Source organism: Streptomyces sp. NPDC039462 (assembly GCF_055639375.1).
The window spans coordinates 1-54,352 of record NZ_JBVKAO010000010.1 but is presented as its reverse complement, the minus strand read 5'-3'; the positions used below and the strand labels follow the sequence as shown (position 1 = coordinate 54,352).

The 54,352-nt window shown below is 72.8% G+C and carries 52 protein-coding genes, 1 tRNA gene, 1 pseudogene and 1 riboswitch (1 of these 55 cut by a window edge); of the genes and pseudogenes, 33 read left to right on the top strand and 21 right to left on the bottom strand.

The genetic code is table 11. The features are described 5' to 3' along the window. The 3 genes from ACZ7LU_RS37460 to ACZ7LU_RS37450 all read left to right on the top strand — a co-directional run. Positions 1–645, top strand: partial view of a gamma-glutamyl-gamma-aminobutyrate hydrolase family protein gene (locus ACZ7LU_RS37460; RefSeq protein WP_471919321.1) — the 3' portion only. It extends 84 nt beyond the left edge of the window; only the last 645 of its 729 coding nucleotides appear in the window; its start codon lies beyond the left edge, outside the window; its stop codon occupies positions 643–645. Between the two features lie 220 nt (positions 646–865). Then, complete coding sequence (locus ACZ7LU_RS37455; RefSeq protein ID WP_471919320.1) at positions 866–2,644, top strand: FAD-dependent monooxygenase; 1,779 nt, start codon at positions 866–868, stop codon at positions 2,642–2,644. Positions 2,645–2,765: 121 nt separating this feature from the next. Beyond that, positions 2,766–3,632, top strand: a complete 867-nt coding sequence (locus ACZ7LU_RS37450) for an NmrA family NAD(P)-binding protein (protein WP_471919319.1) — start codon at positions 2,766–2,768, stop codon at positions 3,630–3,632. A gap of 99 nt (positions 3,633–3,731) precedes the next feature. On the opposite strand, the gene ACZ7LU_RS37445 is transcribed toward ACZ7LU_RS37450, so the two are convergent. Continuing rightward, the gene (locus ACZ7LU_RS37445) at positions 3,732–4,508 is read right to left on the bottom strand and encodes an alpha/beta fold hydrolase (RefSeq protein WP_398310646.1); all 777 of its coding nucleotides are present in this window, start codon (positions 4,506–4,508) and stop codon (positions 3,732–3,734) included. 218 nt (positions 4,509–4,726) lie between these two features. Between ACZ7LU_RS37445 and hemG the strand changes: the two genes are divergently transcribed. From hemG to ACZ7LU_RS37415, 6 genes are all read left to right on the top strand, one after another. Next, on the top strand, positions 4,727–6,187 hold the full coding sequence (gene hemG / locus ACZ7LU_RS37440; RefSeq protein WP_471919318.1) for a protoporphyrinogen oxidase: 1,461 nt from the start codon (positions 4,727–4,729) through the stop codon (positions 6,185–6,187). 48 nt (positions 6,188–6,235) lie between these two features. Continuing rightward, the gene (locus ACZ7LU_RS37435; RefSeq protein WP_471919317.1) at positions 6,236–6,874 is read left to right on the top strand and encodes a mycothiol-dependent nitroreductase Rv2466c family protein; all 639 of its coding nucleotides are present in this window, start codon (positions 6,236–6,238) and stop codon (positions 6,872–6,874) included. Positions 6,875–7,032: 158 nt separating this feature from the next. Beyond that, a complete protein-coding gene (locus ACZ7LU_RS37430) occupies positions 7,033–7,482 on the top strand; it encodes a YdeI/OmpD-associated family protein (protein WP_398310655.1) in 450 nt (149 codons plus the stop codon). Positions 7,483–7,928: 446 nt separating this feature from the next. Next, positions 7,929–8,555 carry a hypothetical protein gene (locus ACZ7LU_RS37425; RefSeq protein WP_471919316.1) on the top strand — a complete coding sequence of 209 codons (627 nt, stop codon included), beginning with the start codon at positions 7,929–7,931 and terminating at the stop codon, positions 8,553–8,555. Between the two features lie 111 nt (positions 8,556–8,666). Next, positions 8,667–8,912 carry a hypothetical protein gene (locus ACZ7LU_RS37420; RefSeq protein ID WP_398310661.1) on the top strand — a complete coding sequence of 82 codons (246 nt, stop codon included), beginning with the start codon at positions 8,667–8,669 and terminating at the stop codon, positions 8,910–8,912. Positions 8,913–9,102: 190 nt separating this feature from the next. Further along, positions 9,103–9,882, top strand: a complete 780-nt coding sequence (locus tag ACZ7LU_RS37415) for a hypothetical protein (protein WP_468092068.1) — start codon at positions 9,103–9,105, stop codon at positions 9,880–9,882. 3 nt (positions 9,883–9,885) lie between these two features. On the opposite strand, the gene ACZ7LU_RS37410 is transcribed toward ACZ7LU_RS37415, so the two are convergent. Then, the gene (locus ACZ7LU_RS37410; RefSeq protein ID WP_468092070.1) at positions 9,886–10,392 is read right to left on the bottom strand and encodes a hypothetical protein; all 507 of its coding nucleotides are present in this window, start codon (positions 10,390–10,392) and stop codon (positions 9,886–9,888) included. A gap of 95 nt (positions 10,393–10,487) precedes the next feature. After that, positions 10,488–11,012 carry a hypothetical protein gene (locus ACZ7LU_RS37405; protein WP_468092072.1) on the bottom strand — a complete coding sequence of 175 codons (525 nt, stop codon included), beginning with the start codon at positions 11,010–11,012 and terminating at the stop codon, positions 10,488–10,490. Positions 11,013–11,360: 348 nt separating this feature from the next. On the opposite strand from ACZ7LU_RS37405, the pseudogene ACZ7LU_RS37400 reads away from it, so the two are divergent. Next, a pseudogene (locus ACZ7LU_RS37400) lies at positions 11,361–11,451 on the top strand (IS5 family transposase); the annotation flags it as partial. Between the two features lie 38 nt (positions 11,452–11,489). Here ACZ7LU_RS37400 and ACZ7LU_RS37395 read toward each other — a convergent pair. Beyond that, complete coding sequence (locus tag ACZ7LU_RS37395; protein ID WP_468092074.1) at positions 11,490–12,161, bottom strand: nucleotidyl transferase AbiEii/AbiGii toxin family protein; 672 nt, start codon at positions 12,159–12,161, stop codon at positions 11,490–11,492. After that, positions 12,158–12,526, bottom strand: a complete 369-nt coding sequence (locus tag ACZ7LU_RS37390) for a hypothetical protein (RefSeq protein ID WP_468092075.1) — start codon at positions 12,524–12,526, stop codon at positions 12,158–12,160. The genes ACZ7LU_RS37395 and ACZ7LU_RS37390 overlap by 4 nt, the downstream gene beginning before the upstream one ends. A 216-nt stretch (positions 12,527–12,742) precedes the next feature. On the opposite strand from ACZ7LU_RS37390, the gene ACZ7LU_RS37385 reads away from it, so the two are divergent. Beyond that, on the top strand, positions 12,743–12,967 hold the full coding sequence (locus ACZ7LU_RS37385) for a DUF6199 family natural product biosynthesis protein (protein ID WP_468316081.1): 225 nt from the start codon (positions 12,743–12,745) through the stop codon (positions 12,965–12,967). A 220-nt stretch (positions 12,968–13,187) separates the two neighbouring features. On the opposite strand, the gene ACZ7LU_RS37380 is transcribed toward ACZ7LU_RS37385, so the two are convergent. The 3 genes from ACZ7LU_RS37380 to ACZ7LU_RS37370 all read right to left on the bottom strand — a co-directional run bounded on the left by ACZ7LU_RS37380 (position 13,188) and on the right by ACZ7LU_RS37370 (position 15,847). Further along, complete coding sequence (locus tag ACZ7LU_RS37380; RefSeq protein WP_470983644.1) at positions 13,188–13,622, bottom strand: VOC family protein; 435 nt, start codon at positions 13,620–13,622, stop codon at positions 13,188–13,190. Between the two features lie 126 nt (positions 13,623–13,748). Continuing rightward, complete coding sequence (locus ACZ7LU_RS37375) at positions 13,749–15,359, bottom strand: hypothetical protein (RefSeq protein WP_471919315.1); 1,611 nt, start codon at positions 15,357–15,359, stop codon at positions 13,749–13,751. 414 nt (positions 15,360–15,773) lie between these two features. Then, positions 15,774–15,847: transfer RNA gene (locus ACZ7LU_RS37370), tRNA-Met, on the bottom strand. Positions 15,848–16,746: 899 nt separating this feature from the next. After that, positions 16,747–16,899, top strand: a riboswitch (cyclic di-AMP (ydaO/yuaA leader). A gap of 4 nt (positions 16,900–16,903) precedes the next feature. Between ACZ7LU_RS37370 and ACZ7LU_RS37365 the strand changes: the two genes are divergently transcribed. From ACZ7LU_RS37365 to ACZ7LU_RS37350, 4 genes are all read left to right on the top strand, one after another. Beyond that, on the top strand, positions 16,904–17,623 hold the full coding sequence (locus ACZ7LU_RS37365) for a transglycosylase SLT domain-containing protein (RefSeq protein ID WP_471919314.1): 720 nt from the start codon (positions 16,904–16,906) through the stop codon (positions 17,621–17,623). Positions 17,624–17,924: 301 nt separating this feature from the next. After that, positions 17,925–18,704, top strand: coding sequence for a hypothetical protein (locus ACZ7LU_RS37360; RefSeq protein ID WP_471919313.1), 780 nt, complete (start codon positions 17,925–17,927; stop codon positions 18,702–18,704). Between the two features lie 338 nt (positions 18,705–19,042). Next, a complete protein-coding gene (locus tag ACZ7LU_RS37355) occupies positions 19,043–21,322 on the top strand; it encodes a catalase (protein WP_471919312.1) in 2,280 nt (759 codons plus the stop codon). A gap of 185 nt (positions 21,323–21,507) precedes the next feature. Then, positions 21,508–21,738, top strand: coding sequence for a DUF5133 domain-containing protein (locus ACZ7LU_RS37350; protein WP_398310687.1), 231 nt, complete (start codon positions 21,508–21,510; stop codon positions 21,736–21,738). A 112-nt stretch (positions 21,739–21,850) separates the two neighbouring features. Here the strand turns inward: ACZ7LU_RS37350 and ACZ7LU_RS37345 are convergent, their stop codons facing one another. Then, positions 21,851–22,948, bottom strand: coding sequence for a hypothetical protein (locus ACZ7LU_RS37345; protein ID WP_471919311.1), 1,098 nt, complete (start codon positions 22,946–22,948; stop codon positions 21,851–21,853). 39 nt (positions 22,949–22,987) lie between these two features. Then, positions 22,988–23,944: a GlxA family transcriptional regulator gene (locus ACZ7LU_RS37340; protein ID WP_468564375.1), complete on the bottom strand. Its 957-nt coding sequence runs from the start codon at positions 23,942–23,944 to the stop codon at positions 22,988–22,990. Between the two features lie 82 nt (positions 23,945–24,026). Between ACZ7LU_RS37340 and ACZ7LU_RS37335 the strand changes: the two genes are divergently transcribed. Further along, complete coding sequence (locus tag ACZ7LU_RS37335; RefSeq protein WP_468718453.1) at positions 24,027–24,623, top strand: MBL fold metallo-hydrolase; 597 nt, start codon at positions 24,027–24,029, stop codon at positions 24,621–24,623. 122 nt (positions 24,624–24,745) lie between these two features. Here ACZ7LU_RS37335 and ACZ7LU_RS37330 read toward each other — a convergent pair whose 3' ends face one another. Continuing rightward, entirely contained in the window at positions 24,746–26,065 is a 1,320-nt protein-coding gene (locus tag ACZ7LU_RS37330) for a phosphatase PAP2 family protein (protein WP_468718452.1), read from the bottom strand. 283 nt (positions 26,066–26,348) lie between these two features. Between ACZ7LU_RS37330 and ACZ7LU_RS37325 the strand changes: the two genes are divergently transcribed. Together ACZ7LU_RS37325 and ACZ7LU_RS37320 are read left to right on the top strand one after the other, a co-directional pair. Further along, positions 26,349–27,893, top strand: a complete 1,545-nt coding sequence (locus ACZ7LU_RS37325; RefSeq protein WP_471919310.1) for a diacylglycerol/lipid kinase family protein — start codon at positions 26,349–26,351, stop codon at positions 27,891–27,893. A 250-nt stretch (positions 27,894–28,143) separates the two neighbouring features. After that, positions 28,144–29,013: an ANTAR domain-containing protein gene (locus tag ACZ7LU_RS37320; protein ID WP_398310705.1), complete on the top strand. Its 870-nt coding sequence runs from the start codon at positions 28,144–28,146 to the stop codon at positions 29,011–29,013. Here ACZ7LU_RS37320 and ACZ7LU_RS37315 read toward each other — a convergent pair. Then, on the bottom strand, positions 29,010–29,582 hold the full coding sequence (locus ACZ7LU_RS37315; protein WP_471919309.1) for a cupin domain-containing protein: 573 nt from the start codon (positions 29,580–29,582) through the stop codon (positions 29,010–29,012). The two genes, ACZ7LU_RS37320 and ACZ7LU_RS37315, sit on opposite strands and share 4 nt — an antisense overlap. 80 nt (positions 29,583–29,662) lie before the next feature. Here ACZ7LU_RS37315 and ACZ7LU_RS37310 point away from each other — a divergent pair, with 80 nt between their 5' ends. The 5 genes from ACZ7LU_RS37310 to ACZ7LU_RS37290 all read left to right on the top strand — a co-directional run bounded on the left by ACZ7LU_RS37310 (position 29,663) and on the right by ACZ7LU_RS37290 (position 34,691). Next, a complete protein-coding gene (locus ACZ7LU_RS37310; RefSeq protein ID WP_471919308.1) occupies positions 29,663–30,514 on the top strand; it encodes a LysR family transcriptional regulator in 852 nt (283 codons plus the stop codon). 43 nt (positions 30,515–30,557) lie between these two features. Further along, on the top strand, positions 30,558–30,806 hold the full coding sequence (locus tag ACZ7LU_RS37305) for a DUF6332 family protein (RefSeq protein WP_398310712.1): 249 nt from the start codon (positions 30,558–30,560) through the stop codon (positions 30,804–30,806). Positions 30,807–30,926: 120 nt separating this feature from the next. After that, positions 30,927–31,532 carry a (2Fe-2S)-binding protein gene (locus ACZ7LU_RS37300; protein WP_471919307.1) on the top strand — a complete coding sequence of 202 codons (606 nt, stop codon included), beginning with the start codon at positions 30,927–30,929 and terminating at the stop codon, positions 31,530–31,532. Beyond that, positions 31,529–32,515: an FAD binding domain-containing protein gene (locus ACZ7LU_RS37295; RefSeq protein ID WP_471919306.1), complete on the top strand. Its 987-nt coding sequence runs from the start codon at positions 31,529–31,531 to the stop codon at positions 32,513–32,515. Before ACZ7LU_RS37300 ends, ACZ7LU_RS37295 begins: the two co-directional genes overlap by 4 nt. A gap of 79 nt (positions 32,516–32,594) precedes the next feature. After that, entirely contained in the window at positions 32,595–34,691 is a 2,097-nt protein-coding gene (locus tag ACZ7LU_RS37290) for a xanthine dehydrogenase family protein molybdopterin-binding subunit (protein ID WP_471919305.1), read from the top strand. Between the two features lie 29 nt (positions 34,692–34,720). Here the strand turns inward: ACZ7LU_RS37290 and ACZ7LU_RS37285 are convergent, their stop codons facing one another. From ACZ7LU_RS37285 to ACZ7LU_RS37270, 4 genes are all read right to left on the bottom strand, one after another. Then, positions 34,721–35,758 (bottom strand): PHP domain-containing protein, encoded by a 1,038-nt coding sequence (locus tag ACZ7LU_RS37285; RefSeq protein ID WP_471919304.1) that lies wholly within the window; start codon positions 35,756–35,758, stop codon positions 34,721–34,723. A 68-nt stretch (positions 35,759–35,826) separates the two neighbouring features. After that, on the bottom strand, positions 35,827–36,714 hold the full coding sequence (locus tag ACZ7LU_RS37280; RefSeq protein WP_471151833.1) for a short-chain dehydrogenase/reductase: 888 nt from the start codon (positions 36,712–36,714) through the stop codon (positions 35,827–35,829). 152 nt (positions 36,715–36,866) lie between these two features. After that, complete coding sequence (locus ACZ7LU_RS37275; protein WP_471919303.1) at positions 36,867–38,489, bottom strand: phytoene desaturase family protein; 1,623 nt, start codon at positions 38,487–38,489, stop codon at positions 36,867–36,869. Then, positions 38,482–38,994: an SRPBCC family protein gene (locus ACZ7LU_RS37270; protein WP_398310733.1), complete on the bottom strand. Its 513-nt coding sequence runs from the start codon at positions 38,992–38,994 to the stop codon at positions 38,482–38,484. Before ACZ7LU_RS37270 ends, ACZ7LU_RS37275 begins: the two co-directional genes overlap by 8 nt. Positions 38,995–39,174: 180 nt before the next feature. On the opposite strand from ACZ7LU_RS37270, the gene ACZ7LU_RS37265 reads away from it, so the two are divergent. The 4 genes from ACZ7LU_RS37265 to ACZ7LU_RS37250 all read left to right on the top strand — a co-directional run bounded on the left by ACZ7LU_RS37265 (position 39,175) and on the right by ACZ7LU_RS37250 (position 44,050). Next, the gene (locus ACZ7LU_RS37265) at positions 39,175–40,680 is read left to right on the top strand and encodes an SDR family oxidoreductase (RefSeq protein WP_471919302.1); all 1,506 of its coding nucleotides are present in this window, start codon (positions 39,175–39,177) and stop codon (positions 40,678–40,680) included. A gap of 124 nt (positions 40,681–40,804) precedes the next feature. Next, positions 40,805–41,248, top strand: coding sequence for a PNPOx family protein (locus ACZ7LU_RS37260; protein WP_471919301.1), 444 nt, complete (start codon positions 40,805–40,807; stop codon positions 41,246–41,248). A 362-nt stretch (positions 41,249–41,610) separates the two neighbouring features. Beyond that, positions 41,611–42,528 (top strand): SDR family oxidoreductase, encoded by a 918-nt coding sequence (locus ACZ7LU_RS37255; RefSeq protein ID WP_471919300.1) that lies wholly within the window; start codon positions 41,611–41,613, stop codon positions 42,526–42,528. 52 nt (positions 42,529–42,580) lie between these two features. After that, positions 42,581–44,050 (top strand): FUSC family protein, encoded by a 1,470-nt coding sequence (locus tag ACZ7LU_RS37250; RefSeq protein ID WP_471919299.1) that lies wholly within the window; start codon positions 42,581–42,583, stop codon positions 44,048–44,050. A 2-nt stretch (positions 44,051–44,052) separates the two neighbouring features. Here ACZ7LU_RS37250 and ACZ7LU_RS37245 read toward each other — a convergent pair whose 3' ends face one another. Further along, positions 44,053–45,231, bottom strand: coding sequence for a PP2C family protein-serine/threonine phosphatase (locus ACZ7LU_RS37245; protein ID WP_471919298.1), 1,179 nt, complete (start codon positions 45,229–45,231; stop codon positions 44,053–44,055). A gap of 245 nt (positions 45,232–45,476) precedes the next feature. Here ACZ7LU_RS37245 and ACZ7LU_RS37240 point away from each other — a divergent pair, with 245 nt between their 5' ends. Together ACZ7LU_RS37240 and ACZ7LU_RS37235 are read left to right on the top strand one after the other, a co-directional pair. Further along, complete coding sequence (locus ACZ7LU_RS37240; protein ID WP_471919297.1) at positions 45,477–45,791, top strand: hypothetical protein; 315 nt, start codon at positions 45,477–45,479, stop codon at positions 45,789–45,791. A gap of 38 nt (positions 45,792–45,829) precedes the next feature. Continuing rightward, complete coding sequence (locus ACZ7LU_RS37235) at positions 45,830–46,198, top strand: hypothetical protein (protein WP_398310754.1); 369 nt, start codon at positions 45,830–45,832, stop codon at positions 46,196–46,198. A gap of 207 nt (positions 46,199–46,405) precedes the next feature. On the opposite strand, the gene ACZ7LU_RS37230 is transcribed toward ACZ7LU_RS37235, so the two are convergent. Next, complete coding sequence (locus tag ACZ7LU_RS37230) at positions 46,406–46,894, bottom strand: cupin domain-containing protein (protein ID WP_471919296.1); 489 nt, start codon at positions 46,892–46,894, stop codon at positions 46,406–46,408. A gap of 219 nt (positions 46,895–47,113) precedes the next feature. Here ACZ7LU_RS37230 and ACZ7LU_RS37225 point away from each other — a divergent pair, with 219 nt between their 5' ends. Continuing rightward, positions 47,114–48,334, top strand: a complete 1,221-nt coding sequence (locus tag ACZ7LU_RS37225) for an aromatic ring-hydroxylating oxygenase subunit alpha (protein ID WP_471919295.1) — start codon at positions 47,114–47,116, stop codon at positions 48,332–48,334. 163 nt (positions 48,335–48,497) lie between these two features. Continuing rightward, on the top strand, positions 48,498–49,958 hold the full coding sequence (locus ACZ7LU_RS37220) for a multicopper oxidase family protein (RefSeq protein ID WP_468316011.1): 1,461 nt from the start codon (positions 48,498–48,500) through the stop codon (positions 49,956–49,958). Positions 49,959–50,024: 66 nt separating this feature from the next. On the opposite strand, the gene ACZ7LU_RS37215 is transcribed toward ACZ7LU_RS37220, so the two are convergent. Beyond that, positions 50,025–50,498: a carboxymuconolactone decarboxylase family protein gene (locus tag ACZ7LU_RS37215; protein ID WP_398310766.1), complete on the bottom strand. Its 474-nt coding sequence runs from the start codon at positions 50,496–50,498 to the stop codon at positions 50,025–50,027. Between the two features lie 129 nt (positions 50,499–50,627). Then, positions 50,628–51,560 carry an RNA polymerase sigma factor SigJ gene (gene sigJ / locus ACZ7LU_RS37210; protein WP_468093206.1) on the bottom strand — a complete coding sequence of 311 codons (933 nt, stop codon included), beginning with the start codon at positions 51,558–51,560 and terminating at the stop codon, positions 50,628–50,630. Between the two features lie 129 nt (positions 51,561–51,689). Here sigJ (ACZ7LU_RS37210) and ACZ7LU_RS37205 point away from each other — a divergent pair, with 129 nt between their 5' ends. Further along, the gene (locus ACZ7LU_RS37205; protein WP_471919294.1) at positions 51,690–52,076 is read left to right on the top strand and encodes a nuclear transport factor 2 family protein; all 387 of its coding nucleotides are present in this window, start codon (positions 51,690–51,692) and stop codon (positions 52,074–52,076) included. A gap of 39 nt (positions 52,077–52,115) precedes the next feature. Here ACZ7LU_RS37205 and sigJ (ACZ7LU_RS37200) read toward each other — a convergent pair whose 3' ends face one another. Beyond that, positions 52,116–53,048 (bottom strand): RNA polymerase sigma factor SigJ, encoded by a 933-nt coding sequence (gene sigJ / locus ACZ7LU_RS37200; RefSeq protein ID WP_471919293.1) that lies wholly within the window; start codon positions 53,046–53,048, stop codon positions 52,116–52,118. A gap of 546 nt (positions 53,049–53,594) precedes the next feature. On the opposite strand from sigJ (ACZ7LU_RS37200), the gene wrbA reads away from it, so the two are divergent. Then, a complete protein-coding gene (gene wrbA, locus ACZ7LU_RS37195; RefSeq protein WP_471919292.1) occupies positions 53,595–54,206 on the top strand; it encodes an NAD(P)H:quinone oxidoreductase in 612 nt (203 codons plus the stop codon). Positions 54,207–54,352: the final 146 nt, after the last annotated feature.

The window sequence follows — 54,352 nt, the reverse complement described above, 5'->3', positions numbered from 1 at the left end:
GACATGGTGGTGAGCCTCTCGCTCCAGTCGCACGTGGACTTCCTGGCCGCCGCGGGCTGCATTCCCGTGGTGCTGCCGCTGGGGCCCGGCGTCGAGCAGCTCGTCGGGAATCTGCAGGGGCTGCTCGTCCCGGGCGGCCCGGATGTGGATCCCGCTCTGTACGGGCAGGAGCGGCACCCCACCACCCGCGCCGCCGGCCCGGACCTGGACCGTGCCGAACTCGCCCTGATCGGAGCCGCGTTGGAGGCAGGGCTGCCGCTGCTGGCCATCTGCCGCGGCATGCAGCTGCTCAATGTGCGCTGCGCGGGCACCTTGCACCAGCATCTGCCGGAGGTCACCGGCAGCGACGCCCACCGCCCGCAGGGCGCCGGTTTCGAGTTCGGCCGGCATGTCCTGGACGTACGGGCCGGTAGCCTCGTCGCCCGGATCTTCGGCGAGGACACCCCCAAGACCGCCTGCCACCACCACCAGGCCGTGGACCGTATCGGCACCGGCCTGACCGCCACCGCCCGCACGCCCGACGGTGTCGTCGAGGCGGTCGAGGCGGTGGGCCATCCCTTCGCGCTCGGCGTGCAGTGGGAGGCCGGCCAGACCGAGGACGACCGCCTGCACCGGGCGCTGGCCGACGCGGCCCGGCGCAGCTGAAGCACCGGGCGCCGAGCCGCCCGGGAAGAACCACTCCGCGCAATCCACCCGTCATCGACCCGGGCTAGAGAACCCCTGGTCATGCTTCGCGCACATCTCGGATCAGCATGCGCGGTTCAGCATGCACAGCCGATCACGACACATTCCGTGTCGCCTTTCATTCCCGGCACATTCGGCAGTCCCCGTGAGCGTGAGACTGTCACCTTCCGGAAGGACGAAAATGGGAGCAGTCGAGGTTCCGGTTCTTATCGTGGGCGGTGGCGGATGCGGTCTTGCCGCCTCCAACTTCCTGTCCGACCACGGTGTGGACCACCTGCTCGTCGAACGGCACGCGGACACCGCGCACGTGCCGAAGGCGCACTACCTCAACCAGCGCACGATGGAGATCTTCCGTCAGCACGGGCTCGACGGGCCGATGGTGGAACAGGGAGCGCCCCTGGAACTGTTCGGGAAGCTGCGCTGGCTGACCTCGCTCGCCGGCGAGCGGCCGATGGACGCCCGGCACATCCACGAGATCGACGCCTTCGGCGGCGGCTCGCTGCGCGAGCGGTACGCGGCGGCAGGCCCCGTCATGCCGGTCAAGCTGCCGCAGGTGCGCCTGGAGCCGATCCTGCGCCGCACCGCCGAGGAACGTAACCCCGGACGCGTCCTGTTCGGCCACGAGATGGTCGCCTTCACCGACGAGGGCGACCGGGTGGTCGCCGAGATCCGCGAGCGGGCCACCGGCGAGAGCACCACGGTCACCGCCCGCTATCTGATCGGGGCCGACGGCGGCCGCACGGTGGGCAGCGCCCTGGGCATCGAGATGCAGGGCGTGCCCGGCCTGCTGGACGTGACGACCGCGTACTTCACCGCCGACCTGTCGCAGTGGTGGCAGGAGGGCACCCTGCTGACCCACTTCCTCAACGCCCACGACCCGGATCTGTGCAGCAACCTCATCGAGATGGGGCCCAGCTGGGGCAAGGCCTGCGAGGAGTGGGTCCTGCACTTCCCGCCGATGGACCCCGACCACCTCGACGAGGAGTCGGTCGTGGCCCGGGTGCGCCAGCTGCTCGGCCTGCCCGAGCTGGAGCTGAGCCTGCACCACGTGACCAACTGGACGGTGCAGGCGCTGGTCGCCGAGCGGTACCGCAAGGGGCGGGTGCTGCTGGCCGGCGACTCCGCGCACCGCCAGCCGCCCACCGTCGGCCTCGGATTGAACTCCGGCATCCAGGACGCCCACAACCTGGCGTGGAAGCTGGCCGCGGTGCTCGGCGGCCGCGCCGACGACGCCTTCCTGGACACCTACGAGGCCGAGCGGCGGCCCGTGTGCCGGCTCAACGTCGACTGGGCGGTGTCGGCGGCCTCCCACCACCAGGCCGTCCTGGACACCGTGGGCCTGGGCCCGCACGCCCCCGCCCAGCGCCGGCAGCGGATGTTCGCCGCCTACTTCGACCAGTCTCCCATCGGTGAGGTGGTGCGGGCCCGGACCGCGGAGATCCTGGACACCCACCGCGCCGGCTGCCAGGCGCACGACTTCGAGATCGGCTTCAACTACGAGCAGGGCGCAGTCGTCCCCGACGGCAGCCGGCCCCCGGCCAGGACGGCGATGCGCGATGTGTACCGGCCCACGACCCGGCCCGGGCACCGGCTGCCGCACGCCTGGCTCGAGCAGGACGGCCGGCGCCTGTCCACCCACGACCTGACCGGCTCCCCGGCCGGGTTCGTGCTCATCACCGGGGCGAGCGGCGGCGCGTGGGTGGAGGCAGCCGCGCAGGTGGCGGAGAAGCTCTCCCTGACCATCCACGCGGTGCGCATCGGCGAGGACGCGGAGTTCACCGACGCCGAGGGCGTGTGGGAGAGCGTCCGCGAGGTCGCCGGGGACGGCGCCGTCCTGGTGCGCCCCGACAACCACGTGGCCTGGCGCAGCATGGGCGCCGGCGAGAACCCGGCGGACCTGCTCGCCCACGCGTTCTCCCGCATCCTCGACCCGAGTGTCACTGCGGGTTCCGCTTCCTGATCGAGCGACAGACGAAAAAAAGGGGCCCGGCCCTGGTGCACGGCATTCCCGGCGGGCCGGGCCCACCCCTGTCGGTGGGGCAATGGACGACGTCGGCGGCAATGGACAACGGAGGAATACGGTGGCGGTAGACGGAGCGGTCCTGGTGCTGGGCGGAACCGGCCGGCAAGGAGGTGCAACGGCCCGCGAGCTGCTGCGCCGGGGGCAGGTCGTGCACGCGCTGGTGCGTGATCCGCAGGCGCCCGCGGCGCGCGCGCTCGCCGAGGCGGGTGCGGTGCTCGTGCGCGGCGACCTGGAGGACCGGGCGTCGCTGGACGCGGCGATGCGGGGCGTGCAGGGGGTGTTCAGCGTCCAGACGTTCCGGGGGCCCGGCGGGGTGGCCGCGGAGGAGCGGCAGGGCAGGGCGGTGGCCGACGCCGCCGCCGAGGCGGGCGTGGCCCACTTCGTGTACAGCTCGGTGGGCGGCGCGGACCGCTGCGAGGTCATCCCACACTTCCGGAGCAAGTGGAACATCGAGCAGTACCTCCACAAGCTCGGCCTGCCGGTGACGGTGCTGCGGCCGACCATGTTCTACGACGTCCTCCTGGACCTGGGCCCGCGGCTGGTGGACGGCGAGCTGGTCCTTGGCCTGTGGCTGCGTCCCGAGGTGCCGGTGCAGGTGATCGCGACGAGTGACATCGGGGCGTTCGCCGCGGACGCCTTCGGGGACCCGGCCGCGTGGCTGGGCCGGCAGGTCGAGATCGCCGGTGCGGAGCTGACCGGGCCGCAGATCGCTGCGGCGTTCGGGGCGGTGGCCGGTGTCCCGGCCCGCTATGAGCAGCGCTCCTTCGAGCCGCTGCGCCAGGCCCGCCCGGACCTGGCCGCCATGTTCGACTGGCTCGACACCGAGGGCTACAGCGCCGACATGGCCGAGCTGCGCCGCCTGCGGCCCGGCCTGGTCGACCTGGAGACGTGGCTGCGCGGCAACTGGAGCGTGCCGGTGGCCTGATGCCGGGGCCTGGCGGGCCGCGTCGCCGCCAAAAGGGTTCGGGCATGCCGCCGCCGCGGCCGGTTGTGTAACACCGGCCGCGGCGGCGGAGTGGGTTTGTCAGGTGGTGGCGAACCCGGCCAGGACGCGGCCCAGGATGTCGGTGTCGATGCGGTGCCAGGAGCCGGGCAGCTGCATCCCCCAGCCATTGGGCAGCACGGTCGCGGTCGCCCGGGCCGCGTCGCGCAGCCAGTCGCCGGTCGCGTCGCTGTTGAGGACCAGCGCCGGGGTGCGCAGGGCGGCCAGGCGCTCGGCGGGCACCTCGAAGTCGCCCAGGATGGTCGTGTCGTACACCAGGGTGTGGGCGTTGGCCTCGTTCGTCGCCCACAGGGGGGCCTTGCGCCAGTCGGCGATGGTCTCGGGGCTCAGTCCCAGCAGTTCGCGCAGCCAGTACTCCGCGGTCTCGCCGCGCCGCTCCTGGGCGAGCAGCGTGCGCAGGGTGTCCATGCAGTCGGCCGGGGGCTTGGGGTGGGGGGCGATGCGGAAGTAGGGCTCGTGCAGCGCCAGTTTGGTGATCGGCACGCCGGCCAGGGCCGCTTCGAGGGCCAGGTTCGCGCCGGTGGAGCCGGCGAAGACGACCGCCTGCCCGCCGGCGTCGTCGATGACCGCCGCCAGGTCCTCGATCTCGCGCTCGACGGCGTACTGGGGGGCGTCGCCGCTCTGTCCCCGGCCGCGGCGGTCGTAGACGTAGGTGGTGCAGTGCGGCGCCAGCTCCGGGACCAGCGCGTCGAAGATGGTGTGATCGCGGAACGCGCCGTTCATCAGCACGATGGGCGGGCCGTCGCCCGTGCTGCGACAGGCGATCGTTGTGCCGTCCTGGGACACGACCTTCCGCATGCCACCACTCTCCTTCGGGTTCCCCGGGTGTGTTGTCGCAGCGAATGTCCAGTGCTCCGGTCGATGGCGGGTTGAGGATGAATCGGGTGCGGCGCCACACGCAAAGGGCCCCAAGTGCCCCTGGATCCAGTGGATTTCGGGTCCACTCCCGCTCAACCGAGACTATCGACACCCCTTCAAAACTGATGCGACACCGTATCCACGAAGGAGCAGGTCGTATGGCGGACAACGGAATGGCTCGGGCGGGCACGGTTCCGCATGTGGTCGTCGTCGGGGGTGGCGTCGCCGGGCTGGCGGCGGCGTTCTTCCTGCGCGAGGAGCCGGTGCGGGTGACCGTCCTTGAGGCCGGGTCCCGGCTGGGCGGGCAGCTGTCCGTGTCGGAGCTGGCGGGCGTCGTCATCGACGAGGGCGCGGAGTCGACCTATGCCCGGCGGCCCAAGACCGCCCGCCTGCTCACGGCGGCCGGCCTGGAGGACCAGGTCGTGGCGGCGGGCACCAAGTCGATGGCGCTGTGGAGCGGAAAGCAGCTGCGGCCGCCGCTGGACCGGCAGTTCATGGGTGTGCCCTGCGACATGGACGAGCTCGCCCGGTCCGGCATCCTGTCCGAGGCGGGCATGGCCCGGGCCCGCCAGGACCTGACGCTGCCCCGCAGCGAGCGGGACGGGGACGTGTCCGTGGCGGACTTCGTCGGCGGGCGCATGGGCCATGAGGTCGTGGACCGCCTGGTGGATCCGTTCCTGTCCGACGCCTACTTCGGCCGCGCCCAGGAGCTGTCGTTCCAGGCCACGCTCACCCCGCTGGTCACCGCCGCGCGCCGGCGCGCCTCGCTCGCCGAGGCGGCCGGGGCGCTGCTGCCCGCTCCGCCGCCGCCGGGGCAGGCGCCCACCACCGGCATCTCCACCCTGGCCCGGGGGCTCGGTTCGCTGCCCCAGGTCCTGGCGGACGGCCTGCTGGCCGCCTCGCCCGGCTCGGCGGTGCGCACCGGGGCCGCGGTGCGCGCGCTCGAACGCCGCGCGCACGGCTGGCGGGTGAGCGTGGATGGCGCCGCCGGGCCGGAGCACCTCGACGCCGACGCCGTCATCGTCGCCACCCCGGCCGCCCACGCCGGCCCGCTGCTCGCCGGGGCCGGCAGCCCCCAGGCCGCCACGGCGCTCGCCGAGATCCCCTACGCCGGCTCCGTGATCATCACGCTCGCCTTCCCCCGCGAGGCCCTTGCGGCGATGCGCGCCCTGGGGCACAGCGGCTACCGGGTGCCTGCGGTGGACGGGCGGGCGCTGAAGGTGGTCACGTTCTCCACCATGAAGTGGCCGCACCTGGCGGGCGAGGTGGACATCGTGCGCTGCCAGGCGGGCGGCAGCGGCGGCGAGGACCTCCTCGGACGCGAGGACGCCGACCTCGTCGCGCTGGCCGCCGCCGAACTCGCCGAGGTCACCGGCGTGGTGGGCAAGCCGCTGGACTCGCGGGTCAGCCGGTGGGGCGCGGCGGTGCCGCAGTACACGGTCGGGCACCTGGAGCGGGTGGCGCGCATCCGCGCCGGGGTCAAGGACCGGCCCGGGCTCGCGGTGTGCGGCGCCGCCTACGACGGGGTCGGGGTGGGCCAGTGCGTGGCCAGCGCCCTCAAGGCCGCCGAGGAGGTGCTCGGCGCGCTGCCCGCCCACACCCCCGCCCCCTCGGCATGACAGGCCCGCACCCCGCCGCAGCACCAGATCCTTGCGAAGGAGGCTGACATGCCGATGCCCCAAAACAGCGCCGACTCGATGCCCCGGCACACCGTGAGCGCCGTCGACTTCTGGTTCGACCCGCAGTGCCCGTGGGCGTGGATCACCTCGCGGTGGATCCACGAGGTGGCGGGACAGCGGCCCCTCACCGTCCGCTGGCACGTGATGAGTCTCGCCGTCCTCAACGAAGGGCGCGACGTGCCGCACAAGTACCGCGTCGGGCTGGGCTTCGGGCCGGTGCGCGTGTGCATCGCCGCCGAGCAGAAGTACGGCCCCGAGGTGCTGAGCCGCCTCTACACCGAACTGGGCACCCGCTACCACCACGAGAAGGCCCCCAAGGACCGGGCCACCCTGCGGGCCGCGCTGGAGGCGGCCGGCCTGGACGGCGAGCTGGCCGCGGCGATGGACTCCACCGAGTACGACACGGCGCTGCGCGCCTCGCACCGCGCCGGCATGGACCAGGTCGGCCAGGACGTGGGCACCCCGGTGATCGCCGTGGACGGCAACGCGTTCTTCGGCCCGGTGGTCACCCCGGTGCCGCGGGGCGAGGCCGCGGCGAAGCTGTGGGACGGCGTGCTGCTGGTCACCGCGACGGACGGGTTCTTCGAGCTCAAGCGCACCCGGGACCGCAAGCCGGTGTTCGACTGACACTGATGCCTTCGGCCGTCGGCCCGCGCTGCGCCACACGGATGGCGCCGAACCCCGCCCCCAGGGCGCCCGCCCCCGTCAGGATGTGACCCAGCACGGTCACCGAACGCGCGGAGGTGACCGTCGCGCCGCGCACCGGCACACGTCGACAGGAGCAGATGATGAAGTTCCGAACCTACGTCGAGCCTCCCGAGCCCATGCGGGGCCTGGAAGTTCCTCCGGAGGTCGTGGAGAAGCTCGACGGAGGCAAACGACCGGCGGTGACCATCACGGTCAACGGGCACTCCTGGAACAGCCGGCTCGCGATCATGCGGGGCCGCCATCTGATCGGCTTCAGCAAGGCCAACCGGGAGGCCGCCGGGGTCGAGACCGGTGAGGAGGTCGAGGTGGAACTCGCCCTGGACACCGAACCCCGGGTCCTGGTCGAACCGGACGACTTCACCCGGGCCCTGGACGCCGACCCCATCGCCCGCAAGGTCTACGACCGGTTGTCGCCCAGCCGCAAGAGGGCACACGTGCACGCCATCGAAAGCGCGAAGAAACCCGAGACGCGACAGAGGCGGATCGAGAAGGCGGTGGCGGCGCTGCGCGACGAGGCGTTCACGTAACCCCTGCCGGGTCCCTCACCCCCGCACCCCCGCATGCGCCCCGTGCCTTGACAGCACCCCTTCGGCAGCCCGGGCCGGCGCCCGCCCCGGGCTGCCGAAGGAACGGCGAGAGGCGCACTCCGGGGGGTGGGGCTTGGCATCAGCACTCCCCGCTCCCCGACCTCGCCGGGGGGACCCCAAACCGCCAACCGGCACTGCCCTTCTTGCCGGACGCCTCGGGCCTGACGGACAGTCAGTAGCTTAGGAAAACTCACCCCGGTGCGGTTGCGACGGAAGTCCTGGTCTCAAAGGACCTCGGACCCCCATGCGCGGTACGCGCGGCTTTGGCCCCATGGCATTCTCTGACGGTCGTGACGCCGCGCGCGCCACTGCCGGCCTCGCCCCCTCCCCCACGAACCAGCCCCCCCCGCACCGAGAACCACAGAATCAGGAAACACAGGAAACACATGAGTACTCAGCGCACCACCCGGTACCGCCGGCGCATCGGCCTCGCGGCCCTGGCCGCCCTCACCGCTCTCTCCGTGGCCGCGTGCGGCGGCGGATCCGGCAAGAAGAGCAGGTCCGGCGGGTCCGGCGGGGCGGCGGAGTCGAGTCAGTCGCCCAAGCACCTCAAGCTCGGGCAGGCCGGGCCGGTGCAGGAGATAACCAAGTACGAGAAGACCGGCACGTTCTCCCTCACGCCGACGAAGGTCACCCTGGGCAAGCCGGCCGACCTCGACGAGCTGAACGACCAGAAGAAGTACAAGGACCTGAAGGTCGCCTGGATCTATGTGAAGGCCGCCCACGTGGGCGGTTCCGCGGTCAAGGAGCCGATGGTGATGAGCGACGTGAGCGGCGAGACCTCCGCGGGCGAGCCCGCGACCAAGTTCATCCTCATCGGCGACCTCTCCAGCCGCCCCGCCGACTGCGTCGGCGACGACGGCAGGAAGAGCCTGGAGGGCGAGGACATCTGGAAGAAGGGCGAGACGCGCACCGTGTGCGAGCCCTACCTCATCCCCGCCGACGCCACGCTGAAGGCGGTGACGTACTCGCAGGGGTACTACAAGGAGCCGATCAAGTGGGCCGTGCGGTAGGCACTCCGGGGCCCGTTCGGGTGGAGAGGGTGGGCTGTGCCGTTACCCGGCCCCGCTGCCGCGGCAGGTGACATAGCGACAGTACCTGCATATTCCAGGAGGAATATACTCATGCGCGTTCGCTCGACCATCCTCGCCGCCGCCCTGACCGCGTCCGTCCTGGCCCTCGGGGCGGGCGCGGCCGTCGCCAACGACGACGACCACGACCGCTACGCCCCGCACCACCAGCTGAGCTACGACCACGAGGGGTTCGCCGGTACGTACGACAGCGTCGGCGGCCCGCTCGGCATCGTCTGGGCCGAGGCCGCGGGCTACGACCACGAGGGCACGGGCCACGCGCCCGGCGTCCGGCGCTGACGCACGCGCTCGGCAGCCGCAGGCGGCGCGGTGGCAAGGCGGGATCCGTCCCCCCTTGCCACCGCGCTGTGCTCCGGGCGGCCCTGAGCGCCCCTGCTCACGGGCCCGCTCACCCCGCTCACCCCGCTTCTGCGCGCACCGGGTGGCGGGGGGCAGCTGGCGGGGGCCGGCCACGGAAGGCAAGGACCCGATGACGCATGCCACGGTCCCGGGCGGGCGTGAGGTGCTGCTGCATCGCCTGCGCGCGGCCGCGGCGGCCTCGGCCGCGCAGGGTGAGTGCTGGCCTGTGCTGCTCGCGGACCTGCTCGGCGGGATGGGGGCCACCTGGCAGGAGTCGGCCGAGGTGTGCGCCGATGCCGCGTGGCAGGCCCGTGCCATGGGGCGCAGCGCGCTGCTGTTGCTGGAACCGCACGAGGTCGCCCGTCGCATCGCCCGGCACGACGAGCCGGCCGCGGCTCGCGCCCTGCGCCACCTCTACCTCAACAGTCTGCGCTACGACTTCCGCTGTCACAGCATCGAGGACCTCTTCGCGACACTGGCCCGGCACGGCGGCGACGAACTGGACTGCTACTCACGGGCGTTGTGGGCCTTCGCCCTGCTCGCCCGGTCCGACCGCAGCGGATACCCGCGCATGGAAGAGGTGCTCGCGCAGGCCGGCCACCATGCCAAGACGCTGCACGTCCTGTTGCACGGCCTGTGGCTGGCCCACGGCCTGGCGGGCCGCGATGAGGCCATGCTCCGCATCCTGGGCCACGAGGCGTTCGCCGACCGGACCGACCCGATCGCGCTGTTCCGCGAAGCCACCGCCCACCGCGGCCTGGGCCACTACGCCCAGGCGCTGGCGGCCATCGACGAGGCCGTGGAGCACCTGTCCCCGGCCGCGGTGCATGTGCACGCCGACTTCGCCCGCGAACGCTCCCTGATCATCGCCATGCGCGAGCTGGGCCACCGCCCCGGCTCCTGCGGGTGACCGCTACCGCCTCTGCCGGCTGTGCGGCCGCCGCTGGGGGCGTGACTGCGCCCGGTCCAGCACCAGGTTCGCCACGATCCCGAGCACGGTGGCCGCCGCCGAGGGCAGCCACGGGTCGGTGGCGTGCAGCCCGGGGGTGAACTCCAGGACGAACAGGGCGGCCAGGAACGTGGTGAGGCAGGAGCTAAGGGCCTCCACCGCCTGCCGGGTGCGCTGCGAGGGCGGGTTGAGCCGCAGCAGGAAGCGCACCGGCGCGGTGAAGACACCGGCGAGCAGCCCGCAGGGCAGACACAGCAGGGCGGCCCAGAGCAGGGTGCCCGCCCCGTCGAACTCGATCGAGTCGCTGAACGCGGCGGTGACGAGCAGGACCAGGAGCAGGAGGAAGAGCATGACGAGGGCCGCGACCCCGACGCCGAGGCCCGTGATCCCGACCGCGGCCAGGAGCTTCCCCCTGGCACTGAAGGAGTCCCAGGTGGGTTCTTCGTCGTCTTGCCGGTGCTGTTCGCTCATCGCTCACTCCCTTCTTGTTGCGTCCGCACCTCCTGGCGCGGGCCGCGCTCCTGGAAGGACGAGGAGTGCGACCCGCACGCACGGGAGGAGGATGGTCAGACCGCGACGAGCATGATGGCGTGCGCGAGGTCCTTGGCCACATCCGCCGGGACGCCCGCGCGGACCATGGCGATGGTCAGGGCGGTCTCACTCCAGCCTTCGACGTCCTCGATCGCGTCGGCGATCTTGTTGCCGTACTTGCCGACGTACTTCCCGGTCGGCTTGTGGACCTTGCCGAGTATCTTGCCCGCCCAGGTGCCGCCGTGCCGCAGGCCGGCCACGATCAGCTTGCGGACGATGGTGCCCATGCCCAGCGCCCGCTTGGAGCGGTGGTGCGGGTCCTGCAACTGCTGGGCGTACTGCTCGAACTCATTGATCTGCTGCGCGTCCGCCCCATCGGCGCGCATGCGTGCGACGAGGTCCAGCACGTCCTCGGCGGTCGGGCTGAGCACCTCCTCCATCTGCGTCGCCGCCTCCTGCGCACGGCTCGCCTCGGTGGCCGAAGCCATCGGTGCGGCGACACCGAAGGCGACACCCGCCATGGCAACGGTGGCGGCCATGCGCAGCATGTTGTGCTTCACGTATGCTCCTTGTTGAAGGTGAAACGATGCGGGCGTCATGGGTGCACCTGGGCCTTCGAAACCTGTGCACCGGCGCCCGCATCCGCCCGGCCCTCGACAGGGGTACGAACCGGAACGGTCCCCCCGAGCGGAATGATCATGAACATAGCGGGGCACCCGGGGCGCTCTCCACTTCACACCTCGTGACGATCATCACTGATGCCGCGTCACCACCCACACTCGGGCCAATCGGTCAGGTCGGGCTCGGAGCCCGTGGATACGGGGGCAGCGGGCGGAGAGGGTTTCGCACTCGCGGGCCCGGCGGCGGGGCAGCACGAGCCAGCCGCAGGCCGGCGCACCGTGCGGCGTTTGCTCTCCCAGTTCGCCGCCGCGAGCCCTCACATGACCCAAGGCGTGGGCCGGCACCGGCTACCGCACCAAAGCAATCGACCACGGAGCAGGGCAACGCTCTTTGAGCTCTGCAGCGTGCCGGCCGGGTCAGTTGTCCTCGGGACCCTCTTCGGCATGGAGGCGGGTATCGAGATCGCTCGCCCAGGCCAGGGCCCAGGCACGTAGGCCGGTTACCTGGTCAGGGCTCAGGCCGTAGTCGGTGAAGTCCTGGTCGTCCCACCACTCGGCGCCGACGAGGCGGTCGTGGAGGTCGCGGAGGTGGAACTCGAAGCGGGCATGGCGGCGGCCGAGCATCTCCAGGTCGGCGGTGGTGTGGTGCCGGGAGGCGGCGTGGACATCGATGAGGTCGCGTACCGCGCCGCGGTCGGCCAGGGCGCGGACCTTGGTGCCGATCACGTCGTCCAGGGCGAGGACGGGCCCGAGCTCCGTCGTGGTGGGCGGAGACCAGAAGGCTTCCTTGAGGATGTCGATCTCGCACTCCTCGCCGGTCGTGGGGTCGGCGGCGATGAGCCGGCCGGAGAGCGGGCTGGTCTCGATCTGCCGGACCTGCCAGCCGCGCAGTGCGAGGCCGTCGCTGACCGTGCGGGTGATCTCGTCCATGGGGGCAGGATTCTCGGTGGCCACGTCCAGGTCCTGGCTGAGACGGTCGACCAGGCCGTGGGCCTGGACGGCGTAGCCGCCGGTGATGACCAGAGGGTAGGGCGAGCCGATGGCCAGGACATCGGCCAGGAGCCGACGGTGCAGGTCGCTCAGGTTCACGCGGCCGCCGTGGCCGTGGTGGCGGCCAACTCGGGGAAGGCGGCTTCCCACGCGTGGCGTACCGGGCGGCTGATCAGTGTCCGCAGCACGGGCCACTGCGTGATGAGGAGACCTCGGTCCAGGAAATCGATCAGGTCTTGGCGCTGGCCCTCGGCCAGGACGGTGCGGTACAGGCCCATCCGGGAGCGGGGCTGGTCCAGGGTGTAAGAGCGGCGCCCCGACCAAACCACGTGCAGCGGAAGGTCCACGGTGCCATGAGTGGGGCCGGTCAGGTCCTCCAGGCGTGCGGGAAGCCGCTTGGTGTACTGCTCGCACAGCATGTCGAAGGCGTTCGGCACGGGGAAAGACACGGACGGCTCGGCCATGCCCCCAGTATCGCCTGCGGGCGCCATGACGGTCACCCCGGGCGCAGGAGACGCCACCGGCAGCGGGATGTCCGTGGAAGGGGCCCGGTCACCGGTCGCCCGCGTTCGACGCGCCCGGGCTTCAGAGCAGCTGACATTTAACAGCACCGTTCACGGGCATACGGTTGATGCAGCCGGGTTGAAGACAGCAAGGTGAGCCAGACACGGAGATCGCCTATGAATGCCCTGAGCGTTGTATTTTTATGCCTGTTCATAGCCGTTGGACTGCTTCAGACCGTAAAACCACAACTGCTGTGGAGGATGAACCGGCCCCTCCAGGCGCCCTTCGTCAAGGACTACAAAGCCACCGAGCCTTCTCCTGCCGGCTACGTGATGATGCGTGTTGTAGGCGGGCTGGTCCTGGCGGCCGCGCTGATGATGCTGGTCTTCGTCCTCCGTTAGGCACACTCCCGTCGGCAGTTCGGCCCATACCTGGGCCTCGGTCCACTCGGTGGGCAGGCGGAAAGCGGTCACTCACGACAGCCCGAAGCCGGGCCGCAGTTGGTTCCCTGTGCAGCCCGAGGCGGGCGCGAGATGGCGACTCCAAGAACCACGGCGACGCCAACGACGAGAACCTGCTCCCACGTCATCCAACGCTCCCCCGAACCAGGGGCTTCGCGGGTCAGTCGAGGCAGAACTCGTTGCCCTCGATGTCCTGCATCACGATGCACGACTCGTTGTCCTCGTCGGCGGGCAGCAGTTGGACGCGGACCGCGCCGAGTGCGACCAGGCGGGCGCATTCGGCCTCGAGGACGGCCAGGCGCTCCTCCCCCACGAGTCCGGTGCCGGCCCGCACGTCCAGGTGCACCCGGTTCTTGGCGGTCTTGCCTTCGGGGACGCGCTGGAAGAACAGGCGCGGGCCCACCCCTGAGGGGTCGCTGCACACGAACCATGCGCCCCGCTCCTCGGCAGGCTGGGCGCGGTTGAAGTCGTCCCAGGTGGCGAAGCCCTGCGGGGGCGGCGGTACGACGTAACCCAGCACCTCGCACCAGAAGCGGGCCACCCGCTCGGGCTCCGCGCAGTCGAAGGTGACCTGGAACTGCTTGATCGTTGGCATCGGCGCACGATAGCAGGGGCCGTGTCGCTCATCTCCGGGCGCGGTTGCCGAAGTTGTCCGGCCGGCCCGGTCCACGCACGAAGGCGGGGCCGCCTTCGTGCGTGGCGCTCAGTGCCCCGGAGTCCGCTAGCGGACGTCGACGTAGTCCTCGCGGCCGTAGTCGGCGTAGTGGGAGCTGACCGTGTCGGTGTAGCGCATCTGCCAGGTGCCGTCCTGCTGGGCGGTGAACTTCTTGCTGAACGTGCCGTTGCTCAGCGTCCTGGTGCTGCCCAGTTCCTTCCAGGCGGAACCGGCCGTCGCGGCCTTGAACCAGACGCGGATCTTCTGCCCGCCGTACGGCCGCCAGGTGGAGCCGGACTTCTGCATCAGGCCGCCCTTGGCGGTGACCTTGGTGCCCTTGCGGACACCCTCGGGCGTGACACCGTCGTCCCAGACCTGGGTGTACTTGCGGCCCAGCTTGAAACTCGCGCTGTCCACGCCCGAGTTGACCAGGCGCAGCCGCCACTGGGCGCCCGCGTCGGCCTTCTTCGGCGAGGAGGCGGTGAAGGAGTCGCCGTAGGCGGCGTCGAAGGTGCCGGTGCTCGACCAGGTCCCTCCCGCGGGGCGGTGGTCGATGGACACCTGTGCCTTGGTGCCCGCCGGGTAGGTGCCCTGGGTGACGCCGAGCTTGCCGGTGAAGGTGACCTTGCGGTACTTGCTCACCGTGGCCTTGACGTCCGTCAGCTCGCTCGTGCGCGGGGGCGTGGCCAGCGTGAAGGAGTGCGGGGCCGGGGCCGTGAACCAGTTCCGCGCACTCGGCTGGACGCTGACCGGGCCGCTGCGCCGGACGGTGTAGCCGGTGGAGAAGGCGCCGTTCTCGCCGCTCACCACGATCTTGCCGGGGTCTCCGGTGCCTTCGGTGCCGATCCGCACCTCGGCGGCGAGCGGCTTTTCGGTGCCGTCGTCCGCGATGCGGGTGAGCTTGCCGCTGACCGGGATGTCACTGCCGTAGGGCGCGGTGACCGTGCCGGCCGGGGCGTCGACCTTGAGCTTCAGTTCCTGCCGGCGGAAGGGCAGGTGGAGCGACTCGTACTGCTGGTCGAACATGTACTCATAGGTGACGTCGGTGCCGCCCTCACCGGAGTACCCCGACGTGGTGAACCGCCCCGCCGCGTTCGTCCACACCCATCCCTCTCTGCGGGTCTCCCGGGCGCGGTAGTACATGCCCACCCCGGCGAAGGGCTTCACCTCGTGGGTGCGGGGATCCTCGGCCACCAGGGACCCGGTGACCTTGGCGGTCGGGTTGTCGTAGGAGATCCAGGGGTGGCTGCTGGTGAGGGTCAACTTGGGGTTGAGCCCATAGTTGAGAAAGCCGGTCGACCGCTGGACGATCTCGTCGGGCTGTCCGTCCCTGGCCACGACGTCGATCACGTAGGCGCCCATGGCGGGCAGGGTGACCGGCTCGGAGCGGAAGGTGTCCTCGTAACACTGGCCCGTGTCGGGGCAGGTCTCGGTGCCGGTGAGGCGGAGACTGGCGAGGACCTCGGGGTCGTTCTTGGCGTGGATCTCGAGCGTGACGTCCCTGGGGTGGAAACGCGCGGACATATGCTCGTAGAGGGCGTAGAGCTTGCCGCCCTCCTGCAGGGTTTCCGTGCGGCTGCGCGAATCGCCGTCCCCTGCGTGCGCCGCGGGTGCGGCGACCAGTGTGGCAGTGCAGACCACGAGGCCCGTGGTCAGCGCCGCCGTGAACTTCTTCAAGACTCCCCCATCGGATCTTGCTGTGTGTGTCGCGCGTTTGACCGGTGGGGTGGGCGAATGGTTGTGCGACTGGTGGCGCGGGTCAGGGCTGTCAGGGTGTCGGTGTCAGTGGTGCCGCCCCTGCGGGCCGTGCGGAGCAGTCATGTCGGCTGTCCGGCAGGCCCATGACGTTCAGGCGGCAGACATTCAGTTCCAGGTCTGCGCAGGCGAGCAGGCACGGCCAGGTTCTCTTCCGGCCCATCGTCAGCCAACCCGTCACCGCCATGCCGGTCATGTGCGGTGCTCCGACCGGCAGTTCAGCTGTCGCTTCGGACGAGAGGCCGCCTCATGCCCGGTTCGGCCGGATGCTTCGCGGCCGCCGGTAACACACAGCAGGGCCCGGACCCACATGGGATCCGGACCCTGCTGTTGCAGTAGCGGGGACAGGATTTGAACCTGCGACCTCTGGGTTATGAGCCCAGCGAGCTACCGAGCTGCTCCACCCCGCGTCGTGTTCCTTCACCCTACGCCACTTGGGAGGTCCCTCGCACCACGGTGCGGGCACCGCAGGCATCCGCGGGCGGCGGCCGACGCCGGTTGGGCGGCATCTTGTACGCGGACAGGCCGGCAAGTGCCTTGCCCGGCCGTGCAGTACACAGCCGCAGAACATTTCCCTTTCACATCCGCCCCCGGGCCGCTTTTCGTTCCCCTGTCAGTTTTCGTCGGAATGGAAAGGGAAATCCCTCAGGCCGGTCGGGTGGGCGCCGTTGCGGTGACTGTTCTTCTTTTCTGGGCAGGCGTCACTTTCTTTACCGGGCATGCCGTTCCGCCTGCCCGCCGGGGACGAGTTGCGGGCGTCCGGTCCCCACAAGCCCTTGCCAGAAGCGTTATTGACGTGGTGTTCGCTGTTGTCTCACGACGGCAGCGATTGCCGCTCCCCCACGAGCGGACCCCGGGACGGACCGGGCAGGCCGACAGGTCGACCCCGGCCGGAGGTATGACCGTTCTGCCGCGAATGGCCACCTTTGCTCCTGTCCGTATTCCACCGAATCGGGCAACCTTGAGGCTTTAGTAGCCTAGGTAAGGATTTGACCGCTCTGTGGATGACTTGAGCGAAATGCCGCCCTCTGCTGCCCGGCCGTGCCGCATGCCACCCGTCTCCCGTCCAGTGAAATGGGTCACGCCCGGCGGCCCGTGGCGGCGCGGGCCGCTGTGTGCGGTTTCGTTCTGCGCAAAGAGAGTTGAGTTTTCGATCAAAGAGAGGGCGGGGTCGCGAGGGCCCGGGAAGGGCCCCGTGCATTCCCCTCATTCGAATTCCGGCCTTGTTCCGCACCGGCTTTCTCGCCTAACGTCACCGTCAATCCGGATGGAACGCCGAATCCTGCCGCTGTCCGGAAACTCTCCCACCCACACCCACTCACTTACGCACGGCAGGAGCGGGGGACCCAGGTAAGCCGCCGATCCCGGTGACGGGACGGCTCGGGGTGAAGTCGCATTCGCTGCGACCGGACATCTCCCGTCCGAACCCGACAGCTCACCCCGCAGGCGACGGAGAGGAATTCGTCATGCCCGCAAAGGGTAAGCACCGCCGCCCCAAGTCCAGCCCGCTCACCCGGGGCATCGCCGCCGCGGGCACGGGCGGCGCCGTGCTCGTTCTTCCGGTGCTCGGCGCCACCACGGCCGCCGCCGCGCCGGCCGCCGCGGCCGCCAAGCCCGCCGCGGCCCCGAAGACCTATGTCGTCGTCGCGGGTGACTCCCTGGCCGGGATCGCCCGGGAGCACTCCGTGAGCGGCGGCTGGCAGAAGCTGTACCAGGACAACCGCGGCGTCCTCGGCGACGACCCGAAGCTGATCCACCCCGGCCTCAAGCTCACCCTGGGCACCAAGGCCCCGGCCGCCCCCGAGCGGGCGGACCGCTCCGAGCGCGCCAACGCCGCCGAGCCCGCCGCGGTGAAGAAGTCCTACGCCAACAACCTCGACGGCTGGATCCGGCAGTCGCTCGACATCATGGCCCAGCACGGCATCCCCGGCACCTACGAGGGCATCCACCGCAACATCATGCGGGAGTCCTCCGGCAACCCGATGGCCATCAACAACTGGGACTCCAACGCCGTCGCGGGAACCCCCTCCAAGGGCCTCCTGCAGGTCATCGGCCCCACGTTCTCCGCCTACCACGTGCCCGGCACCTCGACGGACAGCTACGACCCGGTCGCCAACATCACCGCCGCCTGCAACTACGCGGCCGCCCGGTACGGCTCGATCGACAACGTCAACGGCCCCTACTAGACCGCACCCCCACCCCTCCCCGGTCGGTGACTGAGCCCCGGAACGCATGGCGTTCCGGGGCTCTTCGCGTGGTCAGGCCGCCGCCCATGTCATCGGATCTGTGCAAACACGGGTCGGTTCACAGCATGCTCAAGGAGAATGGGCCGCTCCGGTTGTCCGTACTATCGCCGTGTCAGGGCATCTGTGTACTGAATATTGCTGTCACCCCGCAGGCCCGGGCCCCAACCCCGGTCCCGGGAAGCACACATGTGCAGCAGGCTCTTCAACTCCGGCCCCAGGTCCGGGAAAGGTTGTGCGCCCCATGTCCGAGAACGTTTCCGCCACCGAACTGACATCGCAGTACACCGCTCAAGTCCGTGCCGACCTCGAACGCAACGCCAAGGAGCAGCAGCGCCTCAGCGCGGAAATCGCCTCCTTGCAGGAGCAGTTGGCGGCCCATCAGCGTGACCACGCGGTGCTGGTCAGCATCCAGCAGGCGCTCGGCGAGGAGCCGGCCGCCCCGGAGCCGGCGGCCCCGCAGGAGCGGGCCGCGGTGCCCGCCCCCCGTACGAAGAAGAAGTCGCCCGGCTCCGCCGCGGCGGGCAAGCGGGCGCGGGTGACCACGAGCGCTCCGCAGAAGGCGGCCGCGGGCAAGGGCGCCGGGAAGGGCGCTGCGAAGAGCGCCGGGAAGGGGGCCGCGAAGAGCTCCGGCAAGGAGGCAGGCAAGACCGAGGCAGGCAAGGCCGAGGCCGCCAAGCCCGCCAAGCCGGCGCAGCCGACGCTGGTCGAGCTGATCCGCGGGCATCTCGCCGAGCAGAGCGAGCCGCGCTCGGCGGCGGAGATCGCCACGGCCCTGGGCCAGGCCCACCCGCAGCGCAGCGTGAAGACGACCGTGGTGCGCACCACGCTCGAAGGGCTGGTGGCCAAGAGCCAGGCCCAGCGCAGCAAGCAGGGCTCGTCCGTGTTCTACACCGCCGCTGCGGCGCCGGTGCCCGCGCAGGCGGCCTCGGCACCGGCCGGGAAGCAGGGCGAGGAGCAGGACGGCAAGAAGCAGGGCGGCGCGGTGCAGGGTGAGGAGCAGCCCGCGGCGGCCGGTGCATGACCTCACTCATGGCCTTGCTCATGACCTTGCTCATGGTCTCGCTGCGGCAGGCCGGTGCCGGTCGCGTTCCGGCGGCGTCGCCGGTGGTCGGGTGAGGGCAGGCGGGGGACAGCAGGCATGACGGCTGGCCGGCCGGGCCGGCCTGCCGTCATGCCTGCTGCCGTGCGGCAGTTCCGGTGGCGGGGTCCGGCCGGGCGGGTCGGGCGAGGGGCCCGGACGGCGCAGTACATGTGTCCCACAAGAAGTCGTGGGGTACCCGTCGTCTCGCGATAGCGCCCCTGCCGCGTGTCACGCGCCGCTGTGCGTGGCGCGGTCCCGTCTCGAACGATCGGAATCCAGTGAGCGAGAAGAAGAACCCGGTGTCGGCCGCCGCGGAGAAGGCTGTGCAGAAGGTCCAGAACGCCATGCGGTCCGGTAACGAGATTCCCGGTGCCCCGGGCCCGGAGGCGGTGCCGGTGGAGGAGCCCACCGAGCCGCGCGAGCCATTGCCGCCCAAGGCCGACCAGCGCGGTCCGCAGACCTACAGTCCGACGGGACAGCCCACCGGGGTGCCGCAGGAGAAGGTCGCCCAGGAGGGGGCCTACCTGACCACCGCGCAGGGGGCGCGCCTGTATGAGACCGACCATTCGCTGAAGGCGGGTCCGCGCGGTCCGGTGCTGCTGCAGGACCACCATCTGCGGGAGAAGATCACTCACTTCGACCACGAGCGCATTCCCGAGCGGGTGGTGCACGCCCGCGGGGCGGCCGCGCACGGTGTCTTCCGGGCGTACGGCAGTGCCGCGGGGATCACCAAGGCGGGGTTCCTCGCCGAGGGGGTGGAGACGCCGGTGTATGTGCGCTTCTCCACCGTGCTCGGTTCGCGCGGCTCCGCCGACACCGTGCGCGACACCCGTGGCTTCGCGACGAAGTTCTACACCGACGAGGGTGTCTTCGACCTGGTCGGCAACAACATCCCGGTGTTCTTCATCCAGGACGCGATCAAGTTTCCCGACATCATCCATGCCGGCAAGCCGCATCCGGACCGGGAGATCCCGCAGGCGCAGAGCGCGCACGACACGTTCTGGGACTTCGTGACCCTGCACACCGAGGCCACCCACCACACGCTGTGGAACATGTCGGACCGCGGCATCCCGCGCTCGTACCGGATGATGGAGGGTTTCGGCGTCCACACCTTCCGGCTGGTCAACGCCGAGGGCGCCACCACCTTGGTGAAGTTCCACTGGAAGCCCCGGCTGGGTGTGCACTCCCAGGTGTGGGAGGAGGCGCAGATCACCGGCGGGGTGGACCCCGACTTCCACCGCCGTGACCTGGCCGACGCCATCGAGGCGGGGGCCTTTCCGGAGTGGGAGCTGGGGGTGCAGACCTTCCCCGACACCGAGGACCAGATGTTCGAGGGCATCGACCTGCTGGATCCGACGAAGATCGTGCCCGAGGAGCTGGCGCCGGTGCAGCCGATCGGGCTGATGACGCTGAACGCCAACCCCTCGAACTACTTCGCCGAGACCGAGCAGGTCGCCTTCCACCCGGGCCATCTCGTCCCGGGCATCGACGTCACCGACGACCCGCTGCTGCAGGGGCGGCTCTTCTCCTATCTCGACACCCAGATCAGCCGCCTGGGCGGGCCCAACTTCGCCCAGCTGCCGATCAACCGCACCCATGCGCCCGTCAACGACATGCTGCGCGACGGCATGCACCAGACGGCCGTGCACCGGGGTGCGGCGCCCTACCGGCCCAACTCGGTGGACGGCGGCTGCCCGTTCCTGGCGGGCGCGGACACCGGGGCCTACATCGAGGTGCCGGCCGAGGTGCCGGCCTCGCGCAAGGTGCGTGACGCGGCGGCCACCTTCGACGACCACTTCAGCCAGCCCCGGCAGTTCTGGCTCAGCATGACGCCCACCGAGCGCGAGCACATCGCGGCCGCCTACACCTTCGAGCTCGGCAAGTGCTGGAACGAGGGGATCAAGAAGCGCGGCCTGCAGGTGCTGGCCAACATCGACTCGCAGCTGTGCGCGCAGGTCGCCGCGGGCCTGGGGCTGCCGGCGCCGGAGCCGTCGGTGGCGCCGGCCGCGGTCGAACCGAGCCCGGCACTGTCCCAGCTGGGCCGGCAGTGGCCGGTGGACGGCCGGATCGTCGGCATCGTCACCGACGGTGTCGGTGACCTGGAGGGGGTGCGCACGGTGCGCCGGGCGGTCCTGGACGCGGGCATGGTGCCGCTGGTCATCGCCCCGGCCGGCGGCACCCTGGACCCCGACGGCGACCCGGTCGCCGTGCAGCGCACCTTCGCCACCGCCCGGTCCATCGAGTTCGACGCCCTCCTGCTGGCCGGCGCGCCGGCCCCCGCGCCCGACGCCTACGGGGCCCGGGATGCCAAGGCGGACGACGGCGCGGCCCTGCTGACCGGGGTCGAGCCGCGGCTGCTGCTGATGCTCATGGAGGCGTTCCGGCACGGCAAGGCCATCGGGGCCTGGGGGCGCGGCGCGGCCGCGCTGGAGGCGGCGGGGCTGCCCGCGGACGCCGCGGGCGTGGTCAACGGCGCGGGCCCCGAGGCGGTGCTGGAGGCGGTCACCGGGCTGCTGGGCGCGCACCGGGCCTGGGAGCGGTTCACCCCCGCCCTCTGACGGCGTGCGGGACCGAGGGCCCGGCGGGGGCGGGACGCTGGCCCCGCCGGGCCCTCGGTGGCTCGACTGGAGGGTGTCGCCGACCGGGGCGACAATGCTGATTTGTGGGGGAATGCCGATCTGAATCGGGGGCACAAGGGGCGGTGCACACCCCCCGGCGAGTAGTGGCGATGAGGAGGCCTCTGATGCTGATGGCACACCCCGTGGTGCTGAAGAACCTGGTCGAGCAGTACGAGACGCTGCGTGCTGTGCACGCCGAGAAGGGCACCAAGGAAGCCCGTCAGCGGATGGAGGACGTCGCCTACACACTGTGCGTGTCGACCGGCACCCGCGAGATAGGCGCCGCCCTCAAGGCCGCCCGCAGCCGGCTCGCCGCGCTCTCCCCCGAAGGCGGCTCCGCCCTGGTCGTGTCCTAGGCACGCCGCGCCGCGTTCGCACCCCTGGCCGCCGCCCCCACCCGGGGGGCGGCGGCTGACGTGTGCGGGGGGCCTTCTGGGTCCTGCGCGGTCTTTGCGTGCGGGGTCCTTCTCAGGCCTGGGCGGTCTCGTCGTGCGGGGTCCGGGGGCCGGTGGTCAGGGTCCAGCTGCCGCGGGCCTGCACCTGGTAGATGCCGGGGCCCGGCAGGCGCAGCGGCAGGTCGGTGTCGCCCTTGCCGCGGGCCGTTTCGGTGGGCTCGGCGAGGTCTTCGCCCAGGGCCAGCAGGCGTACGGTGCCGCGGCCGCGGTGGCGCAGCAGGGCCGGGCCGGCCGCGCCCGTGTAGCGGATGAGGTCCGTGCCGCGTCCGTGGAGGTGCCCGGTGAACTCGGGCAGGGCCTCGACCGGTTCGGCCCACGCCTCCCACAGAATCCCGGCCGCGCCTCGGAACTGGACCTGGAAGCGGGCCACTTCACGGTTGCCCGAGCGGCGCAGCGGCACGTGGGCGTGCACCGGTGCGAGGCCGTCGCCGAGGGTGTGGGTCTGTCGCTGGTCGCCGCGGAGCAGCAGGGTGAGAGTCAGGTGCCCGGCGCTGTGGCTGCGTACCTCCAGGACGGCGGGGCGGCCCACTTGGGGCAGCCGTACCCGGGCGGTGGCCGGGCCCTGCCCGTGCGCCCGGCCGTCCGCGGGCGCGGGAGCCGGTGTCCGGCCCGCGTCCGGCGGCGCGAGTGCGGTGGCGGTGGGGCGCCGCTCCTGGTGCCGGGTGCCGCAGGCCGCGCACGCCGCGACGTTGCGGGCGGCGCCGCCCTGCGGGGCCCAGGGCAGTTCGCGCACGGCGCGCCCGTGGCGGGCGTCGAAGAAGCACAGCGGCAGCCGGCGGGGCAGCGGCTCTCCCGCCCGGCGGGCGTCCAGGCAGGCCAGCGCGTGCCGGCCGTCGTCCAGGGCGCGCAGCACGTCCAGGGCGTCCTCGCGGTCGCGGTCCCCGACGAAGGCCCGCTTGGCCTCCTCGTAGGCGTCCAGGGCCCGGCCCAGGTCGGCGCGCATCGCGTCGGTGGCACCGTCCTGGCCGGGGGCGAAGTCGTGTTCGTCCAGCGCGACGCCGAAGGCGGTGATCTGCGCCTCGACGTCGGTGAGTTCCTCCTGTGCCCGGCGCCGTGCCGCCCGGGTGAACCAGCTCCCGGGCCGCCTCCAGGAGCGCTTGTCCCCGGCCATGCGACCACCCCCCTCTCTCCGGGGTGATCGTAGGCGGGGTCAGGGCGTGGTGGTGAAGGAGCGGCGGTAGGTGCGTGGGGGGACGCCTCGGCGGCGTACGAACTGTTCGCGCAGGACGGCCGCGCTGGTGTAGCCGACGCGGCGGGCGATCTCCTCGATGGGCAGGTCGGTGGTCTCCAGGAGTTCTTCGGCGCTGCTCAGGCGCAGGGTGCGAAGCCAGGCATGGGGGGTGGTGCCGGTGGCGGCGGTGAAGCGGCGGGCGAAGGAGCGTTTGCTCATCAGGGCGCGGCGGGCCAGTTCCGCCACGGGCAGGGGTTCGTGGAGGTGGTCGCGGGCCCAGGCCAGGACGTCGGTGAGGCGTTCGTCGCGGCAGTCCTGAGGGGTGGGGGCGGCCAGGTACTGGGCCTGGCCGCCGTCGCGGTGGGAGGGCAGCACCACGTCCCGGGCGACGGCGTTGGCCAGCGCGGCGCCGTGTTCCCTTCTGAGCAGGTGCAGGCACAGGTCGAAGCCGGCGGCGGCTCCGGCGCCGGTGAGGATGGGGCCTTCGTCGATGTAGAGGGCGTCGGGTTCGACGGTGACGGCCGGGTGGCGGTGGGCGAGCAGTTCGGCGAAGCGCCAGTGGGTGGTGGCCCGGCGGCCGTTGAGGAGGCCGGCGGCGGCCAGGGCGAAGGTGCCCACGCAGTGGGCCGCGACCAGGGCGCCGCGCCGGTGTGCCGCGGCCAGGGCGTCCAGGACGGTGTCGGGGGGCGGGGTGCGGAAGCCGGCCCAGGGCAGGGCGATCACGAGGTCGGCACGGGCGAGCCGGTCCAGGCCGTGCGTGATGGTGAGCGGGGTGCCCAGGTCGGTGGGGACGGGGCCGGGGTGCTCGGTGCACAGGGCGAAGTCGAAGCCGGGCAGTGCGGTGCCGTGCGGGCCGAAGATCTCGGTGACGATGCCGACGGCGAGCAGGCCGGCTCCGGGCGGGGTGTAGGCGGCGACGGTGGTGAAGGGGGGCACGCGGGGCAGTGTGGCACTGATCCTGCGATCAGCGGCAGTTGTGCCACTCGTGGGTGTCCTGGCCGGGCACAAGGATGGGGGCATGACGACAGACGCACCGCTCGGCCGCAGCGCCGTGTACACGATTTTGACCACGGGTTACGTCGGTTCCACCGGTCCCGGGGTGGCCGCCACCGTCTCCTATGTCTTCGATGCCGGCCGGCATGTGATCTTCGATCCGGGCATGGTGGCGAGCCGTGCGGACATCCTGGGGCCGCTCGCGGAGCTGGGGCTGGGTCCGGAGGACATCACCGATGTGGTGCTGAGCCATCACCACCCGGACAACACCATGAACGTGGGTCTGTTCGGGCGGGCCCTGGTCCACGACCACCAGGTGGAGTACCGGGGCGATCAGTGGCGCAACCGGGACGCGGAGGGCTACGAGCTGACGCCGTCGCTGCGGCTGATCCGCACGCCGGGCCACAGCCGTGAGGACATCACGTTGCTGGCGGGCACCGCGGCGGGGGTGGTCGCCTTCGCCGGTGACCTGTGGTGGCACGCGCAGGGTCCGGCGGAGGATCCGGTGGCGCCCGACCGCGAGGTGCTGCGCGCCTCCCGGCTGCGGGTGCTGGCCGCCGCGGATGTGATCGTGCCCGGCCACGGCGGCCCGTTCAGGGGCCAGGAGAGCACGCCGCGCTAGCCGCCCCGGGGCGGGGCGGGGGTCGGGGTTTTTCACCCGCTGGGTGCTGGGGTGCCGGCCGGTGTCCGGGTCTTGTTCGGAAAAAATGGGGGCCGCGTCCGGCGCTGCCGGCCGGGTGCGGCTCACACCATTTCGGGCTGCGGTTCGGGTTGTTGGGCCGGTGCGGTCTTGGGCTCCCACAGCCGGGTGGTGCGTACGTAGCCGTGGACCACGGAGATCATCGCCAGCAGCAGGAGCGGTCCGAACAGCCACGGGCGGTCGGCCATCTGCACCGGCAGGTAGCGGTAGGAGACCAGCATCAGCGTGAAGACGGCCGTGCCGTGGACGACGAGCTGGACGGCGGAGCGGTCCCAGCCGCGGTCCAGGGCGCGCAGGGCCGCGTCGATGGTGAAGGCGAAGACCACGCCGGCGACGATGTCCGCGCCGTAGTGGTAGCCGAATCCCAGGGTGGCGCCGAGGGTGGCGATGAGCCAGAACGTGCCGGCGTAGCGCAGCAGGCGCGGGCCCTTGCGGGAGTGGATGAAGATCGCGGTGGCCCATGCGGTGTGCAGGCTGGGCATGCAGTTGCGGGGGGTGATCTCGTCGAAGGGGATGGCGTGCGGGGTGTCCAGCGGCGGCGGCGTGTGCGGCCACAGGTCGGCCAGCGCCCACTGCTGGCCGCCGGTGCCGAAGGCGCCGGTGCCGTAGGTGAAGATCGGCCCGACCACCGGGAAGATCATGTAGATGGCCGGTCCCAGGAGGCCGATGACCAGGAAGGTGCGCACCAGGTAGTGGCCCGGGAAGCGGCGCTCGGTGGCCACGTGGCGCAGCTGGTAGAGGGAGACGGCGACGGCGGCGACCGCGAGCTGGATGTAGACCCAGTCCAGGACGTGGGCGCCCACGGGGCCGGTGGCCTCGACGAGGCGGCCGGCCAGCCAGGAGGGGTTGCCCAGGGCGTGGTCGGCGGTCGCCACGTACTGGTCCAGGACGGTGGGGCGGGTCTTGGAGGTGATGAGCAGCCAGGTGTCGCCGGTCTTGCGGCCGGCCACCAGGAGCAGGCCCAGGCCGACGCCCTTGAGCAGCAGGACACGCTCGGGGCCGGTGCGGCGGGTCAGGGCGATGACCCCATATCCCAGAATCACCCACAGCGCACCGTTGCCGAACATCATGTCGGCGCCGACGATCCAGCGCACCAGGAAGAAGACCAGGTCGATCCCGATCGCGGCGGCGGCCGCGACGGCGCGTTGCCGCCAGGTGAGGACCACCATCATCAGCGCCATGCTGGCGTACAGCAGCGGGCCCGACTTGGGGGCGAATATCACTTCTCGGGCCTGATTGGCGATCGGTCCCGGCAGGCCGTAATGGCGTGCGGCGATCTCCAGTGCGACGAGGAACGCCAAGGTCACCACGCCGGCCGCGGTCCACAGCAATACCCGCGGCCTGCGCAGCGCGGTGAATACCATGCTGCGGTTTTGTTGCGAAAATATTCGCGTTGCTATTGATATCAAGGGCTCGGCCGATTTGTTAGATTTTAGGTAAATGGCTCACTTTTCGTGCGAGATAGCGTGTTTTTATGGTGCTGGTTGGGCTATCAGGGCGATCGTCGTGAGTTCGATCATGCTAGCGGAGCGGTGCGGGTGAGCCATCTTTCCGAACAAAAGAGCGGGCGCGGCTAGGGTGAGGCAGCGCCGCGGGCCGGGCCGCCCGCGCGCGGTGGATTTCTAGGTGCAGAGGTGAAGCGAGCGTATGAAGCGACCTGGACGGCTGGGGACGATACCGGGGCCGGGGAACCGGGTGGCCGCCGCCTTCGCCGGGCCGCCCGCCGGGCGGGCGGCCACCGCGCTGCGCCTGCTGCGCCGGGCCGCCGCCAGCGAGGCCGTGTGGCTGGGCGCCGCGGCCGCGCTCGGCGGCTCGGGCGGGCGCAGCGCGCGCCGGGCGGCGCTGCGCGGCCTGGGCTCGGTGGCGATCGTCGCGGCGGTCAGCCGGACGCTGGCCAAGCCGGCCGTCCGCCGCCCGAGCCGGATGGGCGCCGAGTCCGTTCTGGGCGCGCTCACGGGGCGCGCCGCCCGCCCCCACACCGGTGCGCTGCCCACCAGCCCGATGGCCTCGGCGGCCGCCTTCGCCTGCGGGGTCGCCCTGGAGTCGCCCCGGCACGGGCTGGCCGTGCTGCCGTTCGCCGCGGGGCTCGCCCAGGTGCGCGGCCGCGGGAGCCTGGGCCACCGGGGCCGGCTGGCCGCCGGGGTGGTCGTGGGGGTGGGCGCGGCCCTGCTCACCTGCCGCTGGTGGCCGGTGAAGCCGGAGGCCGCGGCGGCCGCCGCGCCGCCGCGCCGGCCCGCCCCCGCGCTGGCCGAGGGCAAGGGCCTGCATCTGGTGGTCAACCCCGCCTCCGGCGTCGCCTGGTCCAAGGACACCGCCGAGGCGCTGCGCGCGCTGCTGCCGCAGGCGGCGATCACCGTGTTCGAGCCCGGTGACGACCTGGTGGCGCTGCTGGAGGCGGCGGCGGCGCGGGCCGTCGCCGACGGCGGGGCGCTGGGCGTGTGCGGCGGGGACGGCACCGTCAACGCGGGCAGCGCGACGGCCGCCCGCCACCGGGTGCCCCTGGCGGTCTTCCCCGGCGGCACCTTCAACCACTTCGCCGCGGACCTCGGCAACCAGAGCCTTGAGGACGTGGCCCGCGCGATCCGGGCGGGCGAGGCGGTCACCGCCGACGTGGGCCGGGCCTCCTCCCCCGGGGCGCCCGGCACACCCGGCACACCTGACGCACCCGGCGCCGAGCAGCTCTTCCTCAACACCTTCAGCATCGGGGTGTACTCCGAACTCGTGCACGCCCGGGAGCGGCTGGAGCAGCGGATCGGCAAGTGGCCCGCGCTCACCGTGGGGCTGGCCAAGGTGCTGGCCACCGGCAGCCCGCTGCGCGTGGTCATCAACGGCCGCCGGCGCAGCATCTGGCTGCTCTTCGCGGGCAACGGCATCTACCACCCGGCCGGTTTCGCCCCCACCTACCGCACCCAGCTCGACGACGGACTGCTCGACGTGCGGGCCGTGGACGCCGGCACCCCGCTGGCCCGCACCCGGCTGCTGCTGGCCGTGCTGACCGGGACCCTGCACAGCTCCCGGGTGCTGACCACCGCCCAGGTGCGCCGCCTGGAGCTGGAAGTGCTGCACGGCGAGCCGCACTTCGCCTACGACGGTGAGGTGACCGACGCCACCTACCGGCGTCTGGTGCTCGACAAGCTGCCCAAGGCGATCACCCTGTACCGGCCCGCCGACCAGGAGCAGTGGCTGCGCTGACCGCGCACCATCCGCCTCCCGCCCGGCTCCCGTCCGGGCGGGTGTGCCGGGGCGGGGGCCGGGGTTCCGGGCCGGTCATGACAGGGCGGGCCGGGCCCGATACGGTCACCACAGTGTGTGTGAGCAGCAGGCCCCGGCTGCGGAATGAGCTGGGCGGGGCCCAGGCGGGCAGGGCGGCCGTGCTGCTCACCGACCGGCAAGACGGCCGCAGGGTGCGGCCCGGGGAGAGAGCTTGACGACCGTTTCGACTGTGCCCCCCTCACCCGATGAGGAACCCACCCCCGCTTCCTCGCCCCTGCCCGGGGACGAGCGGCAGCAGCTGCTGGCCACCGCCGAGCAGCTGCGCGCCCAGGTGGCCGAGCTGGAGGTCCAGGCCCGCACCCGGCCCAGGATCGCGCTGGCCGAGGGCATCCTGGTGGAGCGCTACCGCCTGACCGACCCGCAGGCGGCGTTCACGCTGCTGCGCCAGGCCTCCCAGCGGGCCAACATCAAACTGCACCAGCTGGCCGCCGCCGTCGCCCGCACGCCAGGACCGGCGCGCGGCGCGCAGACATGGCTTCCCCCGCGCCCCCCGCACCCGGTGCCCAGCCTGGCCGCGCTCGGCGCCGGCACCCTCGACGCGGCCAACCAGGGCGAGGTCCTGGGCGCCGCGCTGCGCCGGGTGCTGACCGTCACCGAGACCGACATGGGCAATGTGCAGCTCCTGGAGGACGACGTGCTGCGCCTGGCCAAACACGCGGGGCTGCCCCGGCACTTCACCGACTACTTCGCGTTCGTCGAGGGCAACACCGCCTGCTCGCGGGCCGCCGCCGCCAGCCGGCAGGTCACCGTCAAGGAAGTCGAGTCCTCGCCCGGCTTCGACGACGAGACGCGCCGGGTGATCCTGACCTCCGGCTGCCGCGGTGTCCACAGCATCCCCCTCCTCGACGACCAGAACACCGTGCGCGGCGTCATCTCCTCCCACCACGCCCGCCCGCTGGCCGGCTTCACCCAGGCACAGCTGCGGGCGCTGGGCGCCACCGGCCGCACCATGGGCTCCTGGATCAAGTGGCACCAGGACACCGTCGTCCTGGACGCACTGGAGGACCTCCACCAGCTCGCCCTCACCCCGCGCCGCTAGGGGGCGGGCTCGGTGGCGTAGCGGGCCATCGTCCGCAGGCTCGCGGCGGGGTCCGGGGCGCCGTCCCGGGCCAGGGTGTCCCGCAGGTCGCGGAAGTAGTGCAGGTACAGGTCCGGGGTGAAGACGCTGAGCAGGACGGCCGGCCCATCGGTGGTGTTGGCGAAGGTGTGCGGGGCGCCGGGCGGGACCATCACGAAGGTGCCCGCCCCGGCGTCGTGCTCCTGGTGCCCGAAGGTGAAGCGCACCGTGCCGGACAGGACGTAGAAGCCCTCCTCGTGCCGGGCGTGGCGGTGCTGCGGCGGTCCGGGCGTGTGGGGCGCGAGGACGGACTCGGTGAGCGCGAGGCGGTGGCCGGTGCGGCTGCCGTCCTCCAGGACGCGCATCCGCGTGGTGCCCAGGACGATCACCTCGCCCTGGCCCGGGCCGACCACCGCCACGGCGGGCTCGCCGGGGGCTTGGGCCTCGGGTTCGGGGGTGTGCGGTTCGGGGGTGTGCGGTTCAGGGGTGTGCGGTTCAGGGGTGTGCGGTTCGGGGGTGTGCGGTTCGGGGGTGTGCGGTTCGGGGGTCATGGGGTGATTGCACCGCCGGGGCGCGGCGGGCGTCCAAGACCTGTTCCGGGCCGCCGATACCGGCTGGGTATCGTCGCAGCATGGAGCTGCGCACCATGCGCTATTTCGTGGCGGTCGCCGAGGAACTCCACTTCGGCCGGGCCGCCGCCCGGCTGCACATGAGCCAGCCGCCGCTGAGCCGGGCGATCCGGCAGTTGGAGAGCGAGCTGGGCGCCGCGCTGTTCGCCCGCTCACCGGCCGGTGTCACGCTCACCGGCGCGGGCACGGTGCTGCTGCCGGAGGCGCGCGCGCTGCTGGCCCGGGCCGATCTGGTGCGCGCCCGGGTGGCGGCCGCGGCCGGCGCCCGCACCTTGACCGTCGGTGTCCTGGAGGGCGGCGCAGGACCGCAGGTGAGCCGGCTGGCCGACGCCTTCCGCCGGCGCCACCCGCACGTGGAGGTACGCATCCGCGAGAGCGACCTGAGCGAGCCCGCCTGCGGGCTGTCCGCGGGCCGGGTCGATGTCGCCCTGACCCGCGGGCCGTTCGACACGAGCGGCCTGAGGGTGCGCGAGCTGCGCGCCGACCCGGTGGGGGCGCTGCTGCGCGCCGATGACCCGCTGGCCCGGCGCGAGCGCCTGAGCCTGGCCGATCTGGCCGGGCGGCGCTGGTTCACCTTCCCGCCCGGCACCGACCCGGTGTGGCAGGCCTACTGGAGCGGCGAGGAGCCCCGGCACGGGCCGGTGGTGCGCGCGGTCGCGGAGTGCCGGCAGGCCGTCCTCTGGAACGGCACGGTGGGCCTCACCCCGCTGGCCCACCGGCCGCCCGAAGGGCTCACCGTGGTGGCGCTGAGCGATATGCCGCCCAGCCCCGTGGTGGCCGCCTGGGCGCGCGGCGAGCACCATCCGCTGGTCCCCTCCTTCGTACGGCTCGCGGCCGGCGCCTACCGGAACTGAGCCGCCGCCCGCCCCGCCGGCAAGCTTTCGTACCCTCTACGTCATGGGGAGCAGCCGACGCAGTCAGGCCGAACGGGACGAGATCACCGTCGAGATCGGATACGCGCTGCTCAGCGCCTGTTTCGCGGGCGCCGTGGTGTTCGGGGTGATCGCCGGACCGGTCGCTGTCTGGCAGCTGCCGCCCGCCCTGGACAAGGCCCTGCCCCTGGCGGGCGCCGTGCTCGGCGGCACCCTCGCGGTGCTGCGGGTGGTGCACGTCCTGTGGCGCTGCACGGGCCCCCGGCGGCCCTGACCCGCCCGGGCCGCGGGAAGGTGGCCCGCACGCTCCCGGCATGCCGGAACGTGTGTCCTGACTCAGGCTGGATACGCGATGACGTCACGCAACACGGCCGGGACGAGGGAGCAGAGCGCCATGGGAACCGATGTGTTCCAGTCACCAGTGCCCATGAAGGTGAACGGCAGGCCGTGCGGCCCCGTCGTCGACCACCGCTCCACCCTGCTGGACGTGCTGCGCGAACAGCTGGGTCTGACGGGCGCCAAGAAGGGCTGCGACCACGGGCAGTGCGGGGCGTGCACCGTCCTGGTCGACGGGCGCCGCGCCAACAGCTGTCTGCTGCTGGCCGTCGCCCTGGAGGGATGCGACATCACCACCGTCGAGGGGCTGCGGGACGGTGACGGCGAGCGGGCCCACCCGCTGCAGCGGGCCTTCGTCGAGCGCGACGCGTTCCAGTGCGGGTACTGCACGCCGGGGCAGATCTGTTCGGCCCTCGGCGCCCTCGCGGAGGCCGCGGCGGGCCACGCCTCGCACGTGACGGACCCGGCGGCGGCCACCGGCGCGCCCGTGCCGCTGACCAAGGACGAGATCCGCGAACGGCTCAGCGGCAACCTGTGCCGCTGCGGCGCCTATCCGCACATCGTCGAAGCCGTCGAGGACGCCGCAGGCGCCGGAGCCGGTGCGGACGCCGGAAGCGGGCCAGGGGCCGGAAACGGCGCGGGTGGCGGGGGTGGGGTGCGGTGAAGTCCTTCATGTACGTACGGGCCCACAGCGTCGACGAGGCGACCGCGGCCCACGCCGGCCGGCCCACCTCCCGCTACCTGGGTGGCGGAACCAACCTCGTGGACCTGATGAAGCTGGGCGTGGAGCGGCCCCGGACGCTCATCGACGTCAGCCGGCTGCCGCTGGACGCGGTCGAGGAGCTCGCCGACGGCTCCGTGCGGGCCGGCGCGACGGTGCGCAACAGCGACCTGGCCGCCCACCCGCTGATCCGCGACCGCTATCCGGTGCTGTCCCAGGCGCTGCTGGCGGGCGCCTCCGGCCAGCTGCGCAACATGGCCACCACCGGCGGCAACCTGCTGCAGCGCACCCGCTGCCCCTACTTCCAGGACCTGGACAAGCCGTGCAACAAGCGCGAGCCCGGCACCGGGTGCGGGGCGCGCGAGGGCGTCCACCGCGACCACGCCGTCCTTGGCCACTCCGCGCAGTGCATCGCCACCCACCCCTCCGACATGGCGGTCGCGCTGGCCGCGCTCGACGCCCGCGTCGAACTGCAGGGCGCGCGGGGCGCGCGGACGCTGCCGGCCGCCGAGTTCCACCGGCTGCCGGGCGACCGCCCCGAGCTGGACACCGAGATCGCGCCCGGCGAGCTCATCACCGGGGTGCTGCTGCCGCCCATGCCCGCGGGCATGGTCTCGGCCTACCGCAAGGCCCGCGACCGGGCCTCCTACGCCTTCGCGCTCGCCTCGGTGGCCGTGGTGCTCGCCGTCAGGGACGGCGCCGTGGAGGAGGTGCGGATCGCGTTCGGCGCGCTGGCCCACCGGCCCTGGCGCGCCCGGCTGGCCGAGGAGGCGCTGCGGGGCGCGGCGCCGAGCCAGGAGGCGTTTGCCGGGGCCGTCGAGGCGGAGCTCGCGCAGGCGCTGCCGCTGCGGGACAACGCCTACAAGGTGCGCCTGGCCCGCAACCTCGCCTGCGACGTGCTGCGCCGGCTGGCCGCCACGCCCTGACCTCCCCTCAGCCCCCCCCACTCCCCCGCCCCCGTTCCCTTCGCCCCTTCCCTCTCCAGTCTTCAGCAGGGAGAACCTCATGCCGGACACCGTCGACGCGCTCGGGGCGGACCTCGAGCGCAGGGAGGGTCCCGACAAGGTGTGCGGGATCGCCCGGTACGCCGCCGAGTACACGCCCCCGGGGTGCGCCTATGCCTGGCCGGTGGCGGCCACGGTGGCGCGCGGCGAGGTCACGGCCGTCGAGGACCGGGCGGCGCTGGCGGTGCCCGGCGTCCTGGCGGTCCTCACCCACCGCAACGCCCCGCGCCTTGCCGAGCCGGACGACGCGACCCTGGCCGTGCTGCAGAACGCCCGCGTCCCGCACCGCGGCTGGTATGTGGCGCTGGTGGTCGCCGAGAGCCTGGAGGCGGCGCGCGAGGGGGCCGCGGCCGTGCGGGTCACCTGCGCCGAGGAGCCCCACGACGTCACCCTGCGCACCGGGCACCCCGACGCCTACGTACCCGAGGACACGGACGGCACCTCGGGTGAGCACGTGCGCGGGGACGCCGAGGGGGCCTTCGATGCCGCGCCGGTGCGCGTGGATGCCCGCTACCGGGTGCCGCCGCTGCACAACCACCCCATGGAGCCGCACGCGGCCACCGCCCACTGGCAGGACGGGCGGCTGAGCGTGTACGACTCCAGCCAGGGCGCCACCACCGTCCGCGATGTCCTGGCCGGCCTGTTCGCGCTGCCCAAGGAGCAGGTCACGGTCGTCTCCGAGCACGTGGGCGGCGGGTTCGGCTGCAAGGGCACACCGCGCCCGCATGTGGTGCTGGCCGCGATGGCCGCCCGCGCGACGGGCCGGCCGGTGAAACTGGTCCTGCCGCGGCGGCAGTTGGCGAGCGTGGTGGGCCACCGCGCCCCGACCCTGCAGCGGGTGCGGCTGGGCGCCGAGCGGGACGGCCGGCTGACCTCCGTGATCCACGAGGTGACCGCGCACACCTCGCGCGTCAAGGAGTTCATGGAGACGGCCGCCGCCGCCGCCCGCGTCATGTACGCCTCGCCCCACGGCCGCACCACCCACCGCGTGGTGCCGCTGGATGTGCCGACCCCCTCGTGGATGCGGGCCCCGGGCGAGGCGCCGGGCATGTACGCGCTGGAGTCGGCGATGGACGAGCTGGCCGTGGCGCTGGGCATCGACCCCGTCGAGCTGCGGCTGCGCAACGACACCGCCGCCGAGCCCGACAGCGGCCGGCCCTTCAGCAGCCGGCATCTGGCCGAGTGCCTGCGGGAGGGGGCCCGGCGCTTCGGCTGGGCGCGGCGCGATCCGCGGCCCCGCTCGCGGGCCGAGGGGCCGGTGCTGGTGGGCAGCGGGGTCGCGGCGGCCACCTATCCGGTGGTCGTCGCGCCGTGCCGGGCCAGCGCCCACGCCTGCCCGGACGGGCGCTTCGTGATCCGGGTCAATGCCACCGACATCGGCACCGGGGCCCGTACCGTGCTCGCGCAGGTCGCCGCCGACGCGCTGCGGGTTCCGGTGGAGCGGGTGCAGACCGAGATCGGCAGCAGTGACCTGCCGGCGGCGCCGCTGGCCGGCGGCTCCTCGGGCACGGCGTCGTGGGGGTGGGCGGTCCACGAGGCCTGCACGCGCCTGGCCGGGCGGCTGGCGGGGCAGGAGGGGCAGCAGCTGCCGCCGGAGGGGGTGGGGGCCACGGCCGACACGGCGGGCACCGCCGACGCGGACAGCGACTACGCCCGGCATGCCTTCGGCGCCCACTTCGCCGAGGTCGGCGTGGACACGGTGACCGGGGAGGTGCGGGTACGCCGGCTGCTCGGCGTCTACGCCGCCGGGCGCATCCTCAACTCCCGTACCGCCCGCTCGCAGTTCATCGGCGCCATGACGATGGGACTGGGGATGGCGCTGACGGAGGGCAGCACGGTGGACGCCGCCTTCGGTGACTTCGCGGAGTGCGACCTGGCGTCGTACCACGTGCCCGCGCACGCCGACGTGCCGGTGATCGAGGCGCACTGGATCGAGGAGGAGGACCCCCACCTCAACCCGATGGGCAGCAAAGGCATCGGGGAGATCGGCATCGTCGGAACGGCCGCGGCCATCGCCAACGCGGTGCACCACGCCACCGGAGTACGCCTGCACGACCTCCCGCTCACCCCGGACCGGGTACTGAACAACGCCCTGTGACCCCGCCAGCCCACCCGTGGCTTACGGGGTCAGGGGGTGGTGGTGCGGGAGCGGCTTGTTCGGGTCCAGGACAGGACGTCCTGGGCCGGCCAGGTGTTCACCACCCGTTCGGGCGGCACGCCGCACTCCTCGGCCCGGGCGCAGCCGATGATCTGCCAGTCCAGCTGGCCGGGCGCGTGTGCGTCGGTGTCCACGCTGAACAGCGCGCCGGCCGCGACGGCTTGGCGCAGCAGGCGCCGGGGCGGGTCGAGCCGTTCGGGGCGGCTGTTGATCTCCACGGCGGTGGCGGCGGCCGCGCAGGCGGCGAACACCTCATCCGCGTCGAACTGCGACTCGGGCCGGCCGCGGCCGGTGACCAGGCGGCCGGTGCAGTGGCCGAGCACATCGGCGCGGGGGTTGCTCACGGCGGCGACCATGCGCCGGGTCATCGCGGCGGCGTCCATGCGCAGTTTGGAGTGGACCGAGACGACCACGACGTCCAGGCGCTCCAGCAGGTCCGGCTCCTGGTCCAGGGAGCCGTCCTCCAGGATGTCGCACTCGATGCCGGTCAGCAGCCGGAAGGGCGCCCACTGGGCGTTGAGGTCGTCGATCACCGCCAGCTGTTCGCGCAGCCGCTGGGGGGAGAGTCCGCGTGCGATGGTCAGCCGCGGCGAGTGGTCGGTGAGCACGGCCCACTCGTGGCCGATCTCCCGGGCGGCGCGCCCCATGACCTCGATGGGGCTGCCGCCGTCGGACCAGTCGGAGTGCAGATGGCAGTCGCCGCGCAGCAGTGCCCGCAGCCCGGCGCCGGCCTCGTGGGGGTCCAGGGGGGCGCCGGCCTCGTCCTCGAGGTGCTGCAGGTAGCCGGGCACGGCGCCGGCCAGTGCTTCGCGGATGACCGCGGCGGTCTTGGGCCCGATGCCCTTGAGGGACTCCAGGGAGCCGTCGGCGGCGCGGCGTGCCGTCTCCTCCCGGCCCAGCCGGGTGATCACGTCGGCGGCGGTGCGGAAGGCCCGGACGCGGTAGGTGGGGGCGCGGCCGCGTTCGAGCAGGAAGGCGATGCGTTCCAGGGCCTTGACGGGCTCCATCGGCGCCTCCGTACGGGGTGCAAAGGGGGCGGCTGCGGGCGGGTGGGTGTGTCCGTTCCAGCCTGGCCCTAGGGCCGGGGGGTGTCGCGCCGGGCGGCCTGGTCGGCGAGGCCGCCGGGGCCCAGCAGCCCGGTCTGGGTGCGGGGCAGGCCGCTTTGCCGGTGCTGGAAGCGGGCCCGGGCCAGGCGGGTGATCAGGGGCGGCAGACCGGCCCGGCCCACCTGGGCCAGGCGCGTCCAGGCGGGGAGGTAGAGGGCGGTGCGGCGCTGTTCCACGGCCCGGGCCAGGCGGGCGGCGGCCTGGTCGGTGGGCAGGATGCGGCGGGCGGGGGGCGGCAGCAGGCGGCGGGGTGCTTGGAGGGCGGGGTGGGTGTGGATGTCGCGGATCATGCCGGTGTCGGTCCAGTTGAGGTAGGCGATGCCCACCGCCATGCCGCGGTGGGCGGTTTCGGCCCGCAGGGCGTGGGTGAAGGCCTCGGCTCCGGCTTTGGAGGCGCAGTAGGCGCTCATCAACGGGACGGCGCCCAGGGCGGCCGTGGAGGCGATCTGCAGGTAATAGCCGCGGGTGTGCAGCAGGTCGGGCAGGAAGGCCTGGGCGGTGAACGCGCTGCCGGTGAGGTTGACGTCGATCACCCGGCGCCACGAGGGAGGGTCGGCGGTCTCCACCGGTCCGGCCAGGGCGAGGCCCGCGTTGGCGATGACGGCCGAGGGCCGGCCCAGGCGGGCGCGGACGGTGTCGGCGGCCCTGTGCAGGGCGGCCGGGTCGGTGATGTCGACTTCCAGGGCGAGGGCCGGGGCGGGCAGGGTGGCCGCCACCTGGCGCAGGGCGGCCCGTTCGTGGCCCAGCAGGGCGATCCGGGCGTGGCGGCGGGCCAGTTCGCGGGCCAGGGCGGCGCCCAGGCCCCGGGCCGCGCCGGTCACCACCACGGTGCGGTCGCGCAGGGGGCTGTCGCGCATGGCGGGGGCCTGCCCTTCGCAGGGTCGGGGTGTCGGGGGCGGTCGGGGCGTGGCGGGCGCCGGTCTTTGAGGGGGGTGTCGGAGGTGAGGGGGGTGTCGGAGGTGTCCAGGGGCTGAGGGTTTGGGTTGAGGCCCTGGTGAGAGGCCGGTGTCTAGTGGGGGTGTCGGCTGCCGGTGCGGTCGCGGGAGGTGAGCCTGCGCTGTGCGGCCGCCAGCAGGGGCAGCCGGCGCCGCAGCGCGGCGCGGGCCGCGTTGGCGCCGGGCGCCCCGTGCACGCCGCCGCCGGGGTGGGCGCCGGCCGAGGCGAGGAAGAGGCCGGCCACGGGCGTCTCGGGGCGGCCGGTGCCCGGGGAGGGCCGGAAGAACAGCTGCTGGTGCAGGGAGGTGGTGCCGCCGTTGAGTGCGCCGCCGTGCAGGTTGCGGTCCATGGACTGCATGGTGGTGGGGGCCAGCAGGCGGCGGGCGCGGATGAGGGCGCGGAAGCCGGGGGCGAAGCGCTCGACCTGCCCCTCGATGCGGTCGGCCATGCGCTCCTGCTCCGCCGGGCTCCAGGCGCCGGTGATGTGCTCCTCGCCGGCGTCGGCACGGATGTCCTGCGGCACGTGGGTGTAGGCCCAGGCGGACTCGGTGCCCTGCGGTGAGCGGGTGGCGTCCGAGGTGGTCATCTGGCCGAAGAGCAGGAAGGGCCGGTCGGGTACCTGGTGCATGGCCAGCTGCGCGGCGAACCGGGTGAGTTCGTCCACGCCGTCGGCCAGGTGCACGGTGCCCGCGCCCGCGGCCTCCTTGGCCTGCCAGGGCACCGGCCCCTCCAGCGCCCAGTCCACCTTGAAGGTGGCGAAGTCCCACTGGAAGCGGCGCAGGTCGGCCAGGAGCTGGCCGGGCAGGTGCTCGGCGGCGACCAGTTCGCCGTACAGGGCGGGCACCGACACATCGGCCAGCACGGCGCGGGCGGCGGGCACGGTGTCGCCGTCTGCGGTGCGCACCGCGATGGCCCGCCCCTCGCGGACGAGGATCTGCTGGACGCGGCGGCCGCACTGCACGGTGGCGCCGCGCGCGTGCAGCCGGTCGACCAGCGCCCGCACGAGCTCGCCGGCGCCGCCGACCGGGACGGGGAAGCCGTAGCTCTGGCCCAGCAGGGACATCAGCCAGCCGAAGCCGCCGCTGCCCGCCGCCTCGGGGGCCAGGTCGGCGTGCAGGGCGTTGCCCGCCAGCAGGAGCCTGCCGCCCTCGCCGGCGAACTCCTCCTCGCCCAGGCGCCGGACCGGCAGCAGCAGGCTGCGGGCCAGGTGCAGGGCGCCCGCCGCCTTGAGCCGGTAGGCCAGGCGTGCGGCGGACCGCACGGGCGGGAAGGGGGTGAACAGGGCGTTGAGGATGTCGGGGCGGATGCCCTGCCACAGGTCGTGCAGCCGGTGCCAGGAGGCGCCGTCCCCGGCGGCGAAGGCCTCCAGGGAGGCCGCGGTGACCTCGACCCGGCGGTCCAGGACGGCACACCGGCCGTCGCTGAGGGGATGGGCCAGGACATGGGGGGCGTGGCTCCAGCGCAGCCCGTACTCCTCCAGGCGCAGCCGCCGCAGGATCGGGGAGGCGGCGGCCAGCGGGTAGAAGGAGCTGAAGAGGTCGTTGACGAAGTCGGGGTGCACGCCGCGGTCGTGGCGCACCGCGCCGCCGGGCTCGCTCTGTTCCTCCAGGACCGTCACGCTCCACCCGGCATCGGCCAGGAGGTTGGCGGCGACCAGTCCGTTGGGGCCGGCCCCGATCACCACCGCGTCAGGCATGTGCCTCGCCGCCTCCCGCGGGGCGGGGGCCCGGGCCGGCGGTCACCGTGCCCAGGGCGCGGCGCGGGTGCTCCTGTTCGGCTTCGCACACCTGGGCCAGGCGGGCGAGCATCGCGCGGTGGCGCAGCTGGATCAGGGCCTCGACGCCGGCGTTGTGCAGGGCGCCGGCCGCGCCGCGCAGCGGGTGTTCGTCCACGATGACCAGGCAGTGTTCGCCCCAGGGCCGCACTTCGATGGCGATCCGGGCGGTGCCCAGAGGGCCCGCTTTGGCCTCCAGTTCCAGGACGGAGCCCTCCTCGCAGCGCCGTACGACCGTCTCGTTGGTGGCCCGCAGGGGGCCCAGGCGCACCTGGTACTCGATCGCCGCGCCGACCGCGGGCCAGTGGCCGCGCACCGGTGTGGAGGATGCGGTGCCCACCACCCACTGGGCATAGCGTTCGCCGTCGGCGAGGACCGCCCACACCGTGGCCGGACTCACCCTGATCAGTCGATGACGCTGCGCCATCTGTGTGCCTCCCTGACTCGCCGTCATCGCCGAGTGCCCCGAACCGCTCGTCTGAACATCGTGCGCGCCCCGGGCCGTCCGCGCGCCCCGGGGCGTATGTCGCGGGGCGGGCCGCGGCGGGTGAGACTGCGGAGGTGAAGCGGCCCCGCTCCCCCGGCACGAAACGAGGCGGCAGCGCACGTGAGCGAACGCGAACAGGCCCCCGGCGGCGGCCGGCACGTCCTGGTGACGGGGGCCACCGGCTACATCGGGGGCCGGCTGGTGCCCGAACTGCTGGCGGCCGGGCACCGGGTGCGGTGCCTGGCCCGCTCCCCGCACAAGCTGCGTGACCATCCCTGGGCCGGTCGGGTGGAGGTGGTCCGCGCGGATGTCACCGACGCGGCCTCGCTGGCCGCCGCCCTGGAGGGGATCGAGGTGGCGTACTACCTGGTGCACGCGCTGACCACCGGTGCCGGGTTCGAGGACACCGACCGGCAAGCGGCCCAGACCTTCGCCGAGCAGGCGCGGGCGGCCGGGGTGGCGCGGATCGTGTATCTGGGCGGGCTCACCCCGGCCGGGGTGGACGCGGCCCAGCTGTCGCCGCATCTGCGCTCGCGGGCCGAGGTGGGCCGGATCTTCCTGGCCTCGGGGGTGCCCAGCGCGGTGCTGCGCGCGGCGGTCATCATCGGCTCGGGCTCGGCGTCCTTTGAGATGCTGCGCCATCTCACCGAGCGGCTGCCGGTGATGGTGACACCCAGCTGGGTGCGCACCCGCATCCAGCCGATCGCGGTGCGCGACGTGCTGCGCTACCTGGTGGCCTGCGCCGGCCTGCCCGGCTCGGTGAACCGCGGCTTCGACATCGGCGGCCCGGACGTGATGACGTACCGGGACATGATGCGGGCCTACGCCGAGGTCGCCGGGCTGCCGCACCGGCTGATCGTGCCGGTGCCGCTGCTGACGCCCCGGGTCTCGGGCTACTGGGTGGGGCTGGTCACGCCCGTGCCGCACGGGATCGCCCGGCCGCTGGCGGAGTCGCTGCGCCATGAGGTCATCTGCCAGGAGCACGACATCGCCGCCTACGTGCCCGACGGCCCGGGCCGGCCGCTGCCCTTCACCCAGGCGCTGCGGCTGGCGCTGCGGCGGGTGCAGGACGCGCAGGTCACCACCCGCTGGTCCTCGGCCTCGGTGCCCGGGGCGCCCAGCGATCCGCTGCCCACGGACCCGGACTGGGCCGGCGGCAGCCTCTACACCGACCACCGGACGCTGGTGGTGGACGCCGGCCCACAGGCGCTGTGGCGGGTCGTCGAGGGGATCGGCGGCGAGCACGGCTGGTACTCCTTCCCGCTGGCCTGGGCGGTGCGGGGGCTGCTGGACCGGCTGGTGGGCGGGGTGGGGCTGCGCCGGGGCCGGCGCGACGCGCACCGCCTGCGGGTGGGTGACTCCCTGGACTTCTGGCGGGTGGAGGAGATCGAGCCGGGCCGGCTGCTGCGGCTGCGGGCCGAGATGCGGCTGCCGGGCCTGGCCTGGCTGGAGATGTGCGTGGAGCAGGACGGCGCGGGCCGCACCCGCTACCGCCAGCGCGCGCTGTTCCACCCGCGCGGCCTGCTGGGGCACCTGTACTGGTGGTCGGTGGCGCCCTTTCACGCCGTGGTCTTCGGCGGCATGGCCCGCAACATCGCCGAGGCCGCGCGCAGGGAACCCGACTGAACCCTCCCCCCGGGGCCGGGTTGAGCGCCCCGGCCGAGGAGGCGGCCTGCCACAATCCGACACATCCCGCGGGGCGGGATCGGCGAAAGCCGTGGAACGACCCGATCAGACAAGGGAGTTGTGGATGTCCCCTACCGCCCGAGCCTCCGGCCGGCCCCTCCGAAGACGGCTGGCCCGTTTCAACCGCAGGTTCGCCAACCGTGTCGTGGGCCCGGCGCTCACCCGCCTGCCGGGCTTCGGTGCCGTGCTGCACCGCGGCCGTACGTCGGGGCGCACCTATCGCACCCCCGTCAAGGTGTTCCGCAACGGCCCGTACTACGTCATATCCCTGCCCTATGGGCCGCAGTCGGACTGGGTGCGCAACACCCTGGCCCACAACGGCTGCGAGCTGCACACCCTGGGCCGGCGCATCCAGCTGGCCCAGCCGCGGGTGTTCGTCGACGAACACCACAGCGTCCTGCCGGCGCCGCTGCGGCCCGTGCTGCGCCGTTTCAAGGCCTTCGACTTCATCGAGCTGCGCCCCGTGCGGCCCCAAGCGGCCGGGCCCGGGGCCGCACGGCGCCCCTGACCCGGCCGGCCGGGCCGGGGTAGTGGCACCCGGGCTCTCAGCGGCCCTTGTGTGACTTCATGTACCAGGCGGCGGCGATGCCGAGGACGACGAGGACGAGAAGGATCTTCATGGTTGTCGGCTTTCCCCGATCGGGCGGAACATGCCTGCCGGCGCCCCGGCAAAAGGTCCTGTCCTGCGCGTTTTGCCGGTCGGGGGGCAGGGCACCCGGGGCCGCGACCGCAGCGGCACCCGGGCGGCCGGGCCTCGAGGGCGAGGTGTTCCGGTGGTGAGGTGCCGCCACCTTGCGGAAGGTAGGAGCAGGCGCGGCGGGGCCCGGCAGGCCCCGCGCCCGGCCGCACGCCACAGAAAGGCAGCACCAGATGAAGGACTCCCCCGGCAACGGCAACGCCCATGACGGCGCTCAGGGTCCGCAGGACCCCACCACGAAGGGGCCGCGGCCGGAGTTCCCCCAGCAGGACCAGCAGGTGCCGGGGTGGACCGGCGCCATGGACCCGCCGCCCGATCACGGCGAGGACTCCTACCGCGGCTCCGGGCTGCTGCGCGACCGGGCCGCACTGATCACCGGGGGTGACTCCGGCATCGGGCGGGCGGTGGCCATCGCCGTGGCCCGCGAGGGGGCCGACGTCGTCTTCACCCACCTGCCCGCCGAGGCCGACGAGGCACGCGAGACCGTGCGCTGGGTGGAGCAGGCCGGGCGCCGGGCCGTCGCGGTGGAGTGCGACATCCGCGAGGAGGAGCAGTGCCGCAAGCTCGTGGAGCGTGCGGTGGCCGAGTTCGGGCGGATCGACCTGCTGGTCAACAACGCCGCCTACCAGATGTCCCAGCCCAAGGGCATCCAGGACATCTCCACCGAGCAGTTCGACCGGGTCGTGCGCACCAACCTGTACGGCATGTTCTGGCTGTGCAAGATGGCGGTGCCGCACATTCCGCGCGGCGGCTCGATCATCAACACCACGTCGGTGCAGGCCTACAAGCCCAGTCCGCACCTGCTGGACTACGCCATGACCAAGGGCGCCATCGTCACCTTCACCCAGGGGCTCGCGCAGATGCTGGCCGAGGACGGGATCCGCGTCAACGCGGTGGCGCCGGGGCCGGTGTGGACGCCGCTGATCCCCGCGACGCTGCCGGACACCGCCGAGTTCGGCAAGCAGGCGCCGCTGGGCCGGCCCGCGCAGCCCGCGGAGATGGCGCCCGCCTACGTCTTCCTCGCCTCGGAGCACGCGAGTTTCATCACCGCCGAGGTCATGAACGCCACCGGCGGCACACCCCTGCCCTGACCGTCCCGGGCAGTGCGCCGGGCATTTTGAGTGTTGTTCGAGGACGAGGACGGTGAGCGAGATCTGGCGCGCGGTGGCGTGGGACGTACAGGCCATCTGGAACGCGGCCCGGCGGGCGGTGACGGCGCCGGGCCCCGAGCGGGACACCACGGTCCAGTCGCTCAAGGCGGCCGGGGCCGGCGTGCTGGCCTGGGCGCTGGCCGGCTGGTGGTGGAGCGCCCCGATGGCGATGCTGGCGCCGTGGACGGCGCTGTTCATCGTGCAGAGCACCGTCTACCGCTCGGTGCGCTCGGCGCTGCAGCAGCTCGCGGTGGTGGTCACCGGCACCCTGCTGGCGGCGGGCGGCGCGATGGTGACGGGCAACAACTCGCTGGCCGCGATGGCGATCGTGCTGCCGGTGACGGTGCTGCTGAGCGGTTACGCCCGGTTCGGCACCCAGGGCGTCTACGCCCCCACCGCCGCCCTGTTCGTGCTGGCCTATGGCACGTACACGGGCGTGGACATCCTGCACCGGCTCTTCGAGACGGTGCTCGGCGCCGTCATCGGGATCGTGGTGAACGCCGTGGTCCTGCCCCCCGTCCACGGGCGGGACGTGCGGCATCTGCGGGCCCGGCTGGCCCAGGAGAGCGCCGAGCTGCTGTACGCGGTCGCCGACGGCGTGGAGCGGAACTTCAGCCAGGAGCAGGCCGCCACGTGGCACGACCGGGCGCAGCGGCTGACCGACCTGGTGACCGACCTGCGCACGGCCAGGCGCTGGTCGCACGAGAGCTACCGCCTCAACCCGGGCCGCAAGCTGCGCCGCTCGGAGCCGCTGCTGCCCTCCGCGGACTGGGACTTCGCCTGGGACCGCATCAGCGACCAGGTCCGGGTGCTGCTGCGGACGCTGGCCGAGACCAGCCGGGACCGGCCGGCGCTGACCGATGTGCCCGCCGAGGCGCGGCAGATCCTGACGGACCTGCTGCGGTCGGCCGGTGACATCTGCGCGCTGGACGACTACGCCGACGCCGAGGCCCGGGCCGATGCCATGAAGGACTCCGCGCGGACCGGCAGTGCCCCGCCGGGCGGCGTGGACCGCACGGCCGAGCGGCAGGCCGCCCTGCGGGCCGCGCAGGAGGCGCACGACCGCCTCGTCCAGCTGCTGAGGGACGGCCGCCACGAGGTCACCCCGGCCCTGGGCGGCCTGGCCGCGGACACCCAGCGGCTGCTGGGCGACCTGGCGGTGGTGGCGGCCGGCCGTCCCTCGGACGGGTCCGCGGACTCCGAGGAGGCCGGCGCCGAAGGAAAGAAACCAGAAGGGACATCACCCATGCAGCACAGCGACCGCGAGCACAACCCCGCCGACCGGCCCGCGCAGACCGCGGCCGAAGAGGTCTTCGAGGAGGTGGAGGACGCCGAGACGCGGCCCGTGCCCGATGAGCGGCGCGAGCACGCCAAGGACGGCGAGGCCGGCGACACCCTCACGCCGAGCCCCACCGCCCAGGAGGACATCCACGAGAACGGCAAGGACGGCAAGAAGGGCTGAGGTCACCGGCCGGGCGGCTGCCACTCGAACATGAGGATGGTGGCGTCGTCCCGGAGCCGGTTGGGCTGGGCGTCCAGGATCGAGTGGATGAGCCGGCGCAGCGCCTCCGCCGCCACTTCTCCGGCGGCGGAGGCGCGGATGATGGAGTCGGCGAACCGTTCGAGTCCGAACTCGGTGCCGTCCGCCAGCCGTGCCTCGGTCACGCCGTCGGTGTACAGGAGCACGCGGTCGCCGGGCTCCAGTCTCGTCTCGTGCACCTGGCGCTTCGCGCTGAGAAAGTGCGCGGTGAAGCCCAGGGGCGGGTCGGGTTCGCGTTCCAGGGCTCCCTCGACGAGCCGGTGGTCGCGGATCAGCAGGGGCGGCGGGTGCCCGCAGTTGCTCCAGCGCAGCACCCCGCTGGCCAGGTCGAGCCGGGTGAGCACGCCCGTGCAGAACTGGTCGGGCAGCCACTGGCCGAGTGCCGCATCCACGGTCTCCAGGAGCTCGGGCAGGTCCGCTCCGGTGCGCCGGCCGTTGCGGCAGGCGGCCAGGGCGACCGCCGTGGTCAGGCCGGAGAGCAGGTTGTGGCCCATGGCGTCCAGGATCGTGGCGTGCAGGGCCGTTCGGGTGAGGTTGTGGTCGAAGGCGTCGCCGCCGATTTCGTAGGCGGGTTCCAGCACGGCGGTCGACACGACGTGGGTGTTGCCGATGGTGCGCGGCGGCAGGAAGGCGCGGAGCATCTCCGCGGGCAGGTGCATGGGTTCGGAGCGGGTGCGCTGGACGAGGGTGTCCTTGTAGGCGCGCTTGGAGGTGATCATCATCGCCAGGAGGGCGGCCAGGGCCCTGCTGCGGCGCAGCAGGGCGGGGTCCAGGGCGGGTGCGTGGATGGCGGCCACGCCCAGCCGTTCGGCGCCGTCCAAAAGGGGCAGCCAGGCGGTCATGCCTCCGGTGGGGGATTCCTCCACGCGCAGGGACAGGGTGCGGTAGGCCCAGCCGGCCAGTGAGTCGTCCACGTCGTGGGCCGGTGCGTCGTCGCTCAGCGGGATCAGCCGGCGCTGCTGGAGGTCGGCGAGGTAGACCACGGCCTGGGGCACGCCCAGGGCCGTCGCGCACCGGGTGACCGCGGTGGCCAGGTCCAGTGCGGCGTTGGCCGGGTCCGCGAGGAACTCCTCCAGTCCACTGGGCGGCTCCGAGGTCGGCACGTCGTCTCCCTTCCACAGCGGTCCAACAGCGGGGTCGCGCGACACGAGCAGTCTCACACCGCCGTGCCGTGCCTGCCCGGCGCGCGGGCCGGCTCACCCGTGTCGCCGATCCGGCGCGGTTGGTCCACGGTGATCAGTACGAGTTGTCCCGCCCTGCGCGGGTACCTGCACCCCAGCTCCGGAACGGCCGGCGGCAAAAGGGAGTCGGTGCCCGCCGGAGCCGAGCGGTGGAGAGGAGACACATCGTGAGTGAACAGGTACCGGCCTCCCCCGGCGCGGACGGCAGCACACCGGTGCCCAGGGACCCGCCCGACCAGCAGGCCGACGGCGGACAGGACCCCTGGGACCTGCAGTTCGACGAGAACCGGCCCCAGGACCAGGACCAGGGCAAGGGCCAGGACGAGGACGAGGGCCAGGAACCGGCCCCGAACCAGGGTCAAGGTCAGGGTCAGGGTGAGGACGTGCCCGACACGGACGAGGCCGGCACCGGCCGGCGCGGCGGCTCCCCGGCGGCGCAGGACCCCTCCGGGTCGCCGGTGCCGGAGGAGCCCTCGGGTTGAGGGCCCAGCAGCACGAACGCGAGGAAAGGGAAACGACGGTGAGCGATGCGGATGAGAACCCGGCGCGGGTCACGGTGGAACTGAGCGGTGCGGCGGACGACGCCGGGAGTGTCTTCGGTGTCCTGGAGGCGGTCTACGCCTCGGACCGGGAGGGCAGTCCGGCGCCCGCGGAGACCACCTCGGGGCCGACCGTGTGGAACGGTGTCTTCGACACCGCCCGTCCGGCGGGCGGCGGGCCGGGCGGGACGCCGTCGCTGAGCGGCCCGGTGACCGCCGCGGTGCAGGGCGGCTATGTCGCGGTCGACCAGATCGTCACGGTGCTCTCGGCGGCCTTCGCCGTCACCGAGGAAGGCTCCGCCTCCGGCGACCAGGAAAAGGACGTGAGCCTGCGCCTGGAAAACCGGTGACCTCGCCCTGACCCTCGCTCCCGCCCGGCGGCCCGGCCCGCCGGGCGGGGGCATGTCCGGGGGCAGTGCGCCCGCCCGGCGGGCCGGGTCTGAGGCCGCTCTCCGGGCCGGCGGGCAGGTTGTCCTCGTTCCTGCGGATGAGGCGCCGGCCGCCGAGGAGGCGGCGCCCCCTCCCCCGGTGGTCTCTCCGTGCGGCCCGGCGCGCACTCATCCGGCGGCGGCCAGCGCGGTCCCGCAGCGGGCGCAGTAGCGGGCGTCGCGTTCGCCGGCCAGGCGGCCGCACCGCGGGCAGACCCGCTCCAGCAGGCAGGCGGGCTCCCCGCCGCCGGCCGTCTCTGGGCCGGTCTCGGGCAGCGGGCGGCGGCGGTGGGCGGTGGTGTAGGTGAGTCCGTGCTCCCCCGCCCGCAGAAAGCGCGGGGTGCGGGCGGGCAGCCAGGCCAGCGCGCCGGGCGCGAGCGGCAGCACCTCCCCCGGTACGCGCAGTTCGCCGCTGCCGGCCAGCACGGTGAGCAGGATCCCGCACCCGTTCTCGGTGTGCTCGCCCAGGTCCGCGCCGGGTGCCAGGCGTACGACGGCGGCGTCCAGGTCGCGGCCGTCACCGCCCAGCGACCACACGACGCTGATCGGCCCCGCTCCCGGGGCGCCGGTCCGCTCCGGGCCGACGAAGAGCGGGCGGGCACCGGCGGGCTCACTCATGGACACATCCCTTCGGGCGGGGCACCTGGGCGGGGCACGTGGGGCGGAGAGCGGCGGGGCGGGGTCATCCGAAGTGTGCAGCAGCCGGGTCGCTCCTGGCGACGATTCGCCCGGCGCGCGGGGCGCCTAGCGTTTTTCCCACGAGGCCGTCGACCGGCCGGACCGTCCGTGTCCGGCGACCGGTCCGGCCCGCCCCCAGGAGAGGGAAACGGTGCTGTCATGACCGAACCGAGCGAACTCACCGAACTCACCGAACCGAGCGACCTCACCGAACCGAGCGACCTCACCGAGCGCACCGCGCCGAGCGAGCCGGCCGGGTCCGCCGGTCTGCCCGGCCTGCTCGCGCAGTTGCGGCGGCTGGCCGGGCTGCCCCTGGAGCGCGGTGAGACGCTGCCGCCCCAGGCGTACACCTCCCCCGCCTGGTACGAGCGCGAGAGGGAGCAGATCTTCGGGCGGGACTGGCTGTGTGTGGCGCGCAGCGACGAAGTGGCCGCTCCCGGCGACTATCTGCGGGTGGATGTCGCGGGGCATCCGCTGGTCATCACCCGTGACGAGCAGGGTGAGCTGCATGCCCTGTCCCGGGTGTGCCGGCACCGCTTCATGGATGTCCTGCCGCCGGAGACCACCCCCGAGCGCGGCAGTCTGACGCGGCTGACCTGTCCGTACCACACCTGGACCTACCGGCTGGACGGCCGTTATGCGGGGCAGTTGGCGGGGGCGCCGCTGATGAGCAAGGTGGACTTCGGTCCGCGTGAGCGGGCGGCGTGCCGGCTGCCGCAGGCGCGGGTGACGCAGTGGCAGGGCTTCGTGCTGGTGTGCCTGGACCCCGACGCCCCGCCGCTGGAGCCCCAACTGGCGGGCCTGGCAGAGCGGTTGGCCGCCTACGGGCTCGCCGAATGGCGGACGGTGGCCGTCGAGGCGTGGCAGGACGTGCCCGCCAACTGGAAGGTGGCGGTGGAGAACGGTTCGGAGAACTACCACCACATGGGCACGCACGCGCAGACCCTGGAGCCGGTGCTGCCCGGGCGCACCACGGTCCTGGACGAGTGCGAGGGCCGCTGGTTCACCATGTTCACTCCCTATGCGCAGGCGCCGGAGGCCGGGCCGCCCCAGGGGATGCTGCTGGCCGGGCTGTTCCCGCAGTGTGTGCTGGCGCTGCTGCCGGATTCCGCGGTGTGGGTGCGCTGGCTGCCCACCGGGCCGGCCACGCATGCGGCGCGCTTCGGGCTGCTGGTGCCGCCGGACACCGAGCCGAGCCGGGAGCAGCTGGCCGAGGCCCGGGAGTCGGTGCGGGTGCTGCAGGGTGAGGACCTGGTGGCCGTGCAGGGGGTGCAGCGGGGTCTGGAGAGCTCGCCGGGGCCCTCCAGCGGCCGTTTTTGTCATCTGGAGCGCCCGCTGTGGCAGTTCCAGCGCTACCTGGCCGACCGACTGCTGCCGTGAGCGCCCAGGGCCGGGCGAAGCGGACGAAGCGGATACGAGTGCGCCTCGAGGTGCTGCTGATGAACTGCGGCTGGCACCGCACGGCCGCATGCTGCCGCGCGCCTCCTCATCAGGGCGCGGCCGGCCGCCGGGTGCCATTCACTCACGCACTTAGGAGGGCACCATGGTCACCCGACGCCGTCTGCTCGGCACAGGACTCGCCGCCGCGGGCGTAGGGCTCACCGGGGCGTCGTTCACCCCCCTGCTCGCCGTGGACCCGGCCAAGGCCAGCCCGGCCAAGGCCGGTCCGTCCACGGCGGCCACCCCTGAACTGTTCACCCGTCCCATGCCGTTGATGCCGGTGCTCAGACCCACCTTCCGCACCTCCACCGCCGATCACTACGACGTCACCATGCGCGCGGTCCGCAGGGAGGTCCTGCCGGGCATCCAGACCGACCTGCTGACCTACAACGGGCACTTTCCCGGCGCGACCATCAAGGCGCGCACCGGGCGCCCGGTGATCGTGCGCCAGCGCAACGAGCTGGACGTGGCCACCTCGGTGCACCTGCACGGCGCGTCGGTGACCCAGGCCAACGACGGGGATCCGATGGACACCCTGGCCCCGGGCGGCGAGCGTATCTACACCTATCCCAACAAGCAGCCGCACGCCTCGCTGTGGTACCACGACCACGCCCACCACAAGGAGTCGGAGAACGTCTACCGCGGGCTGCACGGCAGTTACCTGCTGACCGACGCCATCGAGGACAAGCTGCCGCTGCCCAAGGGCGAGTACGACGTGGTGGTCGCCATCCGTGACGCGCACTTCGATGCGGCGGGGCAGCTCGTCTACACCATGGACGACCAGCAGCGCAGCACGCTGCTGGTGAACGGGGTGCCCTACCCCTACTTCCAGGTCGCCGCCCGCAAGTACCGGCTGCGGTTCGCCAACATGTCCAACCAGCGCTTCATGGGCCTGCGGCTGGCCGACGGCGGCGAGATGATCCAGATCGGGTCGGACGGCGGTCTGCTGCCGCGCCCGCACACCACCGACTCCTTCATCCTCTCGCCCGGTGAGCGCGCCGATGTGGTCATCGACTTCTCGCGGTACGCGGTGGGCCACAAGGTGGTGCTGGAGAACACCATCATCTTCGCCGGCAACGCCGAGCAGGTCGGCCAGGTGATGCGGTTCGACGTGGTGCGCACCGCGGACGATCCCAGTTCGGTGCCCTCGGTGCTGCGTTCGCTGCCGGCGCTGCCCGCGCCGACCAACGAGCGGTCCATCGCGATGCAGATGGAGGAGGGGGTCGCGCACCCCAAGGGGTTCATGGACGGCAAGATGTACGACCCCGCGCGGGTGGATGCCAACATCCGGTTCGGGGCCAGCGAGATATGGACGGTCACCAACACCAATGCGCGGGTGCCGCACAACTTCCACATGCACCTGGTGCAGTTCCGGGTGCTGGAGCGGGGCGGGAAGCCGCCGGCGCCCGGTGAGACGGGCTTGAAGGACACGGTGATCGTCGCGGCGGGCGAGACGGTCAAGCTCCAGGCGACGTTCGACAGTTACCGCGGCTCGTATGTGTACCACTGCCACATGCTCGACCACTCGGCGATGGGCATGATGGCCACGATGAGGATCAGCTGAGGTGGGGCCGCCTGCGGTCCCCTCGGACCGCAGGCGGCCGCCCCGCCCCCCTCTCCCGGGGCCGGGTCAGCCGAACTGGCCGACCTGGTAGTCCCCGGCGGGCTGCTGGGTCAGGACGTTGACGCGGTTGAAGGCGTTCATGACGGCGATGTGGCAGACCAGGGCGGCCAGTTGGTCCTCGTCGTAGTGCCGGGCGGCGTTCGCCCAGGCGGCGTCGGTGACACCGCCGGCCGCGTCGGCGGTCCGGGTGCCCTGTTCGGTCAGCTCCAGGGCCGCGCGCTCGGCGTCGGTGAAGACGGTGGCCTCGCGCCAGGCGGCGACCAGGTGGAGGCGCTGGGCGCTCTCCCCGGCGTGCGCGGCCTCCTTGGTGTGGCTGTCGACGCAGAAGCCGCAGCCGTTGATCTGGCTGGCGCGCAGGCCGACCAGTTCCAGGGTCGCCGCCGGGATCGGTGCCTGTGCGGCCGCTTTCCCCGCTGAGGCCAGGTGCTTCAGGAACCTGGCCGAGACCGGGTTGGCGAAGAGGTTCAAGCGAGCGTCCATGGCGGGCTCCTCTGTCGTGCTGGTGCGTACACAGCTCCGACGAGATGGCCCGGCAAAATGTGACAGCAGCCCATATGACCTGCAGGGTCCCTCGTGCCGGGCCGCCGCGGGGGCGGCCCGGCGCGGCGGTCAGCCGGTGGTCCAGGGGCGCAGCTTTTCGGGGTTGCGCACCGCCCACAGGTGTTTGATGCGATCGCCCGCGAAGTCGAAGGCGAGCACCGAGACGGTGACGCCGGCCTGCTGGACCACCAGGCCGGGCTCGCCGTTGACGGTGCGCTCCAGGATGGTCAGGCCCGGCGCCTTGCCGGTGATGGTGACCAGGTAGCGGGCGATCTGCTCGCTGCCGCCGGTGGGGGGCGCGGCGTTGACCAGGCCGCCGCCGTCGGCCAGGCCGGTGGCGTCCGGGTCCAGCAGGCTGATCAGGGCGCCGATGTCCTTGGCCTCCCAGGCCTGCTTGAAGTTGCGGACGATGTCGGCGCGCTGGGCGGTGGCGGTGACGCCGTCCTGCTGGGCGCTGCGCAGCCGGCGGCGGGCGGAGGAGGCCAGCTGGCGGCAGGCCGCCGGGCTGCGGCCGACGCTTTCGGCCACTTCGGCGAAGGAGTACCGAAAGACGTCGTGGAGGATGAACGCGACCCGCTCGGCCGGGGTCATCGACTCCAGGACGACGAGGAAGGCCATGTTGACCGACTCGTCCAGGGTGATGCGGTCGGCCGGGTCGGCGGTGCCGCTGGAACGGCCGCTGATCCACTCCGAGTGGTCGGGCAGCGGCTCGGGGATCCACTCCCCCACATAGCGCTCGCGCCGGGCGCGGGCCGAGCCGAGCAGGTCCAGGCAGATACGGCTGGCCACGGTGGTCAGCCAGCCGCCGGGCGAGGCGACGGCCTCGCGCTGCGCGCGGGACATGGCATACCAGCGGGCGTAGGCCTCCTGCACGACGTCCTCGGCGTCGGCCAGCGAGCCCAGGAAGCGGTACGCGAGGTTGATCAGCTGACGCCGCTCGCTCAGGACCGCGCCCAGGTCCGCCTCAAGCTGATCGTCTTCTGGCTCGGTCTGCGTCCTCATCGTGTCGCGTGCTCCTTTGGCCGAAAATGCCGTCATCGGATACGACGAGACAGCCGCCAGGAATGTGAGGTCACCGACCTTCTGGCGGTATTCCAGCGCCCTCCTAGTCGTATCAAATAGTCATTTGGCATGAGCAAACACAAAGTCATCGTGGAGCAGTACCGCGACGGGGTCCTCAGCGGCGATCACGAGAAGGTCCTGTCCCTGGTGACCGACGACGTGGTGTGGGAGAGCCTGGGCCAGCTGCGGGTGCAGGGCAAGGACGCGCTGCGGGGCGTCATCCACAACAAGGACGGTGTCGTCGTGAAGGGCGTGGTCCAGCGTCCGTCCATCACCGTCGACCGGCTGATCGAGGAGGGCGACCATGTGGTCGCCACCGGCCGCGCCGCCCTGACCCTGCCCACCGGGGCCACCGCGGAGTTCCTCTTCTGCGACGTGTTCACCTTCGCCGGTGACGCGATCAGCCACCTGGAGAGCTACAAGGTGCCCCTGGGCGCCCCGCCCGAACAGGGCTGAGCGCGGCGGGACTTGGCCGCCCGGGGGTCAGCCTGGGGGTCAGCCCGCCGTCCAGGGGCGCAGCTTTTCGGGGTTGCGCACCGCCCAGATGTGCGTGATGCGATCGCCCGCCACGTCGAAGGCGAGCACCGAGACGGTGATGCCGTCCTGCTGGGCGACCAGGCCGGGCTGGCCGTTGACGGTGCGCTCCAGGAGCGTCAGGTCGGGGGCCTTGCCGGCGACCTCGGCGAAGACCCGGGCGATCTGCTCGCCGCCGGTGACCGGGCGCAGTTCGGCGCTGACCAGGCCGCCGCCGTCGGCGATGGTGGTGGCGTCGGGGTCGAGCAGGCCGATGAGGGCCTCGATGTCCTTGGCCTGCCAGGCCTGCTTGAAGTCGCGCACCAGATCGGCGCGCCGGGCGGGCGCGGCGGTGGGGGCCTGCGCGTGGGTGATGCGGCGGCGGGCGGAGGAGGCCAGCTGGCGGCAGGCCGCCGGGCTGCGGCCGACGATCTCGGCGATCTCGGCGAAGGAGTAGTGGAAGACGTCATGGAGGATGAACGCGACGCGCTCGGCCGGGGTCATCGAGTCCAGCACCACGAGGAAGGCCATGTTGACCGACTCGTCCAGGGTGATGCGGTCGGCCGGGTCGGCGGTGCCGCCGGAGCGGCCGCTGATCCACTCCATGTGGTCGGGCAGCGGCTCGGGGATCCACTCCCCCACATAGCGCTCGCGCCGGGCGCGGGCCGAGCCGAGCAGGTCCAGGCAGATGCGGCTGGCGACCCGCGTCAGCCAGCCGCCGGGCGCGGCGACGGCGTCCCGCTGCTGTTCGGACATGGCATACCAGCGGGCGTAGGTCTCCTGGACGACGTCCTCGGCGTCGGCCAGCGAGCCCAGGAAGCGGTACGCGAGGTTGATCAGCTGACGCCGCTCGCTGAGAACCGCGCTCAGGCCCGGCTCGAGACGGCTGTCCTCCGGCTGGGAATGCATGCTCATGGTGTCGCCAACTCCCTTGGCTGCGCCCTGCCTTCACCCATATCGATGAGGCATTGCCCGAAGGTGGCGCGCGTCACCTCACATTACAACGGCCTGTGTCGTCGTACAGGTGGAGATCGAATTCCTGGCCGGGCTCCATCCCCCGGTCGCCCGGCCGAGGAATCCCCGCTCTCCTGCCCCGGCTTCGGTCCCGAAGCCGCTCATCACCTGCCAGGAGAATTCCCGTGACCTCAGCCCCGATCCGCGGCTCACCAGCACGGCCGGGCGCGGCCTCCACGGCCCGTCGCCCGGTGCGCGAGACCCAGTGACAGACGCTGGGCGCCCTCGGCCGACGCCGGCCGCGGGGCTCCAGTCAGCGGGGGCGCCGACAGCGCCGTGCAGGGCCGGCGGCGCCCCGCGAACTGGCCGCCCAGGACGGCCTCCTGGGCTTTTTCCTCTTCCTTTACCGATACCGAATTTCTTTCCCAAGGGTCTGGCCCTCGCGCGTGCGCGGCCGTGCCCGCCGGCGTCACCCGTACAGAACACGCAGAAGAAAAGGAAACAGCTGTGGAACCTGTGAACGTTGCGATCATCTATTACAGCGCCACCGGCAACGTGCACACGTTGGCTCAAGCAGTGGCCGAGGGCGCGGAGAAGGCGGGTGCGAGGGTGCGGCTGCGCAAGGTGGCCGAGACCGCGCCGGAGGCCGCGATCAGCGCCAACCCGGCCTGGGTGCAGCACCGCGAGGCCACCGCTGACATCGCCGAGGCCACCCATGACGATCTGGCCTGGGCGGACGCGGTGCTGTTCGGCACCCCCAGCCGGTTCGGGAACCCCGCCAGCCAGCTGCGGGCCTTCATCGACACCACCGGCCCCCTCTGGTTCGAAGGGAAGATCGCCGGCAAGGTGTTCTCCGCCTTCACCGCCAGCAACACCGCCCACGGCGGCCAGGAATCCACCATCCTGGCGCTGTCCAACACCTTCTACCACTGGGGCGGCATCATCGTGCCCCCCGGCTACACCGACCCCATCCAGTTCCAGTCCGGCAACCCGTACGGCACCTCGCACGTCGCCGGCGACGGCGCCCCCGGCGACATCGCCCTGCAGGCCGCCCGCCACCAGGCCCGCCGCGTCGTCGACACCGCCGCCGCCCTCAAAGCCGGCCACGCCGCCCTCTGAGCGAGCGGCCCCGGCGGACACCGGGCAGGGGTGAGGGGGCCCCTGGGTGGGTCAGGAGGGGATCCAGTCCCGTTGGATGTGGGGGGTGGGGATGCTCAAAGCCCGCATGTGTTCGATGGGGTTGGTGTATTCGCGGCTGGCGGCGA

What these genes read in the sequence shown, in the direction of transcription:
- ACZ7LU_RS37230 (WP_471919296.1), bottom strand. Translation starts at nt 46,894, where the DNA reads ATGAGTGAGCCCGCCGGTGCCCGCCCGCTCTTCGTCGGCCCGGAGCGG.
- ACZ7LU_RS37455 (WP_471919320.1), top strand. Translation starts at nt 866, where the DNA reads ATGGGAGCAGTCGAGGTTCCGGTTCTTATCGTGGGCGGTGGCGGATGC.
- ACZ7LU_RS37275 (WP_471919303.1), bottom strand. Translation starts at nt 38,489, where the DNA reads ATGCCTGACGCGGTGGTGATCGGGGCCGGCCCCAACGGACTGGTCGCC.
- ACZ7LU_RS37385 (WP_468316081.1), top strand. Translation starts at nt 12,743, where the DNA reads ATGAATGCCCTGAGCGTTGTATTTTTATGCCTGTTCATAGCCGTTGGA.
- ACZ7LU_RS37225 (WP_471919295.1), top strand. Translation starts at nt 47,114, where the DNA reads ATGACCGAACCGAGCGAACTCACCGAACTCACCGAACCGAGCGACCTC.
- ACZ7LU_RS37220 (WP_468316011.1), top strand. Translation starts at nt 48,498, where the DNA reads ATGGTCACCCGACGCCGTCTGCTCGGCACAGGACTCGCCGCCGCGGGC.
- ACZ7LU_RS37420 (WP_398310661.1), top strand. Translation starts at nt 8,667, where the DNA reads ATGCGCGTTCGCTCGACCATCCTCGCCGCCGCCCTGACCGCGTCCGTC.
- ACZ7LU_RS37335 (WP_468718453.1), top strand. Translation starts at nt 24,027, where the DNA reads ATGACGACAGACGCACCGCTCGGCCGCAGCGCCGTGTACACGATTTTG.
- ACZ7LU_RS37285 (WP_471919304.1), bottom strand. Translation starts at nt 35,758, where the DNA reads ATGGAGCCCGTCAAGGCCCTGGAACGCATCGCCTTCCTGCTCGAACGC.
- ACZ7LU_RS37360 (WP_471919313.1), top strand. Translation starts at nt 17,925, where the DNA reads ATGTCCGAGAACGTTTCCGCCACCGAACTGACATCGCAGTACACCGCT.
- ACZ7LU_RS37445 (WP_398310646.1), bottom strand. Translation starts at nt 4,508, where the DNA reads ATGCGGAAGGTCGTGTCCCAGGACGGCACAACGATCGCCTGTCGCAGC.
- ACZ7LU_RS37255 (WP_471919300.1), top strand. Translation starts at nt 41,611, where the DNA reads ATGAAGGACTCCCCCGGCAACGGCAACGCCCATGACGGCGCTCAGGGT.
- ACZ7LU_RS37350 (WP_398310687.1), top strand. Translation starts at nt 21,508, where the DNA reads ATGCTGATGGCACACCCCGTGGTGCTGAAGAACCTGGTCGAGCAGTAC.
- ACZ7LU_RS37215 (WP_398310766.1), bottom strand. Translation starts at nt 50,498, where the DNA reads ATGGACGCTCGCTTGAACCTCTTCGCCAACCCGGTCTCGGCCAGGTTC.
- ACZ7LU_RS37380 (WP_470983644.1), bottom strand. Translation starts at nt 13,622, where the DNA reads ATGCCAACGATCAAGCAGTTCCAGGTCACCTTCGACTGCGCGGAGCCC.
- ACZ7LU_RS37390 (WP_468092075.1), bottom strand. Translation starts at nt 12,526, where the DNA reads ATGGCCGAGCCGTCCGTGTCTTTCCCCGTGCCGAACGCCTTCGACATG.
- ACZ7LU_RS37430 (WP_398310655.1), top strand. Translation starts at nt 7,033, where the DNA reads ATGATGAAGTTCCGAACCTACGTCGAGCCTCCCGAGCCCATGCGGGGC.
- ACZ7LU_RS37330 (WP_468718452.1), bottom strand. Translation starts at nt 26,065, where the DNA reads ATGGTATTCACCGCGCTGCGCAGGCCGCGGGTATTGCTGTGGACCGCG.
- ACZ7LU_RS37425 (WP_471919316.1), top strand. Translation starts at nt 7,929, where the DNA reads ATGAGTACTCAGCGCACCACCCGGTACCGCCGGCGCATCGGCCTCGCG.
- ACZ7LU_RS37410 (WP_468092070.1), bottom strand. Translation starts at nt 10,392, where the DNA reads ATGAGCGAACAGCACCGGCAAGACGACGAAGAACCCACCTGGGACTCC.
- ACZ7LU_RS37315 (WP_471919309.1), bottom strand. Translation starts at nt 29,582, where the DNA reads ATGACCCCCGAACCGCACACCCCCGAACCGCACACCCCCGAACCGCAC.
- ACZ7LU_RS37260 (WP_471919301.1), top strand. Translation starts at nt 40,805, where the DNA reads ATGTCCCCTACCGCCCGAGCCTCCGGCCGGCCCCTCCGAAGACGGCTG.
- ACZ7LU_RS37270 (WP_398310733.1), bottom strand. Translation starts at nt 38,994, where the DNA reads ATGGCGCAGCGTCATCGACTGATCAGGGTGAGTCCGGCCACGGTGTGG.
- sigJ (WP_468093206.1), bottom strand. Translation starts at nt 51,560, where the DNA reads ATGAGGACGCAGACCGAGCCAGAAGACGATCAGCTTGAGGCGGACCTG.
- ACZ7LU_RS37205 (WP_471919294.1), top strand. Translation starts at nt 51,690, where the DNA reads ATGAGCAAACACAAAGTCATCGTGGAGCAGTACCGCGACGGGGTCCTC.
- ACZ7LU_RS37280 (WP_471151833.1), bottom strand. Translation starts at nt 36,714, where the DNA reads ATGCGCGACAGCCCCCTGCGCGACCGCACCGTGGTGGTGACCGGCGCG.
- ACZ7LU_RS37300 (WP_471919307.1), top strand. Translation starts at nt 30,927, where the DNA reads ATGGGAACCGATGTGTTCCAGTCACCAGTGCCCATGAAGGTGAACGGC.
- ACZ7LU_RS37345 (WP_471919311.1), bottom strand. Translation starts at nt 22,948, where the DNA reads ATGGCCGGGGACAAGCGCTCCTGGAGGCGGCCCGGGAGCTGGTTCACC.
- ACZ7LU_RS37305 (WP_398310712.1), top strand. Translation starts at nt 30,558, where the DNA reads ATGGGGAGCAGCCGACGCAGTCAGGCCGAACGGGACGAGATCACCGTC.
- ACZ7LU_RS37435 (WP_471919317.1), top strand. Translation starts at nt 6,236, where the DNA reads ATGCCGATGCCCCAAAACAGCGCCGACTCGATGCCCCGGCACACCGTG.
- hemG (WP_471919318.1), top strand. Translation starts at nt 4,727, where the DNA reads ATGGCGGACAACGGAATGGCTCGGGCGGGCACGGTTCCGCATGTGGTC.
- ACZ7LU_RS37365 (WP_471919314.1), top strand. Translation starts at nt 16,904, where the DNA reads ATGCCCGCAAAGGGTAAGCACCGCCGCCCCAAGTCCAGCCCGCTCACC.
- ACZ7LU_RS37290 (WP_471919305.1), top strand. Translation starts at nt 32,595, where the DNA reads ATGCCGGACACCGTCGACGCGCTCGGGGCGGACCTCGAGCGCAGGGAG.
- ACZ7LU_RS37310 (WP_471919308.1), top strand. Translation starts at nt 29,663, where the DNA reads ATGGAGCTGCGCACCATGCGCTATTTCGTGGCGGTCGCCGAGGAACTC.
- ACZ7LU_RS37415 (WP_468092068.1), top strand. Translation starts at nt 9,103, where the DNA reads ATGACGCATGCCACGGTCCCGGGCGGGCGTGAGGTGCTGCTGCATCGC.
- sigJ (WP_471919293.1), bottom strand. Translation starts at nt 53,048, where the DNA reads ATGAGCATGCATTCCCAGCCGGAGGACAGCCGTCTCGAGCCGGGCCTG.
- ACZ7LU_RS37325 (WP_471919310.1), top strand. Translation starts at nt 26,349, where the DNA reads ATGAAGCGACCTGGACGGCTGGGGACGATACCGGGGCCGGGGAACCGG.